We start from the raw sequence: 52156 nt of genomic DNA on the forward strand, positions 1-52156 counted from the left end.
TACTTACAGTATCTGCAAAGGTATGTACTTTTAGGTAGACGAAATTCTTAACTTACAATAAAAAATATTTTGGGTCACTAGTAAAGTCCGATAAACCTTGTCATTATCATCTTTTCAAGAGGGAGTCGCCGCCTTCCTCTTACGATCAACTGGTGTTGTGTTCTTGAGCTGGAAACCTTATGCAATGTTAAACATTAAGTGCTAGAGACAGATCCCTTTTACGAGGGGTTTGTCTTTTTCTGTATGGAGAAGTACATTTTAAAAGATAGTTACGTAAAATCTTAAGCTGGACGCATTTAAAATTCATTTAAACAAAAAAAGAGACTACCCAAGAAGTAGATACTACTCGGATAGCCTCTTTACGTCTATTTACTTACTGATTACTGACGAACTAGCTCTACGACAGTGCCTGTTTTCGCATCTGCTGCGAATTCGAATTGCTCGAGCTTGCCGTCTTTCATGCGTGAAACGCCACCACGGTATACGTCCATTGAAATTACGTGATTTGTGTAAGGTTCTGGTTTCATCACGATCCACGAACCGTCGATTGGTCCTTCTTCTTTAAATGCATCTTTTACTTTTTTCAATACGTTGTCAGCAGGTACTTCCTCATTGTAACGATTAAATGCCTCATTCACTACTACGCCTGCAGCAACTCCAGTTAAGATTCCAGCTAAAAAGTCTTTTACTTTCATGTCTAATTGCAGCCTCCTTCGCAAATCTTTTCTTATAGTGTAACATAGTTTAAAAGTGCATGGCGATTCAAAAGTGTTTTCAAATTTGTAAATCGGTAGAATATGGCACTATTGTGTAAAGCAAATGCTTAACCTAATTAGTATTCATCTGTTTGGTATGTGGATATACTACACATAGACAATAAAAAAGTGAGGGATTTAGATGAAAAAAGAAACATTAGAGTTATTTCGTACATTGACTGAACTTCCGGGCGCACCAGGTAATGAATACCGTGTCCGGGCTTTTATGCGTGAGCAGTTAGCACAGAACTCGGATGAAGTTATTCAAGATGGCCTAGGCGGCGTGTTTGGTGTTCGGCACGGAAAAGAAGATCAGCCGAAAATTATGGTTGCCGGCCATATGGATGAAGTCGGCTTCATGGTAACAGGTATTACGGATAACGGAATGCTTCGTTTTCAGCCGTTAGGTGGCTGGTGGAACCAAGTCTTATTGGCGCAACGAGTCCAAATCATCACGGAAGACGCAGATATTCCCGGTGTCATTGGTTCTATTCCACCGCACTTGTTGAGTGACGCAGAGCGTAGCAAACCAATGGATATCAAAAACATGCTGATTGACGTCGGCGCTGATGACAAAGCAGACGCTATGAACTTCGGTATTCGTCCCGGTCAGCAGATCTTGCCAATTTGTCCGTTCACACCGATGGCGAATCCGAAAAAGATTATGGCCAAAGCGTGGGATAACCGCTATGGTTGCGGTCTTGCTGTAGAGCTATTGCAAGAAGTGAAAAATGAAACGTTGCCGAATACATTGTATTCAGGAGCAACCGTTATGGAAGAAGTCGGCTTACGTGGCGCACAAACAGCAGCGCGTATGATAGATCCCGATTTATTCTTCGCGCTCGATGCAAGTCCCGCAAATGATGCAAGCGGCAATAAAAAAGAATTCGGTCAGTTGGGAGAAGGGACTTTATTGCGTATTATGGACCGCTCGATGATCACACACCGTGGTATGCGCGAATTCATTTTAGATACTGCTGAAACTCACAATATACCGTATCAATACTTTGTTTCCCAAGGCGGTACGGATGCAGGGCAAGTACATGTCGCGAATAACGGCGTGCCAAGTGCTGTCATCGGTATTTGTTCTCGTTACATCCATACTGCAGCTTCCATTATCCACACAGATGATTATGCAGCAGCGAAAGAATTAATTACAAAACTAGTAAAAGCGTGCGATAAAACTACTGTGGAAACGATTAAACAAAACTGCTAAGCAGCTAAAGATGAAATGAGGATGTAGAATGGAATTCGTTGTTGGCTCTGAAAATCAGGCGAAAAAGCGTGCAGTGGTTCGGATGGTCGAACGCTATATGGAGAACAGCACCGTTTCTTCAGTGTCCGTTCAGTCTGGTGTTAGCGTACAGCCGATGAGTGAAGAAGAGACGCGGCAAGGGGCGATCAATCGTTCGATCACTGCGGCAAACAATGCTTTTGGCATAGGTTTAGAAGGCGGTGTCCATATGATTGGGGATACTATGTATCTCTGCAATTGGGGCGCCCTCACCACGCCTGAAGGCAAAACGTTTACTGCAGCAGGAGCGCAAATCCCTTTGCCGGAAGAATTAGCCAATGAAATTCGCCGTGGCCATGAACTAGGGGATGCGGTGGACACCTATTTTAAAAAGCAAAATGTTCGCATGTCAGAAGGGGCTATGGGGATGTTGACGGCACAACTTGTACCGAGGGATGCGTTATTTGAACATATTATGCAATTATTGATGGGCCAGCTCTTGTATAGCACGTCGCTACAGAGCTGACGATTGCAATAGCGTCGGGGTGCGATTAGAATAGGACTGATAGAAAATTGAACGAAAGTAGAGAAGGGGGGAACCTGAATGTTGCGAAGTGGAAAGGTTTTCTTGCTGTTGCTACTAGCTGTCGTATTGGTAGGATGTAATCAGAAAGTGGAAGTCCGTACTGACGATGCGTTTGTTTCAGCGAAAAAAGCATTCGAACTAAATAGCAAAAAAACGAATCAAACGGAGGGCGATATTGAATTCTATAAACCGCCAACTCTACGAATAGATAAAGAATCAACTTCTCAACAGATTGTGTTAACTAAACGAAATGATTCATTTTATCTAACGGTTAATCCGAATGAAAAGAAAAACAGTCAAGTGTATTATGACGTACTCTTGACGGATGAACCCGATCATTTAGTAGGTGCCCAAACATTTTCTAAAGATGAAGCATTTGGCTTTGTTGCTGTCATTCAAAAAGGTGAGAAGCAAGTAGAGTTAATCGCCAACGTAGGCGGAGCGAAAGTTGAAACTGTAACAAATGAAGAAAATACCGAGGCTTATTTAGAAAAGATGATGGAAATTGCTCGTTCGGTTCAGCATGACGACCAATAAGTAATTTTGAGTATTGAAGGAGAGGGTTAACGAATGGAAGCTGAAGATTTGGTAGAAGAACTAAAGAAACGCTTACCTAAAGAGAACTTCGATTGGCAATTTGACCGTCGAGCTGACAAGTTGCGGATTGTCCACCATACTCTTCATAAAGGCATGGATATTTCATTACCTGAAATTCTATCCAAGTATGAGCAGAAAAACGAACGAGCAATCGATGAAGTGGTGTATACCGTCTTGGAGACGTTTCGCGCCATGGAGAAGGAACAAGAGAAAGGATTCGCGGGAGAAAATACGATCTATCCCGTCATCCGTTCAACTTCATTCCCAACTAAAAGTTCTGCAGGACAAGCTTTCTTAACGAAAGACCATACAGCGGAAACACGTATTTTCTATGCGCTGGATTTAGGGAACACGTATCGCTTGATAGATCAAGGGATGCTGTCTGATCTGCAGATGACAGAACAGGAAATACAGGAAGTTGCGATGTTTAAAGTGAAGACGTTACCGACAGCGTATAAACAAGATATCGTATCGGATAATATATTCTACTTCATTAATAATAACGATGGGTATGATGCGAGTAGAATCTTGAATCAGCCATTCATGAAAGAAATGGAACAGAAAATCGAAGGACATATGGTCGTATCGGTTCCTCATCAAGATGTGTTAATTATTGGTGATATCCGGAATGAAACAGGCTATGACGTCGTGGCGCAAATAGCTATGCAATTTTTCACAACAGGTGCCGTACCTGTTACATCACTGTCTTTCATTTATGAAGATGGTAAGCTTGAACCGATTTTCATTATGGCGAAAAATAGATTAGCAAGAAGGGAAAAGAAAAAATGAATATATTTTATAATCCAGAAGGTGTTGGCGACGTATTGTTCGTTCAACTTACAACAGAAAGACCGACAGCAATTGCTGCGGAAAGAATAAACGATGTCACGTTGATCAAAGACGAAAAAACAGGAACCGTAGTAGCGTTCAATTTATTTGATGCATCTAGTTATTTGACGGTTTCAGCTGTTGGTCAAGTAGAACTGACAGAAGAGATTGGCGAACAATTACAAGCCGCATTAAAGAAAAATGACATTGATTTGGAATTGGAATTGGATTTCACTCCTAAATTCGTTGTTGGCTATGTTGCGGAAAAAGAAAAGCATCCAAATGCAGATAAATTGAACATTTGCAAGGTAGACGTAGGGGAAGAAACGCTGCAAATCGTTTGTGGCGCTCCTAATGTGGAAGCAGGCCAGAAAGTGGTCGTAGCAAAAGTAGGCGCTGTAATGCCTTCAGGTATGATCATTCGTGATGCCGAACTTCGCGGAGTAGCTTCATCAGGCATGATCTGTTCTGCTAAAGAACTTGATCTGCCAGATGCTCCCGACGCAAAAGGAATCCTCGTAGTAGCAGACGATATGAAAGTCGGGGAAGCTTTCGAAGGCAAGTTGTAAATATATCCATATAAAAAAGCTTTTGCACAAGCCTCGTTAAGCTTGTAGCAAAAGCTTTTTTGTATTATTGTTACAAAGAGTTATAAATCATCATTTTATACAGAAAGAACGTAGAACTGTTTGATTTCCTCCTAGGTAACCTGTTAAAATGAAATGATTGATATGAAAAGAGTGATATATTTGAGCTGGCTACGGAATATGAAAAGACGCCTTCAGCAAATGCAAGAAGGCGCTGAAAAAGATAACCCATTATATGAACAATCAACTACTGAAAATACTAGTGATAAAAATAACCAAAACCAAATTCAAAACGAAGATCTAGATGAAGATAAAAAAACAAACTTTCGGTTTCCGATCGTTTCTGACTACGAAATTTATGGATGGGAACCACAGATCCATCATGATGAATATACGAAAGACTATTTACAAGAAGAAGTGACAGAAGAAGACGCGTATGAAATACTTCCTTTAGAACAGAATGAACGTTGGCCAGGTCGTTATGAGCGCAGTGGAAATGTCTACCGAGCAGAAGCGAAACGAGATTTTGCTCATATCATTCCACCTACGTCAAGTCCATTGCCGCTACCGTTTTCCGGTAAAAAGCATGAACGTACATTGCACTCGGAGCCGCAACGGATTGAACCATATGAATCACGACGTCCTGAAATAGAAGTGGCTACTCGACAAAAAGAAGAACCCGTGAAGGTTGAGAAGCCGAAGAAATTCAGAAAACCATTTTCACCTACACATGTGCCTTCACCTATCTACGGATTAAGCACTAGTTCTCCAATTAGTGAGGCTATGGAATCAGTTATAGAAAAGAAAGATACAAAAGATCAAGAGTTACATGATCACTTAGAAATTCACGACGAAGAATTGCCTTTGTCGTTGATTTCCAATCAACAACCAAATAAGACACCATTATTCGCTAGTTCATCAGAAAAAAGACAGTCCGAGATGTCCTCAGCGGAAGAATATACTCAAGGAATAGAAGAAACTAAATCAGAAGTACCTGAAGAATCTACGCAACTAGTAGAACTGACTGAAGAAACACCCGTGCAAGAAGAGTCACTAGAAGTAGCTACACATGACGATGTACAAGATGACATCGAAGTAGCTGAAGTAACAATTGTGGAGTCAGAAGAATCGCTAGAAGTTATTTCACAAACGGAAGCTGCAGAGCAAGCTGAAACAGAAGTAGAGAAGCATGACTATGTCGCAACCGAAACAGAAGAAATTGTAGTAGATTCAGAAGCGCCGGTAACCGTTACGATTGAAGAAGAGATAGAAGCAGTTGAAGCAGTTGAAGAGATAGAAGAAATAGAAGAGATAGAAGAAATAGAAGAGATAGAAGAGATAGAAGAAGTTGAAGCAATAGAAGAAATAGAAGATGTAGAAGTAGAAGAAGCAATCGAATCGGATGAAGTAGAATCCGCTGTGGATGATCTAGAGGAACCAGCACAACCAGTTAAGAAAGAAAAAGTTGTGCCCTTTAATGTGTTGATGCTTAAATCCGATAAAGAAAGATTAGCGGCAAGAGTAGAAGAGCTCATTGCAGCGAATGCAACGAAAAAAGAGGTAGTAGATGAAGCGTCATTCGAAATAGAAATGGATCACGCTGTTGCGGAACAAACTGAATCGTCTGAAGCTAGACAAGCTGCACTGCCAGAACAACAGAAAAAAACTGCAGAATCGAACGTGGAAGAACTGGGATTGATCAAAGAAACAGAATCTATCGTAGTAGAATCTGACGTTGAAGTAACTGAAATGGTCGCTACGACTACTGAAACGATTGTAGAAGAGCCTGAAGAGGAACTAATCGAAGAAGAACCACCACATTATGGATTCCCGACGATGCAATTTTTAGCACCTCCAGAAGAAGAAATCGTGGATGAAGAGTGGCTTGCAGCGCAGTCTGCTACGTTAGAAGAAACTCTTTCCCACTTCGCTGTACAGGCGACTGTCGAACAAGCTGTGCAAGGACCAGCCGTCACGATGTTTGAGTTAACGGTCATGCAGGGGACGAAAGTAAGTAAAATTCGAAATCTTACCGACGACTTAAAATTGGCTTTGGCCGCTAGGGATATTCGTATCCAAGCGCCGATTCCAGGTACAAGTATGATCGGTATTGAAATTCCAAATCGCAAAACACGTGCTGTTCGAATTTCAGAGGTTATTGACAGTGATTCATTTATGAAATCAGACTCGCCTTTAGAGGCTGTATTGGGATTAAGTTTGACAGGGGAGCCGCAAACAATTGATCTCCGAAAGATGCCACACGGAATGATCGCTGGTGCAACAGGCTCCGGTAAATCCGTTTGTATCAACTCTATACTGATCAGTTTGCTGTATAAAGCTTCACATCATGATCTGAAACTATTGCTCATTGATCCGAAAATGGTGGAATTGGCACCATACAACGGCATTCCTCACTTGTTGAGTCCGGTGATTACGGATGTGAAAGCGGCGACTGCAGCATTGAAATGGGCGGTCAATGAGATGGAAAGACGCTATGAATTATTTGCGCATTCCGGAGTACGTAATATCGAACGCTATAACGAAATGGTTATGGCATCACGACGTTTCTCTTTAAAGATGCCGTATATTTTAGTAGTGATTGATGAGTTAGCAGATTTAATGATGATGGCACCTGCGGACGTAGAAGTGTCGATCAGCCGAATCACTCAAAAAGCTAGAGCGTGTGGTATTCATTTAATCATCGCAACTCAGCGACCTTCTGTTGATGTCATTACTGGAACGATTAAAGCCAATATCCCGACTCGCATAGCATTTGCTGTGTCTTCTCAAGTAGATTCAAGAACTATTTTAGATACAATAGGGGCAGATCGCTTACTTGGTAAAGGGGATATGCTGTATTTAGGCAATGGCCAATCGGCTCCTGTCCGTCTTCAGGGGACATTTGTCACGGATGATGAAATCGAGCGTATAATAGAACATGTTCGTAATGAAGCAGAACCGAATTACTTATTCGGCCAAGATGATTTATTAGCGGCCGCTGTCCGAGAAGAGGAATCGGATCCGTTATTTGAGCAAGCCTGCAACTTTGTCATCGAGCAGGGGAGTGCATCCACTTCGTCATTACAGCGCCATTTCAGCATCGGGTATAACCGGGCGGCCAAGTTAATCGACCGAATGGAAGCCAATCAATTTATATCTGAGCAAAGAGGAAGCAGAGCGCGCGACGTCTTTTTGACTGAACAAGCATTTGAAAGCTTCATGAAATAATGAAATCATAGTTCCTATCCAAAGGTTTGATCAAACGCATGGTATACTATGACAAGAAATAATCTTCTCGTCTATTACAGACAATTGAAGATAAAAAGTGGGATGAAAGAACTCCCGGGAGGTTTCAATATGACATTGTTACATTTTACTGGCATAAAAGGATCAGGAATGAGTTCCCTTGCCCAGTTGCTGCATGACTCTGCGTATAAAGTTCAAGGTTCGGATGTGGAAAAATACTTTTTCACAGAAGATCCCTTACATGAAAGAAATATAAAAGTACTGCCATTTGACGAAAATAATATTCATCCAGGTATGAAAGTGATTGCGGGAAACGCATTTAAAGATGATCATCCTGAATTACTACGGGCAGAAGAACTTGGGGTAGAAGTTATTCGTTATCATGATTTCCTTGGCAACTATATGGAACAATTTACTTCCATCGGTGTGACGGGAACGCATGGTAAAACGTCTACAACGGGCTTGCTTGCGCATGTATTGGGTGGCTTTGCGCCAACTTCTTACTTAATTGGAGACGGTACAGGCAAAGGTATCGAGAATGCGGAGAACTTTGTATTCGAAGCATGTGAATACAAACGCCATTTTTTGGCATACCATCCAGACTACGCCATCATGACAAATATAGATTTTGATCATCCGGATTACTTCACAAGTTTGGACGATATCTTGGACGCTTTCGGACAGATGGCGAGTCAAGTGAAGAAGGCGTTAATCGCTTGTGGTGACGACGATAATCTTCAGAAACTCCAATGCCAAGTTCCGATTGTCTATTATGGCTTGGATTCATCCAATGACTTTTACGCAGCAAATATAGAAAAAGATGAAAACGGCTGTTCGTTTGACGTGTTCATCCGAAATGAATTCTATCATCGTTTTACGATTACATTAACAGGCGATCATGCCATTAGAAATGCGTTGAGTGTTATTGCACTCTGTCATTATGAAAATATTCCAGCTGAAATTGTAAATGAACGCTTTGCGTCGTTTACAGGTGTGAAAAGACGTTTTTCTGTCTTGGAATTAGATGACCGTGTCATAGTGGATGACTATGCGCATCATCCTACTGAAATCCGCGCAACATTGGATTCGGCACGTCAAAAATATCCGAATCGTGAAGTGATTGCGGTTTTCCAACCGCATACATTCAGCAGAACCGCTGCGATGTTAGATCAATTTGCAGAAAGTTTATCTGAAGCAGATCATGTATATTTATGTGATATCTTTGGATCTGCACGAGAGAAAGTCGGTAGTTTAACGATCCATGATTTGATAGATAAAATCCCTAATTCCCAACATTTGAAAATAGAAGATATGTCAGATTTAGAAGCACATCAAAATTCTGTAATCTTATTTATGGGAGCCGGAGATATCCAATTATATTTAAAACAATTTAAGTCTGACATTACTAAAGAAGAAACAGCCTAATCTCTTATGAGAGGGCTGTTTCTTCTTTTTTTAAGACTTTTTTTCGTTACGTTAAAGGATATTACCTAGTTATGTCGAACAGGAGTAGTAGGACGAAAAGTTTAGAAACTCTAAAAGAGGGGTAAAGTTTTCGTAAGAATATGCTCTAGGAGGATAACGTAAGTGATCAATTTACTTTACGTTGCAGCAGTGATTGCCGCAATCGCATTTCTTATTCTTTGTGTAAGTCTAGCCAAGACACTGGGGTCGTTAAAGACATCTTTACAGAGTGTCTCGCATACAGTAGATGACTTATCAAAGCAATTAGAGGGAGTGACTACAGAAAGTACACAACTCCTTCAAAAAACCAATCAGCTAGCCGAAGATTTACAAGGAAAAGCGGACAAGCTGAACACTGTGGTGGAGGCGGTAAAAGGAGTAGGTGACTCGGTGAATACTCTTAATCAATCAGTTCATCGAATCTCAAGCTCCGTAACTACCCAAGCCGAACAAAACAGTGACAAAATCGCGCAAGTAGTACAGTGGGGAACCGTTGCAGTGAATCTGTATGATCAAGTAAAGGAACGGCAACCTAAAAAGTCCGCTGGCTGGACAGTATACAAATCGCGCTCCTAGTACAAGCATTTTCCTTTAAAACATACAAAAAAGTTAATTAACAGGAGGAAGAAAAAATGACAGAAAACAAACCGAACTATAACGACAACACAGGTAACTACTCTAATACGTATGGACAGCCACAATACCCAGCGAACTACACATACCGTTCGACAAATGATCTGTATGATGAAGATAGCAGCGGTACAGGTAGTTTCATTGCCGGTGCAATCATTGGTGGTGTAATCGGAGCGGCAACTGCATTGTTCTTAGCGCCGAAGACAGGCCGTGAAATGCGAGAAGATTTAACTACACAAGCTTCACAATTAAAAGATAAGAGTATTGAATTAAGCTCCACAGCAAAAGATAAAGCAGTAGAGCTATCAAGCACAGCAAAAGATAAAGCAACTGAATTATCAAGTGCAGCAAAAGATTACACAGCTGAATTCACGGATACGGCAAAAGAAAAAACTGCAGCGTTCACTACAGCCGCAAAAGAGAAGACTTCTGAGTTGTCTCAAAACATCCAAGAACAATCAGGGCAGTTAGTAGACAAAGTGAAGTCTGCGAAGTCCAAAGCGAATGTTCCAATGGACGATGGTACAGTATCATCTGAAGGTGAAGAAGCAACTGATTATAAAAGTACAAAAGAAAACAATGAAAAATCAGGAGAACTTTCAAAAGTAAAAGAAACATCAAACAAAAATGAAGTTCAAGGTAAAGCTGACAACTCTTCAAACAAAAACAATGATAATAAATCTTCTAAAGCAAACGCTTCTGCTAAAAAGGATTCTAATCAGTCTAAAACAAACAACTCCTCATCAAACAATAACAATAAAATTCATTCTAAATAATAGCGAAAACCTTCCTTCACGGGAAGGTTTTTTTATATGTACTAGTAAAGAAAAAGGAGAATAGGAAAAAGCTACGCCAGGCGGTTTTTCCGCACAGCGTAGCTTTTATTCAAATACAATTTCCAGTTGATCTCCACCGAATATCCATTCATTGAAGCGAATGGATTCGCCATTACGCAATAAGTAATAGGCGGCGGTAGATTGAGACGGTAATGAAAAATCAGTGAATGAAAATATATCACTGAATAGTATAGGGGAATTAGGTAATGACTTGAACTCCACTTGGTCATTAGCTTGTACTTGGTAGTCAAGACTAGCTGGTTGTCCGTTTACATACACGGTAGTTCGTTGTTTTTTGATCACCACAGGCTCATCATTAAATGTTACGTCGGCACGCTCCTCTAGAACGATACCTAACTCCCTAGCTATTTCCTTCAAGGAAAGAGGGGCAGGTTGACGCGTTTCAATACTATCGTTTGCGTGAATTTGATAGTCGGCTGAGACTGGTTGTCCGTTTGCGATGTAGACGATCTCACGCTTCCTCAGACGATGGGGAGTTCCATCCCATGCCACAGTGAACGATTCTGTCCCCAAACTTACATGAGACGCTATCACATCTTGTATTCTATTCGTTGGATTCACTATCAGTTCATCCCGATCCGCAATCTCGGTATCCATTGTCACCGTCTTTCCGTTAAGCAACATTACACCGGTAATCGTCTGTGTTACACCGTCCAACTGATAATGTATCGGTTCGAGCGCATCTACCACGTCTCTGACTGTCGCTGAAGCATCTGTGCCGTCTTTACCGAACAGTAGCTCAATGTGGTCTTGGTGCCCGACAAGATCCTTCGTGCCGACTTCAGTACCGTTTAACAGGATAGTAGTGGATGAGCCGTGCTCGCCAGGGAGTGTTCTCCACTGCCCGTTTACTTTTACAGTCAGTGCCAGTCCAGGTCTACCGTATAACTGACGAGCAGTAATGCGGGCTGCTAGCAGTGCATCGCCTACTGTAAGCTCTTTTAGCTCGAATAATCGAACGGATTGGTCGTTGACGGTTAAGGAAATGTAATGAATCGGAGCTCTTTGCGCTGCGATTGCAATGCCGATTGGCGTTACGAGCGCAGGAGAGGCTTCGATTTGGTCGGAAAGTGTAACACCTGACAGCGCATCGAGACTTCGAATGGCTACGCGGTTCTCAGGAAGGTCTAGTTGCGTACTCACTTCTTTCGTTAATGTAGGTGTTAATCCTCCACCTCCAACAATCATCACGGCTTGCGGAGAAGAGTGATGATTCAATCGTTTGATTTCATTCGCAATGGATAACGCTACATGTTTCACTGAAGGTCTGATGACATCGATTACTTCTTCTGAAGGTATTTTTTGTTCGAATCCTAAAATGTCTTGAACCGTCAACACCTCTTGTTCAGTAATTTGTCGCTTCATTTGTTCAGCTAATGGAAAATCGAGCAAGTAGTGTACACTTAGTGCTTCGGTCATTTCGTCTCCCGCAACAGGTACCATTCCATATGCTGTCACGGTATTATCCCTGACAATGGCAATATCTGATGTGCCGGCTCCAATATCGACCAACGCGATATTCAATCTCCTCATGGAAGGAGGTACGAGCACATGAATAGCAGCAATCGGCTCGAGTGTTAAAGCTTCCATTTCCAAATCAGCCCGCTTTAACGCGGCAAGTAAGGATTCTACAACCACTCGTGGTAAAAATGTGGCAATGACTTCTACGGTAGCTGATTTCCCTTTTTGATCAATCAGACTTCCAATCTGTTCATCTTGCAATTTGTAATATAAGACAGAATAACCTACGCAATAATAGTGATCGTCCTCTTGCGATTGATGAGCGGATAGTAATTTTTCCTGTGCGTTTTGTACAGCTACTAATTCCAATCGATTAATATCTTCTTTTGACATCAATGTGCGATCTGAAATGTCTACCGTCACAGTTCCTTCTGCTGTTTTCAATGAACGTCCTGCTGCCGCAACACTAACACGTTTCAGAGGTCCGTGAATTTCTTCCAATTGTTCTTTGATTTCTTGAATTATAGACGCCACGCTTACAATATTATGTATTTGTCCATCAATCATCGATCGTTCTTTATGTTCTTTAGAAATCAAGTCTACAATATGGAATGAATCGTTTTGTTCTTCTAGTACAATGCCCACAACGGTGCGAGTCCCGATATCAAGAGCGAATAGCTTAGTAGCCAGGATTTCCAACCTCTTTTCAAGTTTTTTTCTATTGGAAAATAGTGAATATTTATTTATTCGATGAAATTGCGTGACTTTTCTATGAGTATTCATTATACTAGGTCTATTATATAAAAATGTACCATAGATTCCGGTGTTAGAAAAGGAAGATATGTACGGGGAGGAGACAGGTATTATGAGCAAGCAAGATTTAGGTGAGTTGAGAGGTACTATTGATCAATTGAACTTAGATATTCTTAAATTGATCAATGAACGTACAGGCGTTATCCAAGAAATTGGTAAGTTAAAAGAAAAGCAAGGTGTAAATAGATATGATCCGATTCGCGAACGCGAGATGCTCAACGTCTTAAAGAAGGCAAACCATGGTCCTTTACCAGACGGTATCCTTGAACAGGTATTTAAATCTATTTTCATGTCAGCACTTGAAGTACAGCAAGATGAGCAGAAGAATGCATTGCTCGTATCCCGTACTAAAAAACCTGAAGACACGATTGTTGACGTAAACGGCCATAAAATCGGAGACGGACATCCATCTTTCGTATTTGGACCTTGTGCAGTAGAATCTTACGAGCAGGTTTTGGCAGTAGCGAAGTCGATCAAAGCAAAAGGATTGACGATGATTCGTGGGGGAGCTTACAAGCCACGTACATCTCCATATGATTTCCAAGGTTTAGGCCTTGAAGGTTTAAAAATTCTCAAGCGAGTTGCAGATGAAACTGGACTTTCAATCGTCACAGAAATCATTACACCGTCACACTTGGAGGAAGCGCTCGAATATATCGATGTGATCCAGATCGGTGCTCGTAACATGCAGAACTTCGAATTGCTGAAAGAAGCTGGAATGGTCGATAAGCCAGTTCTTCTAAAGCGTGGAATGTCTGCAACGATTTCTGAGTTCGTCAATGCAGCTGAATATATTATTTCTAAAGGTAATACGGAGATCATGCTATGTGAGCGAGGAATTCGTACATATGAGACGGCAACTCGAAACACGCTGGACATCTCTGCTGTTCCAATTTTGAAGCAAGAAACACATTTACCGGTATTCGTGGACGTTACACACTCCACTGGCCGTAAAGACTTATTGCTTCCGACAGCGAAAGCAGCAATCGCAGTAGGAGCAGACGGCGTTATGGCAGAGGTTCATCCGGACCCAGCTGTAGCATTATCGGATTCAGCGCAGCAAATGGATATTGAGCAGTTTGACAAGTTCTACGAAGAGATGACTCGCTTCATGAACACGCACCAAACGATCTAAAACATCCAACACCGTCCTTTATTAGTAAAGGTCGGTGTTTTTCTGTATAGAATGACAGGTTTCTTCACAGAAAAACACAAAAATCCAGCAGAACACGGTATACTAATAAAGTATAAAGACAGGAGGAGCAAAAATGGCTATCACTATTTACGATGTAGCGAGAGAAGCAAACGTATCGATGGCAACGGTTTCACGTGTAGTGAACGGCAATCAAAACGTGAAGCCGGCGACTCGCAAAAAAGTATTGGACTGTATTGAACGATTGGGATACCGGCCAAACGCCGTCGCTCGTGGACTTGCCAGCAAGCGTACTACAACGATTGGAGTAATTGTCCCCGATATGTCCAAGAGTTACTACGCCGAGTTATCTAGAGGGATTGCAGACGTTGCCACGATGTATGAATACAATATCATCATATCCAATTCGGACAAGAGTACCTCTCGGGAAGTGGAGTTGTTTGAAGATCATTTAGGCAAGCAAGTAGATGGATTGATCTTCATGAGTGATTCTATTTCACCTGAAGTACGGAAAGAAATGAAAACAGCGAACGTTCCAATCGTCTTGGCAGGGACATTGGATTTTGAAACCAATTTACCATCTGTCAATATTGATCATGAACAAGCGGCATATGATGTAACAAAGAAGCTAATCGACAATGGCCACCAGCGTATTGCGTTTGTTTCAGGACCATTTACGCGGGACATTAATCGACTGTGCAAGCGTGTTGGGTATATTCGTGCGTTGGAAGAAGCGGGGATGACGATTGACGAGTCATTGATCGTGGAAACCGACAATACGTATGATGACGCTTATGAGAGCTGGAATGTGCTCGGTAAGCTGTCTAATCCTCCAACGGCTGTCATGACGAGCAGTGACGAAGTCGCAATCGGTATTATGAATGGTGTGCGTGATGAGAATCTTAGAATTCCTGAGGATGTGGAGATTATTTGTTTCCAACACTCTATTCTTGCGCGTATTGTTCGTCCGCAGTTGACTGCGATTGTAGTACCTTTGTATGACTTGGGTGCCGTATCGATGCGTTTGTTGACAAAGTTGATGAATAAGGAAGAAGTAGAAGAGACCGAAGTGGTTCTGCCTTATTATTTGGAAGAGCGGCAGTCGGTTAAGAAGTAAACGGCATTCACTGTCTGTCACGAAGATGAATGGGTGTTTTGAATCTAAAACACTAAGACCTTATTTTTAAAAAATATAAACACGAAAAGCAACTTATCTTAGCGATAAGTTGCTTTTTATTATGATTTTCGAATGACGTGCAAAGCTCTCGTTAGCATTTGCTCATTTTTTTCGTTGATGTCACTTTTACGAGGAACGGGTTCATATAAGTCTTCAGGGTCTTCCCACGTCTCGATAAGGGAAACAGGTGATTGAGGTTGCCATTTATTTAGCCAAGCTTCTGGAAGTCTCCCTGTTGGTGTAGCGATGCCTTTCATAGTAAGCCATAAGTACGACCATGCCCGTGGCACTACACGCCAGATGTCGTATCCGCCACCGCCTATTGCAATCCATTTCCCATCACAGAATTCTTCTGCGATTTCTTTTGCTAGTTTCGGAATTTCTTCGTAAATCTTCATGGTGCCATACAGATGCGTGAGTGGATCGAAGTAGTGTGCATCTGCTCCGTTTTGGGTAAGAATGACGTCGGGCTTAAAGTGTTCCGCTACTTCCCGCAAGGCCGTCTTATAAATATGTAGGAACGATTCATCTTCTGTAAATGCGTCGACAGGGAAGTTGAATGAAGTGCCGTAACCTGCTCCGTTTCCTCGTTCTGTCACATTGCCTGTCCCAGGAAACAAGTAGCGACCTGTTTCGTGGATAGAGAATGTACAAACATTCGGGTCATCGTAAAACGTCCATTGCACTCCGTCGCCGTGGTGAGCGTCAGTATCCACATATAATACGCGAGCTCCATATTTTTGCTGTAAGTATTTGATAGCTACTGAACTATCGTTATAAATACAGAAGCCAGAAGCTTTCCCTTGGAAGCCGTGATGCAAGCCACCGCCGAGGTTCAGCGCATATCTTGAACGACCTTCCATTACTTCTTCAATCGCGGTTAGTGTACCGCCTACGAGCAATGCACTCGCTTCATGCATGCCGGTGAAGAAGGGTGTATCTTCCGTACCGATACCGTAAATACTCCCGATATTTTCGCTGACCTCACCTATACTCGCTTTTTTTACGATTTCGATATACTTTGCATCATGAGCCAGAAGCAATTCTTCATCTGTGGCTGTGCGTGGAATGACAATTTCATCTGGCTCGATCGTGTTCATTTCATCTAGTAAATCTTTTGTCAAAATGATTCGCTTTTGATTAAAAGGGTGGGTATCCGAAAATTCGTAGTTCAGTTGGTCGGGAGAAAAGATAAAACTCGCTTGTTTTTTCATAAGCCCATCTCCGGTTCGCTCGGCCAAAGAACTTCGAATCCTTGCTTTTTTAAACCTTCGATAATCGGAAGAGGGTTCATTCGCTTAATGCGAATAGCTAAAATTTTGTACTCCTCATTATCTTGATAAGGATAGACAAGGACACTCAGGACGTTTGTATTATGGTCGTGAAATACTTTAGATGCTTCATATAGAATACCCGGTGTGTTTGGAACGCGAATTTGGATATGTGAACTTGGCTGATTGGCACCTGTTAATTCAATATAGTTATACAGTAAATCAGTTTTAGTTAGAATTCCGACTAGTTGATAATTAGAAACGATGGGCAAACACCCAATTTCATACGTATAAAACATTAACGCAGCTTCCTCCGCAAAGTCTCGCGGATGTCCGATCAGTAAATCGGTTTTCATAATTTTGTCAAGTGTCGTTTCATAAAGTGAAGGTTCCAATCTCTCCGAAATGCTTGAAGGAGAAGCCTCTTTGACGTCACGGTCTGTAACTAGACCTTCTATCTGCCCGTCTTTTACGATGGGGATGTGGCGGATTCGTTTTTCCTTCATCAGTTGAACTGCATCTGCAATGGTGTGTGTAGAATTAAGCGTAATCACGTCTGTTTTCATAATGTCTTGTATTAGCATGATCATTCCTCACTTTCAGTAATTAACACGGTTTTTGAAACGCACTCGATCAAAGCGTTCGATGGATTCTTGATCGACTCGTTTTCCAATCCTTGCCATTAATGCATTGGCGGGGTGCGAGCAAATTTCGGGATCATCAGTAGAGAAGAATTCCAAGCCACCTGCCCGCATCATTTTCTCCATCATTTTGCGATAATCCCATACGGTCAACCCAGTTCCTTTTAGATCCCAGTGCCAATAATATTCAGTCGTAATAATAATATAATCTTCCATCGCATCATCCAACATCGATAATTCCAGTAAGGATTTCCCGATACGGGCGCCGCGATAAGCTGCAACTACTTCGACGGCGCCTAGTTCTATTAAATTGGCCAAGTCTGCTTCATACCAGCGTTCGAGTGGATCGGGATAGAGAAACGTAACATACCCAACAATCATATTATCGATTCTCGCTACATTGATCCGACCTTCAGGAAACGCGGCGATTTTCACTAAGGCTTGTTGTTGTTGTTTAGATGGACGGAATGCTTTCAGTCCTTCGTGAAATTCAAACGATGCCAGTCGCTCTGATGAAACAGGCCCTTCAATGACCAGTTCACCCTCGTCATGTGGAAATGATCTGGAAAAGTAGGTCTTTCTATGTTCCACACAGTTCACCTCTTCCTAATATTTCTACTCTTTGTACGTTCAAAAGCTCGATGTACGTTCAGTACGTGCTACTCTGTGTTAAGTATACAATTTATATTGGGGAAAAGTATATTATTATCATTAAATCACTGAATTGTTGGAATTTATAGGTGGATAGTAAAAATCGTGTGATTGGAATGAAGAAGAGGGAGGAGAAGTTTCTCCATCACGTTAGTAAAATCCTGGAGAGACAAAATAAAACCGGATGACAGTCTAGCATTGTCATCCGGTTCTTTAATTATTCTTTTGCTGCTGGAGCTGCATCCGGCTTTGGTTCCGGTGTAGCTTCAGGTGTTGTTTCTGGTGTAGATTCTGGTGTACTTTCCGGTTTAGTTTCCGGCTTCGATTCGGAATTTGTATCCGGTTTTGCGTCAGGCTTTGTTTCTGGAGTTGTCGTACCTGGTTTTGTTCCAGAGTCCGTATTTGGTTTTGGTTCCGCTTTTGGTGTAGGTGCGGCATTGGTTACGGTGTTCGAAGGCCCCGAAAGTTGTCCGGTAATATCCACTGCGCGCACACTGTATGAACCATATCCGACTTTAAACGATCTAGAAGCTCCGTCATGAACCGTACCGATTCTGGTACCGTTTTGATAGATGTAATACCCGACGACATCATTTGAAGCGGAACTAGTCCATGTAAGAACTGAACCATTTTGTGCTGCCGATACGGCTGTAGGTGGTACATTGTCTGCAGGGAATGTGCCGCCTGCGACACCGCTTGAATAACTGCCACGACCTGCAAGTAGTTTAGAAGGATTTCCGCCTAAGCGTCCAAGCATCCGCTTGCCGTATTCAGAAGTTACGCCAACTCCACCAGACGTGACAAATTCACGAGGAGTAGAAGCTAACGCCTGATACAGTTTACCATTCACTCGAACGGCTGCTGATGAAACAATACTGTCATCCGCTTTCGTAGGTACCATCTTTTTCGAATTAAATAAATCCGATCGAACGAGTCCTGCTGCTGAACAAGCGGCAGAAGGAGCGAGACCTGAAATGCCACAGAATGAACGTGTGACGACGCCATTAGGGCGTTTAAAAGTATCTCTCGCTTTAATGGTGTCAGGTATTACAGCGTTGGCTGTATTCATCAATTGTCCGTACAATCGTGCTGTCCGTTCTGATGGATGCATTTGACCACTGTTGTAGCCATGATATAACGGTGTATTCCTGTTTTTATAGCCCATCCAGACACCCAATGATACGTTCGGGTTATAGCCGACTAACCAAGCGTCTCCGTAATTCTGCGATGTTCCCGTCTTAGCAGCTAAATCCGGACGGAAATTCATCAAGCCAGGCAATCTTGCAGCCGTACCATATCCTTTTAATACATCACGCATCATATCGGTGATGATATAAGAAGTTTCGGGACTAAACACTTCCACTGGTTCTGCTTTGTGTTCAAATACTATATTACCTTTCATATCTTCAATTCGTTCGATCATATACGATTCGATGAATTGACCGCCATTGGCAAATGTAGCGAAAGCATTTGTGTTTTCCTCTACAGTGACATCCATCGTACCTAAGGATGCAGAAAGACCGCTGCCTGCCTGATCCGTAGCATTTTTAAATTTCATTTTCTTAAGGAAATCAATAGGGTTTCGATCTATTATCTGGTCATATAGACGAATAGTAGATAAGTTTTGTGAACGTGCCAGTGATTCGCGGGCCGGCAATACACCGAGCTCACGGTCAAAGTAGTTTCCGGGAGCGTAACTGCCTTTTCTAAACTTCACATCCACTAGTGGACTTCCCGCACCAATTACACCATATTCAATGGCAGGTGCATAAACCAGTAATGGTTTCATGGAAGAACCGTTTTGTCGGTAAGCTTGAGTAGAGTGATTCAATGCTTCAAGTTCGTAATCACGGCCACCAACGAATGAAAGTACTTTCCCGGTATGGTTTTCGATCATCGATGCACCGACTTGAACAGGGTTTTGTTTAGTAATCATTTTGCCAGATTCTTCATCCATTGTTTCAGTCGTATACGTATAACCGTAGTACCGGAAGCTGTCAGCCACTTCATTCATTTTGTCATACAGCTCTTTGTTGATAGTCGAGTAAATACGATAGCCGTCTGTTCGCATGGAACGGTCTGCCATGATTTCGTATTTTTCCTTGATCTTGGAATCTCCTTCAAAACGGTCTGTGTCGATACCATCTTTTTCAGCTAAAACTTCAGCTAAAATTTCGATCGTGCGATTTTGAATTTCTTGCGTGACATACGGATAACGTTCGGTTGCACGACGTGAAGGTTGTCTAAAGTCTTTAGTTACATCATAAGCTTTTGCTTCCTTCCATTCTGCATCCGTAATATACCCTGCATCACGCATTCTGAACAATACCGTTTTCATTCGGTTGACACCGTACATAAGTTTTTCCCGTTCTTTAATTCCTTGATTTTTACTGTAGAACGGTGTGTACGTATAAGGCGCTTGTGGAATACCTGCAATATACGCAGCTTGCGGTAAACTTAAATCAGCAGCTTTAATGCCGAAGATTCCGCGTGCGGCTGTTTCGATACCGGCGATATTCTGTCCCGACACATCCCGACCATACGGAATGATGTTCAAATAGGCTTCGAGAATCTCATCTTTCGTCATGAAGTGTTCCAAGCGCATAGCTAGCAAAATTTCTTTAGCTTTACGCTCATAAGAAACTTCGTTCGTCAAGATCTGGTTTTTCACTAACTGCTGAGTAAGTGTCGATCCACCTGTTTGACTGTCTGAGTTCGTCACATCTTGGAATACACCACGGAATATCGCTTTTGGCACGATACCATTGTGTTCTTCAAAGTATTCATCCTCAGTAGCCAGTACAGCGTCCAGTGCATACTGTGAAACTTGATCTAGCGTAATTTGTCGGCGTTCGATATCCGAGTTGATCTTGCCTAGATAAATATTGTCTGCAAAGTACATTTCAGATGTCTCTTCATAATTAAACACCTGATCACGAAGTTCTTCCTTAGAACGCAGAGGTTCTTCCGCAACGAGAGAAGCGAAATATCCTGCACCCACTGAACCCGCAAATACCGCCCCAATGACGGCGAAGATAATGAGTAATATAAACAAGTTCCAAAGTACGCCAGTTCCGATGCGAAGTTTTCTAGCCCAAGGCTCTTTTTTCGCTTGTTCAAACTTATCTTCGAGTTGCTTAATTCTATTATTCTTTTCGTTATTCAAAGTTTTCTCCCCCCAAAAATCTTACTCATTATATCACAGATTCAGGAGAAAATATGCAATAATTGTTGACTTTCATTGGAAGTTGGGTAAAATTGAACTCATACGAAATTACATGTCGAAAAAACCGAAGTAATGATAGTGAGTTCCGTTCTAGAGAGACAGCGGTTGGTGGAAGCTGTTCGGTGCACTATACATGAATTACAGTTTTGGAGTGTACGTTTTGCGCAACGTTACGAGCGCCTCAAAGCCGGAGAGTATTTACTCTCAAGCCGGGTGGTACCGCGTTATAATTACTCAACTAACGTCCCTGCATGATCATTTAGTGATCGTGTGGGGACTTTTTATGTTGAAAATAGGGGGAAATAAACATGTCGAATGAATTAATGGATGATTTACGTTGGAGAGGCTTGCTATACCAACAGACGAATGAAGAAGGTCTTGAGAAGCTGCTAACAGACGAAAAGATTTCACTATACTGCGGGGTAGACCCAACAGCAGATAGTATGCACATCGGTCATATCGTACCGTTGCTGACATTGCGTCGCTTCCAGTTACACGGACACCAGCCGATTCTATTAATCGGTGGCGCGACAGGGATGATTGGAGATCCATCTGGACGCTCTGAAGAACGCCAATTACAGACGACAGAACAAGTAGACGCGAATGTTCGCGGAATCAAAAAACAATTAGAAATGATTTTTGATTTCCAAACAGAAAATGGTGCGAAACTTGTAAACAATAATGACTGGATCGGTTCCATGTCATTGATCGAATTCTTACGTGACTACGGTAAATTGCTAAGCGTCAATTACATGCTAGCAAAAGATAATGTGGCATCCCGTTTAGATCAAGGAATTTCCTTCACGGAATTCTCGTACATGTTGATGCAAGGTGCGGATTTCAATCACTTATTCGATCACCATAATTGCCGCGTGCAAATCGGTGGATCAGATCAGTGGGGAAATATCACGACAGGTCTAGAAGTCATCCGCAAAATGCATGAAGAAGAAGTACAAGCATACGGATTTACCATTCCATTAGTAACAAAAGCAGATGGCACGAAATTCGGTAAATCTGCTGGCGGCGCGGTATGGCTCGATGCAAAGAAAACATCCCCATACGAGTTCTACCAATTCTGGATCAACGCAGCTGACGCAGACGTTGTGAAATACTTGAAAATCTTCACATTCCTAAGCCGTGAAGAAATCGAAACACTTGAAGTATCCGTACAAGAAGAGCCGCATTTACGTAAAGCGCAGAAGACGTTAGCGGAAGAAATGACGCGTCTTGTTCACGGTCAGGACTCACTGGATCAAGCGCTACGTATTTCAGCAGCGCTATTTAGTGGAGACTTAAAAGCATTGACGGCTACTGAAATGAAAGATGCGTTTAAAGACGTACCGACTGTCGAAATGGAAAAAGTCGATCAAAACATCGTCGATTTCATTGTGCAAGCAGGTGTATCTCCATCCAAACGCCAAGCACGTGAAGACGTGACGAACGGCGCAATTTCTTTCAACGGAGAGCGTATTACAGATACAGCATTCACAGTAGGAGCAGAGCAACGTTTAGAAGACGCATTCACCATTGTGAGACGTGGGAAAAAGAAGTATAGTATGGTGAAGTTTGTTTAACTGGGAGACAGGGAATTGAAAAAAGAGTATATGCTGTACGCTATGACATTAGGGTTAATAGGCGACGCGATTAATGAAATGATCGATGCAGTTGAAGAAAAAAGTCCAGAAGGTGTCAAAGAGGCCGCTAAGCGATTTACTAGTGTGGCGACAACCATTAAAGAAGAAACACCACCCGACATTTTCGCCAGTGAGCATCAAGAATTGGTCGAAGCGTTCAAACTATGGAACGTAGCGAATAAACAAGCGACGGCGATGCGATCTGAAAATATCGTCGAAGCGGCTTCAGCCGCTTTAAATAAGCATGAAGGTTTTTTAGTTAGTATCATGGATCGGATTTATGATAAGTTACGCAATTAATAGTTGATGAAAAGGCATCTCTTTGGAGGTGTCTTTTTGCGTTGGAAATAATAATTCTCTTGGTAGAGGGGGAGGGATATGAATGACTAACGAATTATAGTAAAAGTACCTATGCGTTAAAACAGCTAGAACTGATTAACCCATAGGCACGCTACCTGATTATGTGATTATTGAATCAACATCTTTTTAATGATGCGAATGTCTGTATCGTGATCATTTACAAGGCGTTGAGTCGTGTGCAATTCATCTAATTTTTCTGTATTCCGTGAGACATGCTTGGTTAAAGCATCAATTTTCTCATCTGTGGAAATGGAGCGTGCATCAAGTTCAAAGATAGCCTGTTTCATAAATCTTTGTTCTTCCTTAATAGAAGCAACATCCGTCTTGAGTGCAGCAACATCCGTCTTGAGTGCAGCAACATCTGTCTTGAGCGACGAGACATCCGTTTTGAGTGAAGCAACATCGGACTTTAGAGAAGAAAATTCAACTTTAATATCTTTTTTAAAGACAGTGAAATCCTGTTCCATGTTTGTCATTTTATCCACCATAAGTTCAAGAAGTTCTCGATCTGTCATATAATACCTCCTAAATTTTTTTTGTATGTGTTTTTCAATAGATGTTTAACTTAAATTTGCTTACTTTATGTTTGATGTCTATCATATCATGTTTTCAATCATTTGTATAGAACATACATTCTCAACTTGCGTATTTCTAAAATAATCATGTAAGTGATATCAATCCTGAACGTTTAAAAATACTAGACATAAAAGGATTTTCATTCTTTATGTCGAATACTGTAGTTAGAGGGAAGTGAGAAGTTTGAAAAAGTACAGAGTACATTACCACTTTGCAGGCGCTGAAAGCATTTTACGAACAGTTGAAGCGGCAGATCAAGAAGAGGCATTAGGGATCGCAACAAATTCCCGAAGCAATGATATTGTTTTTACGGATAGTAAAGGAACGTTATATTGTTTCTTTTATAGAGACGTACAATATGTTTCAGTTACGGAAGATAGAGCATAAATAGTCATTCAGAGTGTCCTTTCGAGGGGCGCTCTTTTTATTTGATTTATTTACTTATCATAATGAATTCTTGCTTCCTCATATTTTATAATAAAAACATTAAAATATAGTTGATTGCATGTTTCTAAGTGGTACAACGGACGTATCACATTGAAACGAAGGAGCGTACCAAAATGAAACGACACACCATATTATATTGGGACGGCCTATAACCAAAGAACTTAAGAAATTAAAGAATTAAAGAATAAAAGAATAAAGATAGTGTCGAGAAGCATCTCGACGACGAATATTTCGTTGGTCATTATTTGCTGAGAAAAGTTTTCGTACGTAGTATCCTTTTTGCTTCTCAGCTCTATATAGAGAGCAAAGCCAACGTGCTAATCATTTGTAACATAAAACCAAAATCTACGTCTACGTTCAAAAGGAGTGGAAAATTATGAGAAAACGAACGCTATTACTTCCCATTTTATTATTGCTGACAGCTTGCTCTTTCAACCCATCCCCGCAGAACACGATTATTGACTGGGTAGATTTTGTGAAATGGAATGATACAACGTATGAGGCGAACTATGAAATAAACGAGCTTAAAAAGGACTGGGAAACTGCTGGAGAAATAGGAGAAGTAAAGTATATATTGGATGGCCATGCGGGAACGAATCATCAAACGAAAAATGGAGATGCAGCTTATTTGCAAAAAGGCACAAAGTTATTTGCGATGAAAGGATATGATCCGGCATTTCGAATTATAGCAGACGGGAAGGTATACGAAGTAACTGAATCTGATAAGGCTGAAACGGTTGGAGATTTTTTAGATATTAAAGGAAAAGTACAGCGGGTTATTTTACAAAGTGAGCAAGATTTATCGTTCGTTGGAGAGTTTACGGATGAGCATGCGGAGCAGCTGGTTGAAGAGTTGCTAGTAATGCCCTATGAACCAGATAGGCGTGCGACTGAAGGAAAGTGTGTGTTTTTTGGAATTGAACTAGTAGATGGGACGATGACTAGATCAGTTTATTGGTCGGAGACGGGTTATGTTCATTATGGTGGTGTGGCTTCTCAGAAGATTAAAGACATATTTGAGGTTGAGATGGATGAGAATGAATACTAAGAATTTGTTAAATAAAAAATATACAAAGCCGAAAGAAGCACCAACAAAGTAAGAGGTATTTCCATAAGAAAAAGAGCCATTCAAGGCTCTAGTGATATTCTTTAGATTTCTTTAGACACTCTTCAAAATGCAATACGATATCGTTAAAGGAAAACTCGTTTTCTTCAATGGTGTATACAATGATATTTGTATCGCTATCGTATCTCTTATTGAAAACCGGCTTTACATGGTTATTCTGGATTAAAGCCTTAGCAAGTTCAACTGCCAACCTTTTATTACCATCCAAAAAAACACCTCCTAGGCAATTATATTTAAATGAATAGGAGATTATGAAAATCGTATAATCGTTGTGAGATACGATGGAAGCATATAAAGAACTTGCATCGTAAAAAATTACTTGTGTACTAAATAAACTATAACAAGGTACCTGAGACTGATGTGACCCCTAAAAGTTAGAGCCATTTAAGTGATTAAAAGAAGAGAATAGGATTGTAGAGAATAGTTTTTATTGCATCTTCAAGAAAATCATTCACACCCGACGCCGTCGCCATCACGATCTAAGTGGGGACCATATCCAGGATCATCAGAATATACAGGTGCAGCTCCTGCAGCTTTTGCTGCTGTGCAATTCTGATAATATGATTGGCCTGGATTTGAAACAGAATTATTAGAAGAGTATCCTGATTCGTTACTAGATAAACTTGAGACTGACGGTGAATTACTGCTTGCAACCTTATCTTTCAGAGTACTAACTTCATCTGACAAATTCGAGTTTTTCGCCTTTAGCTCAGTTATTTCCTTTTCAAACTCCTTACTTTTTGTATCATGAGTCATTTGCTTTTCTTTTAAATCTTTTGCTATTTTTTCTGAACTGGCCAGTTTTGTAGTTAAATTATCAATTTCTTCATTCGCACTTGTACTTTCTGCCACTAATTCTTTATTTTCTTTTTGGAGTTCTGTATACAACAAGTTTAATTCTTCATTTTCCGCATTCAAATCAATATTTTTCTGTTGAGCTTCTTCAAGATCAGCTCTAACATGTAAATCTGTATAAACAGCTCCGATAATGAACAATATTAGCCCACCAGTTAAGGCAGGGTAGAAGATCTTACCTGATAAAGTACGGTTTCTATCTTTTATCTTTTTTAGTAAATGGTAAGCTAGATAGATTAATGAAAACATAAATATAAGCATACCTACTGCTGCAATTGCTAGCACATTATCACCTCATTAGTATTTTTATGAGAATTAATAGCAATAAAAAATAATTAATTAATTCCGACTTATTAATTATACATCAAAAGCATTAATTATTAATGGCTAATTATGAAATTTGTGTCAATATTTCCAATGGAAAGACAGGATGTATCATGATTAAAGTTTTTTCTCGAAAATCACTGGTGTCGTATTAAAAAGAGTGAAGAGTGTTTAACTCTGAATACTCTTTAATTACTCTTTTACAAAACAGCTGACTTCTTTTTACTTGAAGATAGAAGAATATTGATGGAATGTTTCGAACATATTCATGTGTTGCTAGCGAAGTTATATAGTCACTTTATTTGACAATTCAAGACACAAAAAAACCCGCCAACCGAGATAAATATCTCAGCTGACGGGGTTTCCTTTTTATTAACGAGAGTAATTTTGGACAGTATGAAAACCTCTTGATATCAATGGCTCCACGACTGCTAAATTAGAAACCTTCCCCAGAATCTCCCCCAAACGACTACAAAAGTGCTTATCTCAGAGCGATTTTGAATGCTTCCACCGAAGCGACTTGCAGCTCTTTAAACGAGTGGCCATAAAATAGTAAAACTATTTCAGGAGTGTTTCCTTATCTATCTGCAATAGTTTGGATGGTGTCGTTGATTAATTAAAATAGTGGTATGTGTATGACAGAAGTGGATCTGGCAGGTGTTATGACTTTATTACAGCGTATTTATTTGGATTTATCAAAGGTAAACGGGAGTGACTTTGAATTTAATGTATGAATTACAAGGAAACAAAAAAAGCCTTAATTTGGGCAATGAATATATTTATTGGAGTTGTCCCTGAGTATTTTATGTTAACCCGTGCTACCTTTACACCAACTCTCCATAAGCCACCAGGGACAACAAAGTAAACAATGCGCTCATAAGCACCATTCCTTTCTTATTAAACAGAGGGAAAAGGTAAGCAATTGACGCTCCAAGAAAACCAGAATAAATGTTTCCGAGGAACCAGTTGCTTTGCAATAAGCCCGCAAGGTAGGAGAGTGTTGGAATCGAACCAACTCCGGTGGCAACCACAATTTAATGTAAAGTATAAAACAGAAATTTATAATTTGCAATCGGAAGTACTGTGCATTGATTGTATTGACTATTTTCGCTGTGCGACCATACGGCGACATAAATAAAGAAACAATCATTGAAAAGTTGTAAAGGATATTTAATACTAAGGAAATCAGCAGATGAAAACATAGAACATGGATAGGAAGCTGCTAGCGGAATATTAATAAAGATGGTGCAAGCATCATCTTCATCTTCAGGTGCTTCATTTGAAATGTAGGAGGGTATTTCACATATGTCATGTTTGATCTTTCAATATTTCACATAGTGACATTTTGTTTTCTGATATGTTAGAACCTCACTTGTTTTTATATGCGTTCTACAGGCTAATTGGTAGAACGAAAGGAATAATTATGAATCTGATCTATGAAATTAATAAATTGCAAGAACAACTACCCTTATTGGTAGTTCAATACTTACACTAAGGTATAGCGGGCTGGCTATCATATGACGGTAACTATGATAATCCGTACATGTTTAAGCAGTTGCGGTATACACAGAGAGTGGGGAAGGAGGGAGTCAAATGGTCAGTGCAAGAAATGAGCCGACAATCCTAATGCTGGATCAGGAGATGAATGGCGAGATTGAGCAACGAAAATTTGGGTTGTATGGGAATTGAAGATTTGAGCAAATAAAAAGAGACAGAGATTTCTCCCTGTTATGGCTATCATTAGTATAAAACATGGGAGGGTTCCTAATGAATATGGAAAATTTGTAGATTTATGGGCGGGGATGGTTAAATGTTGATATAATGGAACTGTCGTTCAGCTATGTTGTGGTAATTTCGGACGGGACAGCAATGTTTAGAGAATTACCAGAGCATGGTGAATATAAGGTTTTGACGTTTCGAGGAAGAGTGTGCAGATTGCGGAGGGAAGAGGGCGAGGAGTTTTGACGGAGTGGTTTTCTATTTCGATAGCTTTAATTGCAACAGCAATTTCCTTAGTTACTTTCTTAACCAACTATAAAAGGGAAAAAGAGAAATACATTCCAGTTTTCTTAATTAATAAAATCACTGACTTTGGTAGTTCTTATACTTTTCAGTTGAAGAACATAAAAGATAATTACGTTGTGATAAAGAAAGTATATTCAACAAGCAAGAACTTGCAGGTTGAGTATCAAGGAGTGATGGATGTCGAAATTATTAGCGGTAAAATAGAAAAAACTAAGGAAAGATTTCGTGGAGATACGCTTAAAGTTAAAGTGCTCTCACAAGAAAGTTTTGAGGCGCAGATATATGTTGAAGGAATAGATTTTGCTGGTAAGAAATTTAAGGTTTGCACGCCCTGTATGAAATTTACAAGGGGTAAAAAAATGACAAATATTGAAAGTCGATATTTAGAATACGTTTAAAATAATAGCCCGCCCTGGCCGTCCATAGGACAATATTTGATTGCGGCATTGTGCTGCGTCATTTGTTGTTTAGATTGGAGCGTGATGAGTATAAGGGTGTAACGCATCAAGGGAAAGTCAGACGGCTGCGGAGGGAATAAGGGGAAGACTTTTGATACGAATAGAATTAGTAGAGAAATGCTATGGGTTCATCAAATGCGTTTCTCCGGACGCGTGGATAACCTTATTTGGTACAGTTTTTGGAACATTGGTGAGCGCTGGAATTGCAGCACTTGTCGCTTACAGCGTTTCTAAAAGAACAATTAAAGCAGCTCACCTAGTAGAAATTGATGGATTTAGATATTTCTTTGAAGAGAAGAAGACTACATTTAATAAAATGGAAGCATATTATGAGCTTATAGAAAGTAGCACGGGAAGTGATAACGACAAAGAAAAAGAAAAAGAAGCGCGAGATGTTAGTGTTATCGCGAAAAGTATTTTAGCGGATTTAGACAAACTTGAAGTGCCTACAAGATATTTAGATGATGTGTTTTTGTTAAAATCTGCTCTTCTTTCTTTAAGTCTATTACATGAAGATGAAAGATATTTAATGAAAAAAGACGACGATTATAGTTATCTAGGTCCGTATAAGATCGCAAAACCATCCGATAATTACCACCTTTATAAAACAAAAAAAGAACAAATTATGAAGAAGATTGAAGTGTAAAGTCCGACCTGGCCAACCAGAAGACAAATTTGATTGCAAAATTGGTTGGCCTCTTTTTTATTTCTTAATTTCTGTCATCAAAAAAAGATGGCATACGTTCGAACGACTGAACTACCCATACATAATAAGTAACAAATTAAAGGGTATTCAACTTCTTTGACGAATATTGTAAATTGGAGATGATATAAGTGGAAAAAGTGATTATTAATGATGTTGATTTTGAAGTAGAGGAATTCGAACAGCGGAAATCAGAAGATACACAACGTATGGAAACTGCGTTTATTTTTTCGGTGGTAGGAAAAAGTAATTATAATTTGTACAAGGGCTTCTTTAGTGAAGGTAAATACCAGGTTACTATTCCTCGTTTAGAACAAAGGTTTGAAGCGACACTTTCATCTAACGTGACATCATATACAGATATGTTAGATGAAGAAACTAAAGTAACCTTCAGTCTCACTCTAAGTGAAATAAATGAGGGAGACGAAGAGGAACTACAGAATGTGTTTATTAATATAGCGCAAGAATCAATTATGCAAATATTGCGATTTAGAGCATTAATGGAAGTTCTTGAAGCTAAAGGCATAATAACTTCAAATGAATATGATAGCAAAATCACAGAGGTAAATGATCGTGATTTTGAAACTGTAAGAAATGAGCTTGTTAAAGGTTACTCGGTTGTAGAAGAGTAATATGTAGCACCCAATTACGGGTGCTTTTTCTATGCCTAAAAAATAAAAAAGAGAGTTGCTATGTAAATGGTAGGATTTATTACAGCGTTAAAGAAAAAATATTCCCTAATATGGTAAGAGCGACAAAATACAATTCATTTGTATTGGCTTGTCCAGAATATGGTTCGTATATTTGTTATTACATTAAGGCGCGACAGTATGCTTAGTCAGCGGCAGCCGTACATATGGTAGTGTGAAACTGTTCAGCAATATGTTAGAGCGCTTAGAGAATTATTGTGGAGGTTCTTGTGGAGTGTCAGCAAAAGTTTGGAGATCTCGCAAATTGACCTTGAACTCAATAGTCTGTACAGGTTATTATTTGAGAAATGTATATTTTTAATATTACCAATAATTTTATGTATTCTTAAGCGGCCGATATTAAAGTTACATCCTGTTTGGTATTGAAAACTATTATGAAATACTGTTGACAATCGGTAATATAAGTAATACAATATTGTTAATCCTTTAACAGGTGTATAAAAATTTTACTTAAAGCAATACTAAATTCGGAGTATACCGCAGTTACCTTCATTGGGCTGCGGTTTTTTATACTATTGAGGTGAGTTTATGACAAAGAAAAATCATATATCTAAACCTTTTAAGAAGCGAAAAGCCTTAGTGAAACTTCTTGCTGGTAGAAAATTAAAGATTTGTAGAAGTGACAAAACTTTTAAAAAATACAGCTATTATTATTTAATCAATGGCTACTCTAAAATATTTGTACAGAATATTTCAAGTGGCATACCGGATTATACTGGTGCTTCTATAAACGACTTTGTAAAAATGGATGATTTTGATTTTGAGATTAGAACTCGGATATTAAAAGAAATACTAAACATTGAAAACAGGATTAAAAATCATATATTTTATGTGTTTGCGTGTTTTCATGGAGATCAAGACTATTTAATACCAAGTAACTTTGATACATATGGAAGTATAACTAAGCAAAGAAACATTTACATATTATTTTCCAAATTAAATAATAAAATTGCGCAAAACTGCAATAATAATAAAGATAGAAATAACCCAGCTTTTGTCCATTATATAGAAAAATATAAAAATATACCGCCATGGGTTTTGAAATTAGAGTTAACAATTGGAGAGTTGAGTAAGTTTTATTCAAATCTACAAAGCCCTGTAAGGCAAACAATTTCAAAAGAATATTCTATCCAAGAAAATCACTTGAGTACTTTATTATACTTTTTAGCACAGGTTAGAAATAAATGTGCTCATAATGAAAGAATCTATGATTCTATTCTTATTACAAAGTTGAAGAAAAATGAGTATCATGACCATTTCAACGACTATAAGAGAAATAATTTCTTTTCCATAATGGTAGCATTGAAATTTTTAATGTCTAAAAAAGAATATTGTAGCCTTGTGGACTATGTAAATAGTGAACTAAATATATTAAAGGGAAATATAGACCGAACTTATTACAATAAAGTAAAACAATTTATGGGTTTGCCATCCAATTGGAAAGAGTTAGCTACAATATAATTTCGTATGAATGAGAGAGGGGCTACGGCTCCTCTATTTTATTTTATATTAGAATACTTCGAGTTAGGTAAAAAGATTTGGTTAATTAGAAGGATAACCTTCTTTTGTGTAAAATATTAGTGAGGATGAGAAAACATGAGAATAACTATTCCAGAAGAAAAAATTAATAAAATAAAGAAGGTCATGGAATTATCGTATATTCGCAGGAGTCTTTACCAAAACCAAGAAGGTTTAGAAAGTGTAATTCAATCGGATGCATACAATAAAGCAGAAGAACGATTGACAGATTATATGGATGAATTAAGTTTCGAAGATATTAAATTTATTCAAGCAATAATGTATTTGGGTCGTGATACTTCTTTAGAGGAAAAAGCAAAGCAATCGGCTACTGAACTATTAAAAAGTCAACTAGAATATTTGGGTAGGAATGGTTGGACAACAAAAGAAGGCGAAACGGATCATGTTCAAAGCAAAATGCCCTTGGATGAATATTTAAAAGAAGGCTTGTCAATTACCAGTATTCTTTACTAAAGTCTATCTTTTTTAGCGTCCGCACGGTCGTTTTTTTATTTCACATGAAAGGCGTAGAAAGCCGTCAGGGGCATTGTGGTCAGTTTGGACCCTTCTGAATAACTGTCAGCAGGAAAAGTCTAATAGCTATTACTCAAAAATGAGAAGTGTCTTGTGAAGCTTCTCATTTTCGAGAATGTTCATTTCTTTCACATTTGAAAAGAAAAGTACAGCCGTGAAGATTTTCACCCTTGCATCTGGTACGGTCCGTAAACTCGGAACGTAGTATCTGCTCATTTTTGAGCGTGTACTTTTTAATGTGGAAACTTGCATAGTTGATATAAAAAAGCCCGAAACCCTGACTTAACAAGGTTTCTAAGGCTTTTAATACCGCTGTTTGCAATGCAAACTTATTAACGAGAGTAGAATTCAACGATCAATGCTTCGTTGATTTCAGCAGCTAATTCGCCGCGCTCTGGAAGGCGTACGAATGTACCTTTTTTCGTTTCTTTATCGAAAGTTACGAAATCTGGAACGAAGTTGTTCACTTCTAGTGCTTCTTCGATAGCAGTCAAGTTTTGAGATTTCTCACGAAGAGAGATTTCAGAACCAGTTTTCACTGCGAATGAAGGGATGTCAACGCGCTTGCCGTCTACCAAGATGTGACCGTGGTTGACTAGCTGACGAGCTGCACGACGAGTGCGTGCAAGACCCATGCGGTAAACAACGTTATCTAAGCGAGTTTCAAGAAGAACCATGAAGTTCTCACCGTGAATACCTTGCATTTTACCAGCTTTGTTGAATAGTGTGCGGAATTGACGTTCGTTTACTCCGTACATAAAGCGTAGTTTTTGTTTTTCCTGTAATTGCATTCCGTATTCGGAAAGTTTTTTACGTTGGTTTGGACCGTGTTGTCCTGGTGCGTATGGACGCTTTTCAATTTCTTTACCAGTGCCTGTTAGTGAGATACCTAAACGACGTGACAATTTCCAAGATGGACCTGTATATCGAGCCATGAGAGACTCCTCCTCTGTTGGTTTTATTTTGTTGTAAAATAAGACCAGATATGTTCAATCCATCTGCCATTCTATAATCTTGCAACTTCGCCCCTGCAGCCTCGAGGTTACGTGGTGCACCTTTAAAAAGGAATAGACTGGACAAAACAGAACACATAACTGCTGCGAATATTTTACACAAAGCCTAGCATACCAATTTATCGGCTTTAGGTCAAGCATTTCATTTCTAGAAGTTAAACTAAAGTAATACACTTCGGTTTTAAAAACAAGGCTGTTTTCTTATAGATTGTTGCTTTTGTGACCATGCTGTTCAAAGGTTGATACAAGATGGTTGAGAAGGCGTGTAAGCACGTTTTTCTTCTGGTTTGGGTTGCGTTCATTGTGGAAGTAGATCAGTTAAACGTAATGGCAAAAATCGCTCAAGACAACGGTATCTTTGTAGTGACTGTGGTAAATCGTTCAATGATATGACAAACACACCATTTTCAGGCTCATATTCCCCCGAGAAGAGGGGTAAATACATCGCACTCATGGTTGAAGGCTATACACTTCCTAAAATCGCTAAACGCCTACAAATCCATATCTCTACGGCATTTTACTGGAGACATAAAATCTTGAATGCATTAGGAAGCCAGGGCTTTAATCAATTACAAGGTATCGTTGAAAGTGACGAGACCTTCTTTCGTGAGTCTATGAAAGGGAATGAAATCACCCATAGAAAATGGTGCGTTTTCAAGGAGTTGCCACTAAATATTTGGATAACTACCTTTACTAGTTCCGTTGGCTTGAAATTGGTAAAAATTTAGCGTTTGAAAATCGAGTTGAGCAAATGCTTATTTCAGCGTGTCAAAAGTCGAACAACACCACAGTCAATGATTTAAGGACTGTTTCGTAAAGCATAAAAAAAGGATAGCATATGCTACCTATCTTGTTTAAATTGGCTTCTTGTCTTTCCTCGTATATCTATATAGACGCTCACAGACAATCAAACCAGACACAGCCAATGAGACATTATAGAATACCGTTTTGAAGGTGTAAAGCCCTTCTAAACTATTGACTACTAACAAAGACAATATTAGAACAAAAAGTACGAACTTTAAAATCTTATCATTCATAGGTACTTCACCTCCCAAAAATTAATTTGACTTCTCTATTTCTAATTTATCATATTCAAATCATTAAACAATTACCATTTAATTCCTTATCCACTCTATATTATATCACGATATTTATTTTAGTCCTAAAAACAACAATCCTTACGAAAACAGCCAAAGAAAAAACCGTCATTTGACGGCATGTGGTTTCCAAATTGTAAACTGTTGAAAGATTAAATAATTATTTTTCGTAATAATCAAGAGCCATGCTTCTTTTTGTTAATTTGGAGTGTAATAAGGTACAAGATAGAAATAGTCACTAGAAAAGAAAATGGATTCATTCCTTCAGATTCCTGTCCTTTCCAAATTTCCATATACAAGAATGCTCCACTTTTGAAAATCAATATCCCGATTACAATAGCAAATGTTTGAGACATAGATTTTGTTTTTATGAGTTGTTTTCTTTCATCTCCTTGTTTCGCTAATGAGGATAATAAAAGAACTATTAGTACAACCATTAATAAAATAATTCCGAGCCCCAACATTGATAGCCAATCCAAAAAATCACCACTCTCTATAATTTTTATTCTATCATTATATACATTTTCCTGTAAATTCACGCATTTAGAAAAACAACATGAACTAACCACAACACGCAGCAGATGGTAGTGGAAAGCATCCACTTAGAACGGAAATCGACATTTTTTAAAAAATTAAAATAAATGAAAATGATTGCTCTTTCGTTTTGCTAACAATCGATGTACACTAGACTAAAGCGCTTTCATTACAACAAGAATAAGTTATAACTAGGAGGAATCAATATGAAGCAAAATAGCAATTGGCATAAAGAGACGGCCATGATACATGAAGGATACGACAGCAAAGATCATCAAGGAAGTCTAGCTGTGCCACTCTACCAAACCTCAACCTATGTATTTGATTCGGCTGAACAAGGAGAGCGGCGTTTTGCTGGTGAGGAAGCGGGGAATATTTATTCTCGTTTAGGAAATCCGACGGTCGCTGTGCTTGAAGAACGTATTGCCAAGATGGAAGAGGGTGCAGCAGGACTTGCATTTGCTTCGGGGATGGCCGCGGTCAGTGCGGTGCTCGTTCATTTGACAAAAGCCAATGATCATGTGATTTGTTCGCGCGGCATTTATGGGTGCACATTCGGATTCTTAAAAATATTGGAAGAGAAGTATAATATCACGCATGATTTAATCTCCATGAAAACGGAACAAGAGATTGAACAAGCTGTGAAGCCTGAGACTACATGTATGTATATAGAAACGCCGATTAATCCGACGATGGAGTTGGTAGATCTCGAAGCGGTAGTCAATGTAGCCAAGCGCCATAACTTGAAAGTCGTAGTGGATAATACTTTCTGCTCTCCTTATATTCAAACACCTTTAACATTCGGTGTAGATTATGTGCTTCATAGCGCAACGAAATATATTAATGGACACGGTGATGTGATCGCAGGGTTGCTCGTTGGGAAAGATGCAGACGAGATGGCGACACTTCGTGGGACTGTGTTAAAAGATTTTGGCGGTATCATTTCACCATTCGATGCGTGGCTGTTGTTACGCGGTATTAAGACATTACCTATCCGAATGGACCGACATTCAGCCAATGCCAAGATACTTTTTGAGTATTTACAGAAGCATCCGAAAGTAGAAGAAGTATTCTATCCGTTTGATGACCAGCATCCGCAGTATGAGATTGCGAAGAAGCAGATGAAAATGGGTGGCGGTTTGATTTCCTTTACGATCAAAGGCGGAAAAGAAGAGGCGCAGAAGTTGCTGAATCATTTATCGCTCGTCAAGTTGGCGGTGAGTCTAGGCGATGCAGAGACGCTAATGCAGCACCCCGCGACGATGACACACTCCGCTGTGCCAAAAGAAGACCGCGAGAAGATGGGTGTGTCTGATGCGTTACTGCGCTTATCTGTAGGGCTAGAGCATATGGATGATATTATGGCAGACTTAGATCAAGCATTTGAAGCGATGTGAATTGAAAAAAGCGAGCGTCCCCTATTGGGGAGCTCGCTTTTTGTATAGGATAATAAATGTTACGTTTGACAACGATTATATGTGTTGATTTATATAGCATGTAGATTCTGATTGGACCTCTTTTGCCGCGGTCGTTGTTCTACTGGTTGTTTCCCTTAAGCAACGCAAACCCTACCTACTTTTGCGTCCTTGCGACCCTATAGTCGCGCCAGTGATGAATAAGTGTTCCGAATAAACATCTGCAGAACGCCATTTCTTGTTTCAGATCTGTTATCAATCCCAATCAGTAACTATACAGGGAATGTAATGATTTGTCAAGGACATTCTATACTATCGAAATCGTATAGTTTACAAACAAGTGAAGAGGGAACAAGTAAAATAGAGCCTGTTGTTGTATACAGGAAATTTTCATTGGAGGGATTAGGATGAACGTAGAAATTGTAAACGAATTTCCTCATGAGTTTTTGAGGGAGCAAGCGGAGACATGTATTTCCATTTATCAACCGACCCACCGGTATCGACCTGAAAATCAACAAGACCCGATTCGATTTAAAAACTTATTACAAACAGTACATGAAGAGTTATCCAAAAAACATTCTGCGAATGAAGTGAAGAGTCTATTGGCTCCACTTGAGAAACTGGAAGGCGAGCGTCCTTTCTGGGCACATGCAGGAGATGGACTAGCGTTATTCGCAACGAAGGAACGGATCATAGCCTATCGTCTACAACGTCCTGTACCGGAATTGGCGATTGTGTCAGACAGTTTCCATATCAAACCGCTTATTCGCGTATTCCAATCTGCCGATCGATATCATCTACTCGGCGTCAATAGACAAGAATTCAAACTTTTTGAAGGAAATCGCTATGGTGTAGAGGAAGTAGAGATCCCCGAGGAATTGGCGAAAACGAAAGATGAAGCGATTGGTGATCAAGTGACCGAGTCGCATTTGGGTGCTGGTAACTCGGGTGGAGCTGCTGGAACGGCGATGTTGCATGGACATGGGGGTAAAAAAGATGAAATTGACATCGATATTGAGCGTTATTTCCGATACGTAGATCGAACGGTTGCAGAGAATTACTCGAAGCCGATGGAAATTCCTTTATATTTAGTCACACTTTCGGAATATCAGACGCAGTTCAAAGAGTTAAGTCATAATCCATACTTGCAAGCCGATGGAATTAAGTCCGACTTTGATGCCATGAATCTAGAGCAGTTACGTAAAATGGCTTGGGAATTAGTAGAACCCACGTATTTACAGAAAACAAAAGACTTAGTGGAGAATTTTGAAAATGCTAAGGCGAGCGACCAAGCTTCTGGAAACATCGAAGAAATTGCTAAAGCGGCAAGTGAAGACCGTATCAGACGACTTATATTGGAAGACGATTATTTGTATCCAGGTAAAATCAACCTAGACACAGGAGAAATTCAGTCGAAACACCTGGAGGAATCTGCAGTAGATGATGTGTTGGATGACTTAGCAGAAATCGTCTTTAAAACCGGAGGCGAAGTAGTCGTTCTTCCGAAAGAACGGATGCCTGTTGAAACGGGTGCAGCTGCGATCTTTAGATGGTAAATAAAAGCCGGCCAAGACAAATCTCTTGGCCGGCTTTCATTGTCATTTTTCTTGCTCGAGTACTTCTTTAGCTGCCGTCAACGCCGTTTGTACACGTGGAAATCCAACGTATGGAATGAGTTGCATCATGCTCTCCACGATTTCCGTTTTAGTTAAACCGATCGTTACTGCACGCTGTACATGCGTTTTTATTTGTGTAGTCGCTCCTTGAGTAACAAGTGAAGCGAGAGTCACCAATTGTCTTTGTTTACTGTCGAGCCCTGGTCGCGAATAAATTTCACCATACGCGAACTCGACTATGTATTTCCGTAAATCGGGTGCCAACTCTTTTAATGCATCCGCTGTCATCATGCGTTCGGCTTCTTCTTCACTTACATACTCTTTAATTTTCTCTAAACCTGCTTCAATACGTTGTGTGGACAATGAAATACCCCCCTGTTTTCGCTTTAATATAAAGAAAGTATAGCATATTCCGACTATTATTTTATTTCTAGTCTAGAAATTATGTAATATCTATCAGTTTAAAACAAGACAATGGTTCGAAGGTCGTGAAATTCAGCATTATTGTTTAAGGATCGCTAAGAATAGGTATAGATGAATAGAGCAGAAAACAAATATAACGGAGGTAATGATAAATGGATAAGTTTTTCCTAGAGAACGCAGTACAAGCTAAAAAGAAGATTGAAGAATTGGTAACACAAGGCTACACGCATGACGAAATTTATGTTTTCGCACATAGTGAAGATCGTGAAGACAAAATTTCAGACGCATTGGATTCAGAACAAGTAGGTATGGCAGAGATGGGCTTCCTCGAAACAATGAAGAACATGTTCACATCTCGTGGCGATACGTTACGCGCACAGATGCAAGCGATTGGCCTTTCAAAAGCAGAAGCCGAAGAAGGCGAAAGCGAACTAGACAAAGGTAGACTATTACTAGTCGCTAAAAAATAAGACGGTAAATAAACCGGTCAAAGGAATCAATTCCTTTGACCGGTTTTGTTTTTGTATACATAAAGAGTAAAAAGTGTAACTCCCGAGCCGTTTTTCTGTCACGTACTTTTGTCATTAGCTATTGCCTTGTAATAAGCATCTACAGGAATGAATAACCCTACTTTACCATGCGTTTCCTCATCTAATGTAGCAAACACAATGCCGATTACTTTGCCTTCTTCATTAATAACAGGACTTCCGCTATTTCCTCTATAGACAGGCGCTTGAATCATCACGACAGGTATATCCCAATCAGCCAGCTGTGTGTAGTCGATCGTATGACCTTTATTCGCTATTCCTGAAAAACTCAAAGGATTTCCGATAAACGTAATCGGCTCATGATCATAAAAAGTCGTTTCTTTTGCTAAAGTTAAGTGGGGAAGATTCGTTCCGTTCACTTCAAGTACCGCAAGATCGATGTCTGGAAACACGTGTGTGACATCTGCGGTAAATCGTTCGCCTTCAGGGAAAGAGACGATCATCGATTCATTTCCTTCAACTACATGATAATTCGTTAGAATGGTACCTTGTTCATTAATGGAAAAACCTGTACCTTTCGTATTTTCTGTAGCTACGACAACTACCGCTTCTTTATACTCTGCTATTTGTGGATCTGAAGATAACTCTGACGATGCTTTTAAAAACTCCAATGCTGGAATGGAGTATATCTGAAAAACAATGGCGAACGTACTGAGTGCTAAAGTAGTGGCCATGATCCAAAACATCCACTTAGGGAAAGGACGATAGGTGCGACGGACATTTTTTTCAGCTGCTGCTTTCTCTAACGCTTCCCGTTGCGCTTCGAGTACGAGATCTTGCAGCTCATCGTCGTCCAAGTCTTCTTGATACGGATCTTTGCTATCCACTATGCCCACCTCTTTCTCGTACATAGTTTATCAGATAATGAATGCAAATGAAGCGAACGGAGTTTGAGTGATGAGAAGGCATTGACAAGACTTGGATAACCGGAAAGTATAGTGACTTAAATGAAGATGGCCTGTTATCCATTGTATAATTGAATAGTTCGCAAAATTTGTAAGAAAAGAACATGGAAATACGAAAATTCTTCTTGAAATTTCCTAGGATGTGATAAAAAGTTCGTTGTTTTTTAAAAAAGATGTGAATAGAAGACGAAAATGCTTTAAACATGTTACGATATACTATAATATCTAAAGTAGTCACTTTATGCGCGAAGTGTGGGATAGGGGGATCATAGTGAGATGATATACGTCATCATTCCATTAGTTATCATCATTGTTTTAACAGTGATGGCATTTCTGTCTAGGCGAAAGCATATACAAGAAATCAGTGAAATGGAACAAGAAAAATTACAAATTCAAAACGAGCCAATATTCGAAGAAATGACGAAAGTAAAGCAGTTGAACATGACCGGCGAAACAGAAGAAATGTTCGAGAGATGGCGCAATAATTGGACAGAAGTAGTAGACGATCGCCTTCATAATGTAGATATGCTTTTACTGGATGCTGAAGGGCAAGTGGATCGTTTCCGTTTTAAGAAAGCAACGGAAACAGAAAAACAGATCCGCGAAATCCTGAACGAATGTGAAAAAGAGATGCGAATGATCTTGCAGGAACTAAACGAACTGATCGGCAGTGAAGAAAGAAATCGGTTCGAAATAGAAACGGTAAAAGAACACCACCGTGCCGCGCGCAAAAAGATCTTAGCTCATCAGTACGCATTTGGACCGGCAGTGGAGCCTTTGGAGAAAGAGTGGGAATCCTTCAATCCAAGATTTGAAGAATACGACGCACTGATCGACAATGGAAATTACTTACAAGCGCGTGAAATTGTTATTGTACTAGGAGCAAAAGAAGAGCGCTTTTCGTTTTTACTGGACGAGATTCCTGCGTTACTTAATGAGTTGCAGACGAAAATACCTGCGGCTTTGCGAGAATTGCGTAAAGGAATTATCGAAATGGAAGGTCAGGAGTATTATTTAGGACACCTGAAAATGCCTTCACGTTTCGATAAAATCGAACAGCAAATTGCGGATCTTCGACAGTTATTAGCACGCTTGGACGTTGAAGAAGTGGCAGCGGAAGTGAATGAAATTCATGACGAAATCGAGTCATTCTATGATGTATTGGAAGAGGAAGTAAGTTCCCGTCATTACGTAGATGAGCATTTGGATGAAATGTTGGATCTGTTTGAAGAACTTCAATATGCGATTCCAGATACGATCGAAGAAGTGAAATTCGTTCAACAAAGTTACCGTCTCGACGAAAATGAAGTCATTATTCCACAAATGGCATTGCAAAAGTTGAACGCATTGGCGAAACGAATTGAAATATTCATCGAACGTCAAGATGCGAAAAACTTGGCGTACTCAGCTCAACAAATTGAGTTGCAAGAGCTAGTGGAAGAGTTGGATGCCATCTCTGATGCACATTCCAAGTTCAGTAACCGTATTAAGAACTTGCGAATCGACGAAAATCTAGTGCGTTCGCGCATTGTGACGCTTGCACAGCAACTTCAAATTGCGGATCGTAATTTACACCGTGCCAATATCCCGGGAATTCCCGATGATATGGAAGTGCAGCTTGAAGAAGCGGATGAGCAAATATTCATTGTGAAACAAGGTTTGGAAGAAGTGCCACTTAATATGGCGTTGGTTGAATCATATGTTCAAAAAGCAGATACAGTGGTCACTGATGTTTGTGCGAAAGCTGCAGATTTGATTGAAAATGCATTGCTTGTAGAACGAATCATCCAATACGGTAACCGTTACCGTGCGTCCCATCCGGAAGTTCACGCTAAATTGTTGAAAGCTGAAGAGTCCTTCATGCAATGTCGCTACTTGAGAGCATTGGAAGAAGCAGGTACTGCGGTGGAAGAAGTGGAACCAGGCGCCTTGAAAAAAATTCAAAGTATGATTCAAGTTAAAGTATAATTATATCCCGACAAAGCCACCGGTTTTCCGGTGGCTTTGTTTCGCTCATTCATATAGAAAGGAGACGAAAATTTATGTATTTTGATCATAGCGCCACAACGAAGCCAGATGAAAGAGTTCTTCGCACCTTTGTGGATGCTTCCGAATCGTATTTTGCCAATCCTGCATCGCTACATGCGGAAGGGAAACGGACAGAAAAATTATTAGAACGTGCGCGAACTCAATTGCTTGAAACGATCGGACTTGGATTGACAGATGGAGTTTTCACTTCAGGTGGAACAGAATCCAATAATCTTGCCATACTAGGTTATGTGTACGCGAACCAGCATAAAGGTCGTCATCTTCTCACGACACGTATAGAACATCCTTCTGTATTAAATGTTTTCCGGGAACTGGAAAAACAGAACTTCATTGTGGATTATTTAGCTGTAGATGAAGAAGGAAGAATTTCATTGGACGAACTCCAAGCGAAGTTGCAAAAAGATACGATTTTAGTTAGTATCATGCATGTTAACAATGAAATAGGTACGATTCAGCCGATTGAGGAATGTGCGAAAATCATCCATTCTTCTTCACGGGCCGTGTTTCATTCCGATTGTGTACAAAGCTTTGGGAAACTATCGCTTACTGATTTTGCAGATGGTCCTGATCTTGTTTCATTATCGGCCCATAAAATATATGGAATAAAGAATAGTGGATTTTTAGCGTATCGTCACACAATACGACTGCAACCAATAGTCTTTGGTGGTGGGCAAGAACATAAATTGCGCAGTGGAACTGTATCGGTACCGCATGCGGCGGCACTTGCGAAAGCGGCGCGTTTACTTGTAGAAGAAGTAGATATGGAGCAATTCCGACAGTGGCGGAATGAACTGGTTGAGTTTTTCACGGAACTAGATGAATGCAAAGTATTGGCACCAAACGCGAGTGCGCCCTATATACTATCCGTTGCATTTGCACGAATAACGGGGGAGATTGCGATTAATTTCTTACAGCAGCAGGGAATGATCGTCTCGACTTCAAGTGCTTGTTCATCAAAGAATTCAGATGTAAGTCATGTCATTGAAGCGATTCATATACCTCAAGAGTTTCAAAAAGGCGTCATTAGAATTAGCTTAGGTAAACATCAAACAAATGAAGAAATTGAACAATTGAAAGTAGCGGTTCGTCAATTAGTCGAGCTGATTAGAAAAGGAGTGGGGAAATGAACTGGAATACCATTTTAATTCGCTATGGTGAAATGTCGCTTAAAGGGAAGAATAAGAGCAAATTTATACGTAAACTAAAAGCGAATATAAAAGCTGCTTTGTCCGATTTGGGAACGGTTACGATGCGTGCAGAACGTGATCGGATGTTCATTTATGCAGAAAAACCGGAAGAACTGGATCGTGCAGTGGAAATATTGCCGTCGATTTTCGGCATTCAATCATTCAGTCCCATTGTAATTTGCGAACCTACATTGGAAGTGATTAAAGAAACATCATTAAAAGTTCTGGGGAAAACAGAAACGGCTGGCAAGACATTTAAAGTAGATGTCAAACGTGCAGACAAACGTTTCCCGCTCAATACAGGAGAATTGCAACAGGAATTAGGCGGTCATGTATTAAGAACGTTCCCTGATTTGATCGTTCAAATGAAGAAACCTGAAATTTTATTGTATGTAGAGATCCAGCATGAAGCGGCTTATATCTCTTCCCACACATATAAAGGCGCAGGTCGCATGCCCGTTGGCTCCAATGGTCACTCATTGCTGTTATTGTCGGGAGGAATCGACAGTCCAGTGGCAGGCTATATGATGATGAAACGTGGTGTGTCATTTGATGCGATTCACTTTGCTAGTCCGCCGTTCACGAGCGATTTAGCGAAAGAAAAAGTGGAAGACATCGTCAGACAACTAACAAAATTCGGTGCAGTCATTCGTTTGCACGTTATTCCGTTTACGGAGTTGCAACAAGCGATTGTCAAACAAGTCCCAAGCAATTTGTCGATGACGACTACAAGACGAATGATGATGAAAGTAGCTGAACAAGTGCGAAAGGATACGAATTCACTTGGTCTGATCACAGGTGACAGCCTAGGGCAAGTAGCGAGCCAGACGCTCGAGAGTTTGACGGCTATTAACGAAGTCACAAATACGCCCATCTTGCGTCCGCTCATCGCAATGGATAAATTAGAAATCATCCAGATTGCTGAAAAAATTGGCACATACGATATTTCCATCCGTCCATATGATGATTGCTGTACCGTATTTACGCCGCCGAGCAATAAAACGAAGCCGCAAGTTGAAAAAGTGGCGTATTACGAAAGCTTCCAGGAGTTTGATGACATGGTTGCAGAAGTCGCCAGCCAGCGTGTAACGACGATTCCGAGCAAGCAAACAGAAGAAGACTTCGAAGACTTGTTGTAAAGAAAAAATTACCTATCATCTTCCTTGCATGATATTTTGAAAAGTGACCATTCTAATGTCACAAGGAGGTGAACGACATGCCAAACAGCAACAACAACAACTCAAACCAATTGTTAGTTCCGGGAGCACAACAAGCTCTTAACCAAATGAAAGAAGAAATTGCTTCTGAATTTGGAGTACAACTTGGACCAGATGCTTCATCGCGTGCCAACGGATCCGTCGGCGGAGAAATTACAAAGCGATTAGTGCGTCAGGCTCAGTCACAAATGAACGGTTATACGAAGTAAATCGTAAGACGCGAGATGCCTCAGAAGCCATAGTGCTTCTTGGGGCATCTTTTTTGGATTGATTTTAAGTGTAAGGGGTGAGTTCAAGTGCTAAATGGAATAGGGTAGATAAGGCAATGGTTGGTACGATGGGATTGAAGCGTCCCCTCCGAAGCACAAATCCCCTCGCGTTTCCCCGTTCAGCCTATCCTTTTCTTTCATTTCTTCACCAAGTTAAAAAACCTCATAGTATACATATCCAAACAGTATACTGTGAAAAAGTATATAATGTTTTGAAATTTCGCTATTCTATTTGTATACTTGTAGTAGTACATAATAGGGGGAATGGAAATGAACCGAGAAGAACTACTTGCGCCCGCACGCTATAATATTGTTTCTGAATTCGAAAAATATGCAACAAGTGATGGCAGAAGAGCACTAATTTATGTAGATGAGCAAAATCAAGTACAACAAGTAACGTATGATGAACTCATCCAAGCGGCTAACCGTACAGCGAACGTGCTGACATCGAGTGGCTTGAAAAAAGGTGATGTAGTGCTGGTCATGGTGCCACGCATGATTGAAGCGTATGTGACATACATTGGCGCACTAAAGGCAGGACTTGTTGTGATCCCTAGTTCTGAAATGTTACGTTCCTCCGAAATTGAATATCGAATTGAACACAGTAACGCCAAAGCGATTATTGCATTTGATGCGTTTACCGATCAACTTGAACACGTGGAAAATTTAGATAAAGTGACCGTCTATATTATCGGTGAAGCAAAAGAAGGGGAAATCTCCCTGACCGCACAAGAAAAGAATGCTTCGTCAGAGTTTACGGCTTGTGATACCTCTAGCGACGATATGGCGTTTCTATCGTATACATCTGGTACGACAGGCAAGCCCAAAGGTGTAGTACATACACATGGCTGGGGATATGCACATTTGCGGACGACTGCACCGAACTGGTTAGGTATTGAAGAGCATGATATAGTGTGGGCTACAGCAGCACCAGGATGGCAGAAGTGGATTTGGACACCGTTCTTATCTGTTCTAGGAAGCGGTGCGGTTGGTTTAGTCTATAGTGGTAAATTTAATGTAGAAAAATATTTACAGCTATTGGATGAGTACCAAGTCAATGTTCTTTGTTGTACACCGACTGAATACCGATTTATAGCAAAAGCTGAAAATTTACATACGTTTTCACTAGCCTCTTTGAAAAGTGCTGTCTCAGCGGGAGAGCCGTTAAATCGTAGTATCATTGATATTTTCAAAAAACAGTTTTCGCTTTCTGTTCGTGATGGATATGGACAAACAGAGAACACATTGCTTGTCGGTACGATGATTGGAATGGAAGCGCGTCCGGGATCAATGGGCAAACCTACACCGGGGAATATTGTGGAAATCATTAATGATGAAGGTAAACCGGCGGATGTGGGTGTAGTGGGTGATATTGCTGTTCATAAATCCACGCCTGCACTTTTTCAAGAATATTTGAATGATCCTGAACGTACGAAGATGCAATTTAGAGGGGATTATTATATTACTGGAGACCGTGCGAAAAAAGATGAAGAGGGCTATTTCTGGTTTGAAGGCCGAGGCGATGATATCATTGTGAGCTCGGGGTATACGATTGGACCGTTCGAAGTGGAAGATGCGTTGACCAAGCACCCTGCAGTTCGTGAGTGCGCGGTAGTCGCAAGTCCTGATCCTGAACGCGGAAATGTTGTAAAGGCATTTGTCGTCTTACGTGATAATACATTGGAATCAACTGAAAAACTCGTAAAAGAGTTACAAGATCATGTCAAAGAACTGACGGCACCTTATAAATATCCTCGTAAGATTGAGTTTTTAGAAGAGTTGCCAAAAACATCTTCAGGAAAAATTATGCGTATTGAGTTGCGCAAAAAAGAGCAAAATCAAAAATGATGTAGTCGGTAAGCTATAAAAAGGACTGTCAAGAGTCGTTTTATTCTGACATTTGACAGTCCTTTTTGCTTTACTTCAGAAGAACGTACGTTGGACTTTCTCGAAGAATGAGTTATTTGGAAGTTTTGCGGTACGAATGACTTTCTTGCTTAGTTGTGCTTCTACTTTTTCTACTTGTTTGATACCGAGTGCTTCGTTATCTGTTGCAATAGACGGGAATTCATTGCCTTCTTGCTGGATATTGAGTGTCAGCTGTCGTTCATTGCTTAAAATGAACGACGTGCCGAGTGTGCGGTAGCGATTATTATTAACCGATGCAAGTTCTGTCACTTGGAAAGAAGGGAGTCGCGGATCAATCACAGCGCCTTTAACGGATTTATTATACGCTGTACTACCTGTTGGTGTGGAAATGATTATGCCGTCGCCAAGAAATGTTTCGAACAATAAATCATCGATGTAAATATCCATGACAAATGTGCGGATAATGGTAGAACGTATGCTGAATTCATTCAGGCATAAGAACGGATTCTGCTGATTAATCGACACTTCTAGGAGAGGATAACGGCGCTCTTCTATCGTTGCTTGTCGTAGTGTGTGTACTAGAGAACTACTATCATCGAATTGGAAATCACAATATACGCCGTGTGCTCCTTTTACGGATACTCCGAGATAAAGAACGTCCTGAAGGAAATCGGTTTTACGAACGGCTTGTAGGAAGGTGCCGTCACTGCCGATACTGATAACTACATTGGCTTTGGCATGATCTTCTGTTAGGTTGAAGCCTTCTTTTTTAAGGCGTTGAGCAATAACATGTTTTTTATGGACGGTGTCTTCGTCCAAACGACTGAAGAGAAAAATAGTATGTAGAGAAATCATTTGAATCATCTCCTTTTTCAGTTAATAGAATAAGTGTAGCATGAATGAAACATTTGGACGATTGGGAACGTATAAGTAGATGTGGACAAAGGAGGAAATATAGTATGAATGCAAAAAGATGGATTGCTGTAGCAGTAGCCGCCACATTGATCATTGTGTCGGTTGGTATTAATGCGATGTCATGGGTCTTCACGAGAGACTGGAACAGTTTCGTCAACGAAATCAATTTGATGGAGACTCAAGTACAAGAGACAGTGGTAGAAGAAGGAAGTATCAATGAGCGAATTGCGGTATTGACAGTGGATGGTGTCATACAAGATGTTGGTGAAGCGACCCTCTTTAGTGGAGCGGAATACAATCATCGGCAATTCATGACGCAGTTGAATGAAGTAGCAAGTGATGACACGGTGAAAGGAATTGTCCTTTCTGTTAATTCACCAGGTGGCGGTGTGTTGGAGTCATCGGATATTTATGATGCGATTACAGAAATTCAAGAATCGAAAGAAATTCCGGTCTACGTCGCGATGGGTGGCATGGCGGCTTCAGGAGGCTATTATATTTCAGCTCCTGCAGATAAAATTTATGTTCATCCTGAAACATTGACTGGTTCAATCGGTGTGATCATGCAATCGATTAACTACGGAAAGTTGGCAGAAAAATACGGCGTGGAATTCCCGACGATCAAGTCAGGTCCATATAAAGACATGATGAGTCCGACTCGAGAGATGAAACCTGAAGAACGTGCAATGCTTCAGGAAATGATTGACGATTCGTATAAGCGTTTCGTTGATATTATTGTAGACGGACGCGGTATGTCAGAAGCGGCTGTCCGTAAAGTCGCGGATGGACGTGTCATGAATGGTCGTCAAGCGATCGAAGCGGGACTTGCGGATGATTATGGTAAGCTACCAGCTGTTATTTCTGCTATGAAAGAAGATTATCACTTGGAAAAAGCAGAAGTATTCGAATATGGAATGCCTACTAATTTGAAAGCAATTCTTTCCATGAAAGCCCATAATGTATTTAATGGAGATGTCGAATCACAAATTATGAAAAAATTACTGACTGAAAATACAGCACCACGCATGATGTATTTATACGGTGAATAAGAAGGAGGGAAACGATAATGACGAATGAACTGCTGGATACGCAACCAACCGTGCGACTTGAACAGACGCTCGTGCCAAAATATGCAGGCTTCTGGATCAGGCTGTGGGCATTTTTAATCGACATGCTGGTCATTTCCGCAATTAGCGGCATCTTTGTCAAGCCGGTGTTCCGCGTACTTGATATGGCGATCACCAAGCCCTCTGCCTTTTTATTCAGTCCGTATAAAGTGACAGCACTTGTCTTGCTATTGTTGTATTTTATCTTGATGACGAAAATAGCAGGGCAAACCGTTGGGAAAATGATTATGGGAATTCGTGTGGTGAAATCAAATGGAGAGAAATTAAGTTGGAGCTCCGTTATTTTTAGAGAAGGATTCGGTCGTTTCATTTCACAAATGCTGTGGATTCTGTATTTGCTTGTCTTGTTCTTACCTCAAAAGAAAGCTCTTCATGACGTCTTTGCCGACACGGTGGTGGTTCATGAACGAACATTCGAAAGAAAAGAAGTCCAGAAAATCATTCATCCTGAACACCATCAGTTGCATGAAGACCCTACGGTTTAGTACACTAGATTAAAAGGAGTGGTTAGTTATGGTACAAGTTACATTCAAAGATAATCCGATTCATCTGTTAGGTTCAGAAGTGAAAGTTGGAGATCAAGCACCGAGCTTCACAGTGCTTGCGAATGATTTGAATCCTGTTACACTTGACGATTCTAAAGGTAAAGTACGTTTGATCAGTGTAGTGCCTTCTGTTGATACAGGTGTATGTTCCATCCAGACTAAGCGTTTCAACGATGAAGCCACATCACTCGGTGACGATGTCGAAGTCATGACGATTTCTTGTGATCTTCCGTTTGCACAAGGGCGTTGGAAAGAAAACGCGAAAGTGGAAAATTTACACTTATACTCTGATCATCGCGATCTTTCATTTGGTACAGCATTCGGTACAGCGATTGAGGAATTACGATTATTGACGCGTTCGATCTTCGTTGTCGATCGTGATGACAAAGTCACATATGTTGAGTATGTAAGTGAAGCGACTGACCACCCGGACTATGATGCAGCGATTAAAGCAGTAAAAGAATTGAATTAATTTAAAAACCCACCTGAACAAGAGGTGGGTTTCTTCTTGGAGGAATTTCAAATGAACAATATGGAAAAAGTTTTTAACTATTACGACAATCATGCGACCGCTACAGAAGGTTTGTATTTGGATGCTGTGTTGGAAGCGAGTGAAAAATGGCTAGATCAACCATCGGCAGTCGACTTACAAGATCCCGATAAAGAAGAGATTCGTAAAGGTATTCAGCTAGCCTTATTAAAAGGATTGAAGCAGTCTACACAAGCGCATCACCAAATGACGCCAGATACGATTGGCTTTTTGATGGGGTATCTAGTTAATAAATTATTGGATTCAGCACAACCCGTCACATTACTCGATCCTGCAGCAGGAACGGGGAATCTTTTGTTCACAGTATTGAATCAATACAAAGGTTCCGCTTCTGCCAGTGCAGTTGAAATCGATGATGTGTTGATTCAAATCGCTGTAGCGTCAGCCAATTTATTGGAGCTACCGGTATCATTTTATCTACAAGACGCGCTTCGTCCGTTACCTATTGATGTAGTCGATGCAGTCGTAAGTGATTTACCAGTAGGTTATTATCCTGACGATGAAGTGGCTATGGATTATGAACTCATGGCACCGGAAGGTCATGCGTTTTCTCATTATTTATATATTGAGCAATCTATGCGTTATGTGAAGCCGGGTGGTTACGGATTATTTATCGTCCCTTCCAAGTTGTTAACTGCTGAAGGAGCAGAACCCATTTTGAAATTTGTCAAAGAACATAAATTATTGAGAGGTTTGCTTGAACTGCCGTCGTCATTATTTGCAGATCAACGCTTTGCTAAAAGTATTTTATTGTTACAACAACCACCGAATGAGAAATTTGTCATGCCGGACGTGTTGTTAGCGAAAATACCTGAACTCGGGAATACAACCGCTATGCAACAGTTCTTCAATAAATTAAGTGCGTGGATGCAAGAAGAGGTAAAGTGACGAATAGTCACTCTACCTTTTTTTATTTTCAGAATATATTCGTAGAAAGATAGCGCGCATCTCATGAATTCAATTGCTTTTGGAATAGGTAGATACTATAATAAATTCAAACGTTCTACGACGTAATTATTTTATAGGGGTGGATATTTGTGCCGAAGATTTTGTCGATCAATGCGGGGAGTTCTTCTTTGAAGTTTCAATTGATTGAAATGACGAACGAAGAAGAAATTACGAAGGGGTTATTCGAACGAATTGGAATGGAAAACTCTGTTTTTACAATGGCGACTGACGATAAGAAAATCGAGAAAGTAGTAGATATTACTAATCACTCGTTTGCTGTTGAAATGCTTTTGGAACATTTACTCAGTGAGGGAGTCGTTTCATCTTATGACGAGATTGACGGAATCGGTCACCGTGTAGTTCATGGGGGAGAACTATATAGTGATTCAGTATTAATTACTGACGATGTAGTTGAGAAACTGGAAGAGATTTCAAGTTTTGCGCCTTTGCATAATCCAGCAAATATCGTAGGCATTAAAGCTTTTGAAAAAGCGTTACCAAATACACCATCTGTGGCAATCTTCGACACAGCATTCCATCAGACAATGCCTGAAAAAGCATTTTTGTATGCGTTGCCATATGAATACTATGAAAAGTACGGAATTCGTAAATATGGTTTCCATGGGACGAGCCATAAATACGTAACGGAGCGTGCTGCAAAGATCTTGAATAGACCTCTTGAAGATACACGTCTCATCTCTTGTCACTTAGGTAACGGCGCGAGTATCGCGGCTGTTAAAGGTGGTAAATCAGTAGACACATCCATGGGCTTTACTCCGTTAGCAGGAGTAATTATGGGTACGCGTTCAGGTAATATTGATCCGGCTCTCATTCCATATATGATGGAACGTACGAACGAGTCAGCTGAAGAAGTGGTAAACACATTAAATAAAAAATCAGGACTACTTGGAATCAGTGGATTTTCAAGTGACTTGCGTGATATTACGGAAGCTGCAGAACAAGGCAACCACCGCGCGCAATTGGCTTTGGATGTCTTCACAGACCGGATCCACCAGCACATCGGTCAATACGCGGCTGGAATGGGTGGAGTGGATGCGATCATCTTCACAGCAGGAATTGGTGAGAACAGTGCAATCGTTCGTGAAAAAGTAATGAACGGATTGGAATTCATGGGTGTCTACTTTGATCCAAGCCTAAACAACATTCGCGGCGAAGAAGCATACATCAGCTTCCCGCACTCACCCGTCAAAGTACTGATCATCCCAACAAACGAAGAAATCATGCTAGCTCGCGACACAGTGCGCATCGCTGGAATTCAAGTACCACAAGAAGCAGAAAAAGTAGCAGTTGAATAAATAAAACAAAGTCCCGACCGTCAGAACCTTAAAATGTACCCTATAAGATAGACACTTTGAAAAAAGTCTATCCTATAGGGTACTTTTGTTTATAATGAATAAAAAGATGTGGGAGCGGATGAATGTGACTGAACGATTGTTTACCTTAAAAGAACAAGCACGC

At 40.2% G+C, this 52156-nt stretch carries 47 protein-coding genes and 1 pseudogene; 35 read left to right on the forward strand and 13 right to left on the reverse strand.

Annotated features, from left to right (window positions below):
- Positions 1-380: 380 nt before the first annotated feature.
- Entirely contained in the window at positions 381-695 is a 315-nt protein-coding gene (locus tag CSV73_RS14175; protein WP_085131265.1) for a peptidase M4, read from the reverse strand.
- A gap of 202 nt (positions 696-897) precedes the next feature.
- On the opposite strand from CSV73_RS14175, the gene CSV73_RS14180 reads away from it, so the two are divergent.
- The 9 genes from CSV73_RS14180 (at position 898) to CSV73_RS14220 (ending at position 10706) form a co-directional block, all read left to right on the forward strand.
- Complete coding sequence (locus CSV73_RS14180) at positions 898-1971, forward strand: M42 family metallopeptidase (protein ID WP_099627905.1); 1074 nt, start codon at positions 898-900, stop codon at positions 1969-1971.
- Between the two features lie 28 nt (positions 1972-1999).
- Positions 2000-2515 carry a DUF84 family protein gene (locus CSV73_RS14185; RefSeq protein WP_099627906.1) on the forward strand — a complete coding sequence of 172 codons (516 nt, stop codon included), beginning with the start codon at positions 2000-2002 and terminating at the stop codon, positions 2513-2515.
- Between the two features lie 78 nt (positions 2516-2593).
- Positions 2594-3112: a hypothetical protein gene (locus tag CSV73_RS14190; RefSeq protein ID WP_085131262.1), complete on the forward strand. Its 519-nt coding sequence runs from the start codon at positions 2594-2596 to the stop codon at positions 3110-3112.
- 33 nt (positions 3113-3145) lie between these two features.
- A complete protein-coding gene (locus CSV73_RS14195; RefSeq protein ID WP_099627907.1) occupies positions 3146-3961 on the forward strand; it encodes a DUF1444 family protein in 816 nt (271 codons plus the stop codon).
- Positions 3958-4569: a YtpR family tRNA-binding protein gene (gene ytpR / locus CSV73_RS14200; RefSeq protein ID WP_099627908.1), complete on the forward strand. Its 612-nt coding sequence runs from the start codon at positions 3958-3960 to the stop codon at positions 4567-4569. The genes CSV73_RS14195 and ytpR overlap by 4 nt, the downstream gene beginning before the upstream one ends.
- Before the next feature lie 198 nt (positions 4570-4767).
- Complete coding sequence (locus CSV73_RS14205) at positions 4768-7815, forward strand: DNA translocase FtsK (RefSeq protein ID WP_233202907.1); 3048 nt, start codon at positions 4768-4770, stop codon at positions 7813-7815.
- 129 nt (positions 7816-7944) lie between these two features.
- Positions 7945-9258 (forward strand): UDP-N-acetylmuramate--L-alanine ligase, encoded by a 1314-nt coding sequence (gene murC / locus CSV73_RS14210; protein ID WP_099627910.1) that lies wholly within the window; start codon positions 7945-7947, stop codon positions 9256-9258.
- Between the two features lie 162 nt (positions 9259-9420).
- Positions 9421-9873, forward strand: a complete 453-nt coding sequence (locus CSV73_RS14215; RefSeq protein ID WP_085131257.1) for a DUF948 domain-containing protein — start codon at positions 9421-9423, stop codon at positions 9871-9873.
- A 56-nt stretch (positions 9874-9929) separates the two neighbouring features.
- On the forward strand, positions 9930-10706 hold the full coding sequence (locus tag CSV73_RS14220) for a YtxH domain-containing protein (RefSeq protein WP_099627911.1): 777 nt from the start codon (positions 9930-9932) through the stop codon (positions 10704-10706).
- A gap of 105 nt (positions 10707-10811) precedes the next feature.
- Here CSV73_RS14220 and CSV73_RS14225 read toward each other — a convergent pair whose 3' ends face one another.
- The gene (locus tag CSV73_RS14225; protein ID WP_233202908.1) at positions 10812-12893 is read right to left on the reverse strand and encodes a cell division protein FtsA; all 2082 of its coding nucleotides are present in this window, start codon (positions 12891-12893) and stop codon (positions 10812-10814) included.
- A 220-nt stretch (positions 12894-13113) separates the two neighbouring features.
- On the opposite strand from CSV73_RS14225, the gene CSV73_RS14230 reads away from it, so the two are divergent.
- Positions 13114-14196: a bifunctional 3-deoxy-7-phosphoheptulonate synthase/chorismate mutase gene (locus CSV73_RS14230; RefSeq protein WP_085131255.1), complete on the forward strand. Its 1083-nt coding sequence runs from the start codon at positions 13114-13116 to the stop codon at positions 14194-14196.
- Positions 14197-14329: 133 nt separating this feature from the next.
- Positions 14330-15331 carry a catabolite control protein A gene (ccpA, locus tag CSV73_RS14235; protein WP_085131254.1) on the forward strand — a complete coding sequence of 334 codons (1002 nt, stop codon included), beginning with the start codon at positions 14330-14332 and terminating at the stop codon, positions 15329-15331.
- 119 nt (positions 15332-15450) lie between these two features.
- Here ccpA and CSV73_RS14240 read toward each other — a convergent pair whose 3' ends face one another.
- The 4 genes from CSV73_RS14240 to CSV73_RS14255 all read right to left on the reverse strand — a co-directional run bounded on the left by CSV73_RS14240 (position 15451) and on the right by CSV73_RS14255 (position 21120).
- A complete protein-coding gene (locus tag CSV73_RS14240; protein WP_099627912.1) occupies positions 15451-16605 on the reverse strand; it encodes an acetoin utilization protein AcuC in 1155 nt (384 codons plus the stop codon).
- The gene (locus CSV73_RS14245; RefSeq protein WP_085131253.1) at positions 16602-17246 is read right to left on the reverse strand and encodes an acetoin utilization AcuB family protein; all 645 of its coding nucleotides are present in this window, start codon (positions 17244-17246) and stop codon (positions 16602-16604) included. Before CSV73_RS14245 ends, CSV73_RS14240 begins: the two co-directional genes overlap by 4 nt.
- 15 nt (positions 17247-17261) lie before the next feature.
- A complete protein-coding gene (locus CSV73_RS14250) occupies positions 17262-17894 on the reverse strand; it encodes a GNAT family N-acetyltransferase (protein ID WP_099627913.1) in 633 nt (210 codons plus the stop codon).
- A gap of 277 nt (positions 17895-18171) precedes the next feature.
- On the reverse strand, positions 18172-21120 hold the full coding sequence (locus CSV73_RS14255; protein ID WP_099627914.1) for a transglycosylase domain-containing protein: 2949 nt from the start codon (positions 21118-21120) through the stop codon (positions 18172-18174).
- A 368-nt stretch (positions 21121-21488) separates the two neighbouring features.
- On the opposite strand from CSV73_RS14255, the gene tyrS reads away from it, so the two are divergent.
- Positions 21489-22754 carry a tyrosine--tRNA ligase gene (gene tyrS, locus CSV73_RS14260; RefSeq protein ID WP_099627915.1) on the forward strand — a complete coding sequence of 422 codons (1266 nt, stop codon included), beginning with the start codon at positions 21489-21491 and terminating at the stop codon, positions 22752-22754.
- A 15-nt stretch (positions 22755-22769) separates the two neighbouring features.
- Complete coding sequence (locus CSV73_RS14265) at positions 22770-23114, forward strand: hypothetical protein (RefSeq protein ID WP_099627916.1); 345 nt, start codon at positions 22770-22772, stop codon at positions 23112-23114.
- Positions 23115-23281: 167 nt separating this feature from the next.
- On the opposite strand, the gene CSV73_RS14270 is transcribed toward CSV73_RS14265, so the two are convergent.
- Positions 23282-23689: a hypothetical protein gene (locus CSV73_RS14270; RefSeq protein ID WP_099627917.1), complete on the reverse strand. Its 408-nt coding sequence runs from the start codon at positions 23687-23689 to the stop codon at positions 23282-23284.
- A 244-nt stretch (positions 23690-23933) separates the two neighbouring features.
- Here CSV73_RS14270 and CSV73_RS14275 point away from each other — a divergent pair, with 244 nt between their 5' ends.
- Both CSV73_RS14275 and CSV73_RS14280 read left to right on the forward strand, forming a co-directional pair.
- The gene (locus tag CSV73_RS14275) at positions 23934-24137 is read left to right on the forward strand and encodes a hypothetical protein (protein WP_099627918.1); all 204 of its coding nucleotides are present in this window, start codon (positions 23934-23936) and stop codon (positions 24135-24137) included.
- 436 nt (positions 24138-24573) lie between these two features.
- Positions 24574-25245, forward strand: a complete 672-nt coding sequence (locus CSV73_RS14280) for a hypothetical protein (RefSeq protein ID WP_099627919.1) — start codon at positions 24574-24576, stop codon at positions 25243-25245.
- A gap of 88 nt (positions 25246-25333) precedes the next feature.
- Here the strand turns inward: CSV73_RS14280 and CSV73_RS14285 are convergent, their stop codons facing one another.
- Positions 25334-25531 (reverse strand): hypothetical protein, encoded by a 198-nt coding sequence (locus CSV73_RS14285; protein WP_085131245.1) that lies wholly within the window; start codon positions 25529-25531, stop codon positions 25334-25336.
- A 239-nt stretch (positions 25532-25770) separates the two neighbouring features.
- Positions 25771-26463, reverse strand: coding sequence for an excalibur calcium-binding domain-containing protein (locus tag CSV73_RS16625; protein WP_199093150.1), 693 nt, complete (start codon positions 26461-26463; stop codon positions 25771-25773).
- Between the two features lie 1908 nt (positions 26464-28371).
- Here CSV73_RS16625 and CSV73_RS16545 point away from each other — a divergent pair.
- From CSV73_RS16545 to CSV73_RS14315, 6 genes are all read left to right on the forward strand, one after another.
- Complete coding sequence (locus CSV73_RS16545) at positions 28372-28467, forward strand: XtrA/YqaO family protein (RefSeq protein WP_233202909.1); 96 nt, start codon at positions 28372-28374, stop codon at positions 28465-28467.
- Entirely contained in the window at positions 28431-28925 is a 495-nt protein-coding gene (locus tag CSV73_RS14295; protein ID WP_199093162.1) for a hypothetical protein, read from the forward strand. Before CSV73_RS16545 ends, CSV73_RS14295 begins: the two co-directional genes overlap by 37 nt.
- A gap of 151 nt (positions 28926-29076) precedes the next feature.
- The gene (locus CSV73_RS14300; protein ID WP_099627921.1) at positions 29077-29631 is read left to right on the forward strand and encodes a hypothetical protein; all 555 of its coding nucleotides are present in this window, start codon (positions 29077-29079) and stop codon (positions 29629-29631) included.
- A gap of 188 nt (positions 29632-29819) precedes the next feature.
- Positions 29820-30320: a hypothetical protein gene (locus tag CSV73_RS14305; RefSeq protein WP_099627922.1), complete on the forward strand. Its 501-nt coding sequence runs from the start codon at positions 29820-29822 to the stop codon at positions 30318-30320.
- A gap of 606 nt (positions 30321-30926) precedes the next feature.
- A complete protein-coding gene (locus CSV73_RS14310) occupies positions 30927-31859 on the forward strand; it encodes an Abi family protein (protein ID WP_099627923.1) in 933 nt (310 codons plus the stop codon).
- Positions 31860-31994: 135 nt separating this feature from the next.
- Positions 31995-32390 carry a DUF3775 domain-containing protein gene (locus tag CSV73_RS14315; protein WP_099627924.1) on the forward strand — a complete coding sequence of 132 codons (396 nt, stop codon included), beginning with the start codon at positions 31995-31997 and terminating at the stop codon, positions 32388-32390.
- Positions 32391-32782: 392 nt separating this feature from the next.
- Here the strand turns inward: CSV73_RS14315 and rpsD are convergent, their stop codons facing one another.
- Complete coding sequence (rpsD, locus tag CSV73_RS14320) at positions 32783-33385, reverse strand: 30S ribosomal protein S4 (RefSeq protein ID WP_085131238.1); 603 nt, start codon at positions 33383-33385, stop codon at positions 32783-32785.
- 350 nt (positions 33386-33735) lie between these two features.
- Here rpsD and CSV73_RS14325 point away from each other — a divergent pair.
- The 3 genes and pseudogenes from CSV73_RS14325 to CSV73_RS14345 form a co-directional block, all read left to right on the forward strand.
- Positions 33736-34107, forward strand: a pseudogene (locus CSV73_RS14325) (transposase); the annotation flags it as partial.
- 1193 nt (positions 34108-35300) lie between these two features.
- A complete protein-coding gene (gene megL, locus CSV73_RS14340) occupies positions 35301-36491 on the forward strand; it encodes a methionine gamma-lyase (RefSeq protein WP_099627927.1) in 1191 nt (396 codons plus the stop codon).
- Positions 36492-36916: 425 nt separating this feature from the next.
- A complete protein-coding gene (locus tag CSV73_RS14345; protein WP_099627928.1) occupies positions 36917-38065 on the forward strand; it encodes a baeRF3 domain-containing protein in 1149 nt (382 codons plus the stop codon).
- Between the two features lie 42 nt (positions 38066-38107).
- On the opposite strand, the gene CSV73_RS14350 is transcribed toward CSV73_RS14345, so the two are convergent.
- Positions 38108-38488 (reverse strand): carboxymuconolactone decarboxylase family protein, encoded by a 381-nt coding sequence (locus CSV73_RS14350; RefSeq protein ID WP_199093153.1) that lies wholly within the window; start codon positions 38486-38488, stop codon positions 38108-38110.
- A gap of 212 nt (positions 38489-38700) precedes the next feature.
- On the opposite strand from CSV73_RS14350, the gene CSV73_RS14355 reads away from it, so the two are divergent.
- Positions 38701-39018: a YflT domain-containing protein gene (locus CSV73_RS14355; RefSeq protein WP_085131234.1), complete on the forward strand. Its 318-nt coding sequence runs from the start codon at positions 38701-38703 to the stop codon at positions 39016-39018.
- 98 nt (positions 39019-39116) lie between these two features.
- On the opposite strand, the gene CSV73_RS14360 is transcribed toward CSV73_RS14355, so the two are convergent.
- Entirely contained in the window at positions 39117-39923 is an 807-nt protein-coding gene (locus tag CSV73_RS14360; protein ID WP_099627929.1) for a S1C family serine protease, read from the reverse strand.
- A 354-nt stretch (positions 39924-40277) separates the two neighbouring features.
- Between CSV73_RS14360 and ezrA the strand changes: the two genes are divergently transcribed.
- The 5 genes from ezrA to mbcS all read left to right on the forward strand — a co-directional run bounded on the left by ezrA (position 40278) and on the right by mbcS (position 46571).
- Positions 40278-41969: a septation ring formation regulator EzrA gene (gene ezrA, locus CSV73_RS14365; protein ID WP_085131232.1), complete on the forward strand. Its 1692-nt coding sequence runs from the start codon at positions 40278-40280 to the stop codon at positions 41967-41969.
- A gap of 74 nt (positions 41970-42043) precedes the next feature.
- Positions 42044-43177: a cysteine desulfurase family protein gene (locus CSV73_RS14370; RefSeq protein WP_099627930.1), complete on the forward strand. Its 1134-nt coding sequence runs from the start codon at positions 42044-42046 to the stop codon at positions 43175-43177.
- Entirely contained in the window at positions 43174-44376 is a 1203-nt protein-coding gene (thiI, locus tag CSV73_RS14375; RefSeq protein ID WP_099627931.1) for a tRNA uracil 4-sulfurtransferase ThiI, read from the forward strand. Before CSV73_RS14370 ends, thiI begins: the two co-directional genes overlap by 4 nt.
- 77 nt (positions 44377-44453) lie before the next feature.
- Complete coding sequence (locus tag CSV73_RS14380) at positions 44454-44663, forward strand: alpha/beta-type small acid-soluble spore protein (RefSeq protein ID WP_085131229.1); 210 nt, start codon at positions 44454-44456, stop codon at positions 44661-44663.
- 330 nt (positions 44664-44993) lie between these two features.
- Entirely contained in the window at positions 44994-46571 is a 1578-nt protein-coding gene (gene mbcS, locus CSV73_RS14385; RefSeq protein WP_099627932.1) for an acyl-CoA synthetase MbcS, read from the forward strand.
- Between the two features lie 75 nt (positions 46572-46646).
- Here mbcS and CSV73_RS14390 read toward each other — a convergent pair whose 3' ends face one another.
- Positions 46647-47447 (reverse strand): NAD kinase, encoded by an 801-nt coding sequence (locus CSV73_RS14390; RefSeq protein ID WP_099627933.1) that lies wholly within the window; start codon positions 47445-47447, stop codon positions 46647-46649.
- Between the two features lie 104 nt (positions 47448-47551).
- Between CSV73_RS14390 and sppA the strand changes: the two genes are divergently transcribed.
- The 5 genes from sppA to CSV73_RS14415 all read left to right on the forward strand — a co-directional run bounded on the left by sppA (position 47552) and on the right by CSV73_RS14415 (position 51993).
- Positions 47552-48556, forward strand: coding sequence for a signal peptide peptidase SppA (gene sppA / locus CSV73_RS14395; protein WP_085131226.1), 1005 nt, complete (start codon positions 47552-47554; stop codon positions 48554-48556).
- A 17-nt stretch (positions 48557-48573) separates the two neighbouring features.
- Complete coding sequence (locus tag CSV73_RS14400) at positions 48574-49119, forward strand: RDD family protein (RefSeq protein ID WP_233202910.1); 546 nt, start codon at positions 48574-48576, stop codon at positions 49117-49119.
- Positions 49120-49147: 28 nt separating this feature from the next.
- A complete protein-coding gene (gene tpx, locus CSV73_RS14405) occupies positions 49148-49651 on the forward strand; it encodes a thiol peroxidase (RefSeq protein ID WP_099627935.1) in 504 nt (167 codons plus the stop codon).
- A 51-nt stretch (positions 49652-49702) separates the two neighbouring features.
- Positions 49703-50617 (forward strand): class I SAM-dependent methyltransferase, encoded by a 915-nt coding sequence (locus tag CSV73_RS14410; protein ID WP_099627940.1) that lies wholly within the window; start codon positions 49703-49705, stop codon positions 50615-50617.
- Positions 50618-50766: 149 nt separating this feature from the next.
- Positions 50767-51993, forward strand: coding sequence for an acetate kinase (locus tag CSV73_RS14415; protein WP_099627936.1), 1227 nt, complete (start codon positions 50767-50769; stop codon positions 51991-51993).
- Positions 51994-52156: the final 163 nt, after the last annotated feature.

The sequence above is a fragment of the Sporosarcina sp. P1 genome, assembly GCF_002743155.1.
Taxonomy (GTDB): Bacteria; Bacillota; Bacilli; order Bacillales_A; family Planococcaceae; genus Sporosarcina; species Sporosarcina ureae_B.

What these genes read in the sequence shown, in the direction of transcription:
- CSV73_RS14175 (WP_085131265.1), bottom strand. Translation starts at nt 695, where the DNA reads ATGAAAGTAAAAGACTTTTTAGCTGGAATCTTAACTGGAGTTGCTGCA.
- CSV73_RS14180 (WP_099627905.1), top strand. Translation starts at nt 898, where the DNA reads ATGAAAAAAGAAACATTAGAGTTATTTCGTACATTGACTGAACTTCCG.
- CSV73_RS14185 (WP_099627906.1), top strand. Translation starts at nt 2,000, where the DNA reads ATGGAATTCGTTGTTGGCTCTGAAAATCAGGCGAAAAAGCGTGCAGTG.
- CSV73_RS14190 (WP_085131262.1), top strand. Translation starts at nt 2,594, where the DNA reads ATGTTGCGAAGTGGAAAGGTTTTCTTGCTGTTGCTACTAGCTGTCGTA.
- CSV73_RS14195 (WP_099627907.1), top strand. Translation starts at nt 3,146, where the DNA reads ATGGAAGCTGAAGATTTGGTAGAAGAACTAAAGAAACGCTTACCTAAA.
- ytpR (WP_099627908.1), top strand. Translation starts at nt 3,958, where the DNA reads ATGAATATATTTTATAATCCAGAAGGTGTTGGCGACGTATTGTTCGTT.
- CSV73_RS14205 (WP_233202907.1), top strand. Translation starts at nt 4,768, where the DNA reads ATGAAAAGACGCCTTCAGCAAATGCAAGAAGGCGCTGAAAAAGATAAC.
- murC (WP_099627910.1), top strand. Translation starts at nt 7,945, where the DNA reads ATGACATTGTTACATTTTACTGGCATAAAAGGATCAGGAATGAGTTCC.
- CSV73_RS14220 (WP_099627911.1), top strand. Translation starts at nt 9,930, where the DNA reads ATGACAGAAAACAAACCGAACTATAACGACAACACAGGTAACTACTCT.
- CSV73_RS14230 (WP_085131255.1), top strand. Translation starts at nt 13,114, where the DNA reads ATGAGCAAGCAAGATTTAGGTGAGTTGAGAGGTACTATTGATCAATTG.
- ccpA (WP_085131254.1), top strand. Translation starts at nt 14,330, where the DNA reads ATGGCTATCACTATTTACGATGTAGCGAGAGAAGCAAACGTATCGATG.
- CSV73_RS14240 (WP_099627912.1), bottom strand. Translation starts at nt 16,605, where the DNA reads ATGAAAAAACAAGCGAGTTTTATCTTTTCTCCCGACCAACTGAACTAC.
- CSV73_RS14245 (WP_085131253.1), bottom strand. Translation starts at nt 17,246, where the DNA reads ATGCTAATACAAGACATTATGAAAACAGACGTGATTACGCTTAATTCT.
- tyrS (WP_099627915.1), top strand. Translation starts at nt 21,489, where the DNA reads ATGTCGAATGAATTAATGGATGATTTACGTTGGAGAGGCTTGCTATAC.
- CSV73_RS14270 (WP_099627917.1), bottom strand. Translation starts at nt 23,689, where the DNA reads ATGACAGATCGAGAACTTCTTGAACTTATGGTGGATAAAATGACAAAC.
- CSV73_RS14280 (WP_099627919.1), top strand. Translation starts at nt 24,574, where the DNA reads ATGAGAAAACGAACGCTATTACTTCCCATTTTATTATTGCTGACAGCT.
- CSV73_RS16545 (WP_233202909.1), top strand. Translation starts at nt 28,372, where the DNA reads ATGTTTAGAGAATTACCAGAGCATGGTGAATATAAGGTTTTGACGTTT.
- CSV73_RS14310 (WP_099627923.1), top strand. Translation starts at nt 30,927, where the DNA reads ATGACAAAGAAAAATCATATATCTAAACCTTTTAAGAAGCGAAAAGCC.
- CSV73_RS14315 (WP_099627924.1), top strand. Translation starts at nt 31,995, where the DNA reads ATGAGAATAACTATTCCAGAAGAAAAAATTAATAAAATAAAGAAGGTC.
- rpsD (WP_085131238.1), bottom strand. Translation starts at nt 33,385, where the DNA reads ATGGCTCGATATACAGGTCCATCTTGGAAATTGTCACGTCGTTTAGGT.
- megL (WP_099627927.1), top strand. Translation starts at nt 35,301, where the DNA reads ATGAAGCAAAATAGCAATTGGCATAAAGAGACGGCCATGATACATGAA.
- CSV73_RS14345 (WP_099627928.1), top strand. Translation starts at nt 36,917, where the DNA reads ATGAACGTAGAAATTGTAAACGAATTTCCTCATGAGTTTTTGAGGGAG.
- CSV73_RS14355 (WP_085131234.1), top strand. Translation starts at nt 38,701, where the DNA reads ATGGATAAGTTTTTCCTAGAGAACGCAGTACAAGCTAAAAAGAAGATT.
- ezrA (WP_085131232.1), top strand. Translation starts at nt 40,278, where the DNA reads ATGATATACGTCATCATTCCATTAGTTATCATCATTGTTTTAACAGTG.
- CSV73_RS14370 (WP_099627930.1), top strand. Translation starts at nt 42,044, where the DNA reads ATGTATTTTGATCATAGCGCCACAACGAAGCCAGATGAAAGAGTTCTT.
- thiI (WP_099627931.1), top strand. Translation starts at nt 43,174, where the DNA reads ATGAACTGGAATACCATTTTAATTCGCTATGGTGAAATGTCGCTTAAA.
- CSV73_RS14380 (WP_085131229.1), top strand. Translation starts at nt 44,454, where the DNA reads ATGCCAAACAGCAACAACAACAACTCAAACCAATTGTTAGTTCCGGGA.
- mbcS (WP_099627932.1), top strand. Translation starts at nt 44,994, where the DNA reads ATGAACCGAGAAGAACTACTTGCGCCCGCACGCTATAATATTGTTTCT.
- CSV73_RS14390 (WP_099627933.1), bottom strand. Translation starts at nt 47,447, where the DNA reads ATGATTTCTCTACATACTATTTTTCTCTTCAGTCGTTTGGACGAAGAC.
- sppA (WP_085131226.1), top strand. Translation starts at nt 47,552, where the DNA reads ATGAATGCAAAAAGATGGATTGCTGTAGCAGTAGCCGCCACATTGATC.
- CSV73_RS14400 (WP_233202910.1), top strand. Translation starts at nt 48,574, where the DNA reads ATGACGAATGAACTGCTGGATACGCAACCAACCGTGCGACTTGAACAG.
- tpx (WP_099627935.1), top strand. Translation starts at nt 49,148, where the DNA reads ATGGTACAAGTTACATTCAAAGATAATCCGATTCATCTGTTAGGTTCA.
- CSV73_RS14410 (WP_099627940.1), top strand. Translation starts at nt 49,703, where the DNA reads ATGAACAATATGGAAAAAGTTTTTAACTATTACGACAATCATGCGACC.